Raw genomic sequence first — 57671 nt, 5'->3', positions numbered from 1 at the left:
GAGCAACGGCCCGGGCGCGGCGGCCGTCAGCGGCAATACTGTCGACCTGAACACCCGCGGCTTCCAGTTCTACGAAGGCCTGGAAAAAGCCCAGCCGGTACGCGTGCGTTTTTCCGGCGATTACGTGGCTGAGTTGTCGTCGCTCAACGGCGCCAAGCTGCCAGTGGTACGCCTTGAGCCGCTGATGATCGGTGGTATCTACCCGAAGAATCTTGAAGACCGGATCCTGATCAAGCTCGATCAGGCGCCGCCGTATCTGCTGGAAACCCTGGTAGCAGTAGAAGACCGCGACTTCTACAGCCACTGGGGCGTCTCGCCCAAATCGATTGCCCGCGCGGTGTGGGTCAATACTTCCGGCGGCAAGATGACCCAGGGCGGCAGCACGCTCACCCAGCAATTGGTGAAGAACTTCTACCTGACCAATGAGCGCAGCCTCACCCGCAAGCTCACCGAAGCCATGATGGCGATGCTGCTGGAGTTGCATTACAGCAAGCAGGAAATCCTCGAGGCGTACCTCAACGAAGTCTTCGTCGGCCAGGATGGTCAGCGCGCGGTGCACGGTTTCGGCCTGGCCAGCCAGTTCTTCTTCGGGCAGCCGTTGTCCGAATTGAAGCTGCACCAGGTCGCGTTGCTGGTCGGGATGGTCAAGGGCCCGTCCTATTACAACCCGCGTCGCAACCCTGAGCGTGCGCTCGAGCGCCGCAACCTGGTACTCGATGTATTGGAACAGCAGGGCGTCGCCACGGCCGAGCAGGTCGCGGCCGCGAAGAAAATGCCGCTGGGTGTCACCACCCGCGGCAAGCTGGCAGATAGCTCATTCCCCGGCTTTATCGACCTGGTCAAACGCCAACTGCGCGAGGACTATCGCGACGAAGACTTGACCGAGGAAGGCCTGCGAATCTTCACCAGCTTCGACCCCATCCTGCAGATGAAAGCCGAAGCGTCGGTCAATGACACCTTCAAGCGCCTGACAGGCCGCAAAGGCTCCGATGAAGTAGAAGCCGCGATGGTGGTGACCAACCCGGAAACCGGCGAGGTCCAGGCCATGATCGGTAGCCGTCAGGCCAGCTTCGCCGGGTTCAACCGCGCGCTGGATGCCGTGCGCCCGATCGGCTCGCTGGTCAAGCCGGCGGTTTACCTGACCGCCCTGGAAAAACCGAGCAAGTACACGCTGACCAGTTGGCTGTCGGATGACCCGCTGTCGATCAAAGGCGCCGATGGCCAGGTGTGGACGCCGAAGAACTTCGACCGCCGCTCCCACGGCACCGTGTTCCTGTATCAGGGGCTGGCGCATTCCTACAACATCTCGACATCGCGCCTAGGGCTGGAAGTCGGTGTGCCGAATGTGCTGAAAACCCTGGCGCGACTGGGTATCGAGCGCGAGTTCCCGGCGTTCCCCTCGATGTTGCTGGGTGCGGCGGCCATGAGCCCGATGGAAGTGGCCACCATGTACCAGACCTTGGCCAACGGTGGCTTTAATACGCCGATGCGCGGTATTCGCAGCGTGTTGACCGCCGAGGGCGAACCGCTCAAGCGCTACCCGTTCCAGATCCAGCAACGCTTCGACGCGGGCTCCATCTACCTGATCCAGAACGCCATGCAGCGCGTGATGCGTGAAGGTACCGGGCGCTCGGTCTACAGCGTGCTGCCGTCGAACCTGACGCTGGCGGGCAAGACCGGCACCAGTAACGATTCGCGCGACAGTTGGTTCGCAGGTTTTGGCCAGGACGTATTGGCCGTGGTGTGGCTGGGCCGTGACGACAATGGCAAGACGCCATTCACCGGAGCGACCGGTGCGCTGCAGGTCTGGACCAGCTTCATGCGCAAGGCAGACCCGTTGCCACTCAACATGCCGCAGCCGGACAATATCGTGCAGGCCTGGATTGATCCGCACACGGGCCAGGGTTCGGATGCCAACTGCCCGGGAGCGGTGCAGATGCCGTATATTCGCGGCAGCGAGCCACCAGCCGGTGCCGCATGCGGGGGCAGCGCCCCTGCTGACGCGGACTCGGTGATGGATTGGGTCAAGGGCTGGATGAATTAAGCAAAGAGGGTTTCAAGTGAACAAGTTGTGGATTCCAGCGATTACCGTTCTGGCTTTGCTCGGCGGTTGCTCCAGCGTGCAACGCGGCTCGATTCCGGTGGTGGATTCGAGTACCAACGTCTCCAATAATGACCGGATTTCGGCCAATGGCGGGTTTCGTCAAACCGTGACCAACCGCCCGGCACAGGCCAAGCCTCAGGCAATGCCACAGGATTCGGGCGTGGTGGTGATGGTGCCTGGCAGTGGCGCTGCAACCGCGGCCCCGATCAGCGCCGAACCCTGGACACCAGGCCCAGGCACTTCGGCGCCGATCGATTCCACGCCGATCCAGACGGCGCCGGTCAACCAGGGCGCTTACACCATGCCATCGACGCCGAGCGGTATTCCTTCGTCGTCCAGTGCCGGCGGCCTGTCGGCTGACGAACAACTGGATGGCCCGGTACTGGCGCTGCTCACCACCGCCCAGCAACAGCAGGCCGGTGGTGATCTCAATGGCGCGTCGTCGAGCCTCGAGCGTGCTCAACGCGTTGCTCCTCGCGAACCACAAGTGTTGTATCGCCTGGCCCAGGTGCGCCTGGCCCAGGGTGATGCGCCGCAAGCCGAGCAGTTCGCTCGCCGTGGTTTGACCCTGGCCAACGGTCGCCCCGACCTGCAAGCCAGCCTGTGGGGGTTGATCGGTGACGCGCGTGCCGCCCAGGGCGACGCTGCCGGCGCTGCCCAGGCTCGGGCAAAAGCCAAGGTCAGCCTCTGATGGATGGGCGGTTCCCGGCGATTGCCGAGCAGTTGTTATTGATCGAGCGAGAGTTGCGCGTGCAGGGCTGGTGGGACGCAGTGCCCCCCAGCGCCGAGGCGCTTAGCAGCGTCGAGCCTTTTTCGGTCGACACATTGGATTTTCACCAATGGCTGCAATGGATATTCCTGGTACGCATGAAGCAGATCCTCGAACAGGATCTGCCTTTGCCCAATGCTTCCGGCATTCTGGAAATGGCCGAAATGGTCTACGCCGACCGTCCGCGAGAGAGCCTTGGCTTGCGTAATGCGCTGAAAAAGTTCGACCAACTGATCGCTGACGCTGGTTAATTGCCTGACTGTCGGTTTTTCCGGCAGTCTTGCGCATATTTCTACCGCTTGACGACATTCAGGCGAGTTTTATCCCTCCTCACAGGCCTTTCTTCTACGTTCTCATGCGCTTAGTCGGAAAAAAGCGCAATTATTGCTTGACTTGAAGGGCCTGAAACAGAAGAATCCAAAGTCCGCTGTATCGGGACTGCCAGAAGCAGTCCCGCTCGGCAGATCATGAGGCGCACACCCGCGCCGACCTGTAACACCCGCAACGCGTTACCTCGCGCTGGGTGGGAAAAGCCCGCAACACTTGGGACGATCCCAATACTTGCTCAGTCAGTGCTGACGTAGTCGGCGACCACCGTCGCTCATGCTCTGTTGAGAAGTAAACCTATTAAGACCCGTCGGTTTTTAACGGACGGTATTCTGGCGTTTTAGAGGTGAACAACGTGGAGCTTTTATCTGGCGGTGAGATGCTCGTCCGCTTTTTGCGTGACGAAGGCGTCGACTATATCTACGGGTACCCAGGTGGTGCTCTGCTGCATGTCTACGACGCACTGTTCAAGGAACCGGCTGTTACCCACATCCTGGTTCGCCACGAACAGGCCGCAACCCATATGGCTGACGGTTATGCCCGTGCCACCGGTAAAGCCGGCGTGGTACTGGTAACGTCCGGCCCAGGCGCAACCAATGCCATCACTGGCATCGCGACTGCTTATATGGACTCCATTCCCATGGTGATCATTTCCGGCCAGGTCGCCAGCACCATGGTCGGTACCGACGCGTTCCAGGAAACCGACATGATCGGTATCTCCCGCCCGATCGTGAAACACAGCTTCATGATCAAGCACGCGTCGGAAATTCCGGAAATCATGAAAAAGGCGTTCTACCTCGCACAATCCGGTCGCCCGGGCCCTGTCGTGGTGGATATTCCCAAGGACATGACCAACCCGGCCGAGAAATTCGAATACATTTTCCCGAAGAAAGCCAAGCTGCGCTCCTACAGCCCGGCCGTGCGTGGGCACTCGGGACAAATCCGCAAGGCGGCGGAAATGCTTCTCGCGGCCAAGCGCCCGGTGCTGTACTCCGGCGGCGGCGTGATTCTGGGGGGCGGCTCCGCACCGCTCACAGAATTGGCCAAGCTGCTCAACCTGCCGGTCACCAATACCTTGATGGGTCTTGGCGCATTCCCGGGCTCGGACCGTCAGTTCGTCGGCATGCTCGGCATGCACGGCAGCTACACCGCCAACCTCGCCATGCACCACGCCGATGTGATTCTGGCGGTCGGCGCACGGTTCGATGACCGCGTGATCAACGGCGCGAGCAAGTTCTGCCCGAATGCCAAGATCATCCATATCGACATCGATCCGGCGTCCATCTCCAAGACCATCAAGGCCGACGTGCCGATCGTGGGTCCGGTGGAAAGTGTGTTGACCGAAATGGTCGCCGCGCTCAAGGACATCGGCGAAACGCCGAACAAGGAATCCGTTGCCAGCTGGTGGAAGCAGATCGACGAATGGCGCGGTGATCGCGGGCTGTTCCCGTACGACAAGGGCGACGGCAGCATCATCAAGCCACAAACCGTGATCGAAACCCTGTGCGAAGTGACCAAGGGCGATGCCTTTGTGACCTCCGACGTGGGCCAGCACCAGATGTTCGCCGCGCAGTACTACAAGTTCGACAAGCCTAACCGCTGGATCAACTCCGGTGGCCTGGGCACGATGGGCTTTGGTTTTCCGGCGGCCATGGGCGTAAAGCTGAGCTTTCCGGATGCCGACGTTGCCTGCGTGACTGGTGAAGGCAGCATCCAGATGAACATCCAGGAACTGTCAACGTGCCTGCAATACGGCCTTCCGGTGAAGATCGTCTGCCTGAACAACGGCGTGCTGGGCATGGTTCGCCAGTGGCAGGACATGAGCTACGGTAGCCGTCACTCCCACTCCTACATGGAATCGTTGCCGGATTTCGTCAAATTGGTTGAAGCCTATGGCCACGTCGGCATGCGCATCACCGATCTGAAAGATCTGAAGCCGAAAATGGAAGAGGCGTTCGCCATGAAGGACCGCCTGGTGTTCATCGATATTCAGGTGGATACCAGCGAGCACGTCTACCCGATGCAGATCAAAGACGGCTCTATGCGCGACATGTGGCTGAACAAGACGGAGCGTACTTAATCATGCGGCACATTATCTCCCTGCTTCTGGAGAACGAACCCGGCGCTCTGTCTCGTGTTGTCGGCCTGTTTTCGCAACGCAACTACAACATCGAAAGCCTGACCGTGGCCCCGACCGAAGACCCGACCCTGTCGCGCCTGACGTTGACCACCGTGGGCCACGATGAGGTGATCGAGCAGATCACCAAGAACCTCAACAAGCTGATCGAAGTGGTCAAGCTGGTCGACCTGTCGGAAAGTGCCCACATCGAGCGTGAGCTGATGCTGGTCAAGGTCAAGGCCACGGGTGCCCAGCGTGCCGAGATCAAGCGCACTACCGATATTTATCGCGGGCAGATCGTCGATGTGAGCGCCAGCGTTTATACCGTTCAACTGACCGGTACGAGCGACAAGCTGGACAGCTTCATCCAGTCGATCGGGACGGCCTCGATTCTGGAAACCGTACGCAGTGGTGTCACCGGGATTGCCCGTGGCGACAAAGTACTCAGCATCTAACCCAATTAGCGAATGGCCTTACGGCCTGGATATATAGAGGAACCTCATGAAAGTTTATTACGATAAAGATTGTGACCTGTCGATCATCCAGGGCAAGAAAGTCGCCATCATCGGTTACGGCTCCCAGGGCCACGCTCAAGCGTGCAACCTGAAAGATTCCGGCGTTGACGTCACCGTTGGCCTGCGCAAAGGCTCGGCGACCGTTGCCAAGGCTGAAGCCCACGGCCTGAAAGTGACTGACGTGGCTTCCGCTGTGGCGGCTGCCGATCTGGTCATGATCCTGACCCCGGACGAATTCCAATCCGCGCTGTACAAAAACGAAATCGAGCCGAACATCAAGAAGGGCGCCACCCTGGCCTTCTCCCACGGCTTCGCGATCCACTACAACCAGGTTGTGCCGCGCGCTGACCTCGACGTGATCATGATTGCGCCGAAGGCTCCGGGCCACACCGTACGTTCCGAGTTCGTCAAGGGCGGCGGTATCCCTGACCTGATCGCGATCTACCAGGACGCTTCGGGCAACGCCAAGAACGTTGCACTGTCCTACGCTGCCGGTGTCGGCGGTGGTCGTACCGGCATCATCGAAACCACCTTCAAGGACGAGACTGAAACCGACCTGTTCGGCGAACAAGCCGTCCTGTGCGGTGGTACCGTTGAGCTGGTGAAAGCCGGTTTCGAAACCCTGGTTGAAGCTGGCTACGCGCCGGAAATGGCCTACTTCGAATGCCTGCACGAACTGAAGCTGATCGTTGACCTCATGTACGAAGGCGGTATTGCCAACATGAACTACTCGATCTCCAACAACGCCGAATACGGCGAGTACGTGACCGGCCCGGAAGTGATCAACGCCGAGTCCCGTCAGGCGATGCGCAACGCCCTGAAACGTATTCAGGACGGCGAATACGCCAAGATGTTCATCAGCGAAGGCGCGACCGGCTACCCTTCGATGACCGCCAAGCGTCGTAACAACGCCGCCCACGGTATCGAAGTCATCGGCGAGCAACTGCGTTCCATGATGCCGTGGATCGGTGCCAACAAGATCGTCGACAAAGCCAAGAACTAAGTCGCACGTATCAAGGGAAAACGCGGCTTCGGCCGCGTTTTTTCGTTTGGGTAAGCGGGTTCTGGTATAAAGCTGCATCGTTTGCGGGCGAACACTCGCCGCAAGTATCTGTCGAATTTTTTTCACACCGTTGCAAGGTAAAGTCCATGAGCGAACGTCCCGAAGAGCCAAGCCAGGCTTCTGACGCCGAAAGCCTGCTGCCAATCGATGAACATGTCGAAGAAGGGCATGACGCGGAAGGCCGCAAGGTCCGGCATCGTGGCATCTATCTGCTGCCCAACCTGTTCACCACGGCGAACCTGTTTGCCGGCTTCTATTCCATCATCAACTCGATGAGTGCCCAGAGCGCATTGGCGGCGGGTGATGCCGTAAGTGCCAGCAAGTACTTCGGTTTTGCTGCCATCGCCATCTTCGTCGCCATGGTGCTTGATGGCCTGGATGGTCGTGTCGCGCGCATGACCAATACTCAAAGCGCCTTCGGTGCCGAGTACGACTCGTTGTCGGACATGGTTGCCTTTGGTGTCGCCCCGGCGTTGCTGGCGTTTGCCTGGGCTCTGGGTGACATGGGTAAGGTCGGCTGGATGGTGGCCTTCATCTATGTGGCGGGTGCGGCGTTGCGTCTGGCGCGCTTCAACACTCAGGTCGGTACTGCCGACAAGCGCTACTTTATTGGCCTGGCCAGCCCAGCTGCGGCGGGCGTGGTGGCGGGTATCGTCTGGGCGTTCAGTGACTACGGCATCCAGGGTTCGAAGATGTCGTTCCTGGTCGCCTTGATGGTTGCGGCGGCCGGCATGCTGATGGTCAGCAACATCAAGTACAACAGCTTCAAGGAGTTCGACCTCAAGGGGCGTGTGCCTTTCGTGGCGATTCTAGTGGTGGTGCTGGTGTTTGCGGTGGTGTTCAGCGACCCGCCGAGAATTCTATTGTTAGCTTTCTTGGCCTACGCCGCTTCCGGGCCGGTGCAGTACCTGCTGCATCTTCGCCGGGACAAAACATTGTCTTAATGTAATTTCCCCCATACTCCGCAGTCTATTGGTGCACCTGTCCTCCAATGCTGCGGAGTTGCCATGTTAATCAAGATCCCCAAAGCGTCCGATTGCCACGAATCGGATGTCACGCCTGAATCGTTCTACCTCTCTCGCCGCAGCTTGCTCGGTGGTGCGCTTGCCGGTATCGCCGCGAGCAGCTTGCCACGTTGGGCCAGTGCCGAAGAGGCGGCACGTTATGCCGATGTCGAGCCGGGCAGGGCGCCTGACTGGTTTACGCAAAAGCTTCCAGGCACCAAGTGGCAGGCTGTGACGGTCAAGGGCGAGGCCATCACGCCGTTCAAGGATGCAACCCACTACAACAACTTCTACGAGTTCGGCACAGACAAGGGCGATCCGGCGGCAAATGCGGGTTCGCTCAAGACTGAGCCCTGGAGTGTTGTGATTGATGGTGAAGTTGCGAAGCCGGGGCGCTACGCCTTGGAAGACTTCATGAAACCTTACGAATTGGAAGAGCGCATCTACCGGCTGCGCTGCGTCGAAGCGTGGTCGATGGTGATTCCCTGGATCGGCTTTCCTGTTTCCGCCTTGCTCAAGCAGGTTGAACCTACTTCAAAGGCGAAATTCATCCGCTTCGAAACGCTACAGGACCCGAAGAGCATGCCGGGTCAGCGTTCCAGTTTCGGCTTGATCGACTGGCCTTATATAGAAGGGCTGCGTCTGGACGAGGCGATGAATCCGTTGGCGATCCTTGCCGTGGGTATGTACGGGCGGGAGCTGCCTAACCAGAACGGGGCGCCCCTGCGTTTGGTCGTGCCTTGGAAGTATGGCTTCAAGAGCGTGAAGTCGATTGTGCGGATCAGTCTTGTCAGCGAGCAACCTAAAACGACCTGGCAGAGTATTGCTGCCGATGAGTATGGGTTTTATGCGAATGTGAACCCTACGGTTGACCATCCGCGCTGGACCCAGGCACGGGAGCGTCGTCTACCGAGCGGCCTTTTCAGCCCGAACGTGCGTGAGACGCAGATGTTCAATGGCTACGCGGATGAGGTCGCGGCTCTCTATACAGGTCTCGACCTGAAGAAGAATTACTGATGCGCTATCCGATCTGGCGCATCGGCGTCTTTATAGCCGTCGCTGTCTGGCCGTTGTTCTGGCTCTATGAGGCCTGGAGTTTTGCCCTGGGGCCCGACCCGGGCAAGGTGCTGGTGGATCGCCTGGGGCTGGGCACCTTGATCCTGTTGCTGATCACGCTCGCGATGACACCGCTGCAGAAGCTCAGCGGTTTGGCGGGGTGGATCGCAGTGCGCCGGCAGCTGGGTTTGTGGTGCTTTGCCTATGTGGTGCTGCATCTGGCGGCTTATTGCGTATTTGTCCTCGGGCTTGACTGGTCGCAGCTGGGCGTGGAGTTGCGTAAGCGTCCGTACATAATTGTCGGCGCCTTGGGGTTTTTGTCTCTACTGGTTTTGGCTGTGACCTCCAATCGTTACAGTCAGCGCCAGCTGGGCAGTCGCTGGAAGAAATTGCATCGCCTGGTGTACGTGATTCTAGGGCTCGGTTTGCTGCATATGCTGTGGATAGTGCGGGCTAACCTCAAGGAGTGGGCTATCTATGCTTCCATAGGTGCACTGCTTCTGTTGCTGCGCGTACCGCCAGTGATGCGTCGGATCCCGCGTCTTATTACTAAAAAAGCACCGGCAGCAACAAAAGCGTAATTAACCCTTGACGGCAGATTCTGTGCGCCTATAATTCGCCCCACTTCCGGCGCAGTCGAAACGGAAAACTCCTTGGTAAACAATGAGTTAAGTAGTTTTCGGCGGCAGGTTGCTTCAGTCCATCGAAGCCAAAAGGAAGTTGAAAAAGAGGTGTTGACAGCAGCGTGTAACGCTGTAGAATTCGCCTCCCGCTTACGAGAGATCGCAAGCGCAAGTGGTTGAAGTTGTTGAAGAATTCTTCGAAAACTTCTGAAAATAACCGCTTGACAGCAAATGAGGCTGCTGTAGAATGCGCGCCTCGGTTGAGACGAATAGCTCTTAACCAACCGCTCTTTAACAATTGAATCAAGCAATTCGTGTGGGTGCTTGTGGAGTCAGACTGATAGTCAACAAGATTGTCAGCATCACAAGTTACTCCGCGAGAAATCAAAGATGTAACCAACGATTGCTGAGCCAAGTTTAGGGTTTCTTAAAAACCCAAAGATGTTTGAACTGAAGAGTTTGATCATGGCTCAGATTGAACGCTGGCGGCAGGCCTAACACATGCAAGTCGAGCGGTAGAGAGAAGCTTGCTTCTCTTGAGAGCGGCGGACGGGTGAGTAATGCCTAGGAATCTGCCTGGTAGTGGGGGATAACGTTCGGAAACGGACGCTAATACCGCATACGTCCTACGGGAGAAAGCAGGGGACCTTCGGGCCTTGCGCTATCAGATGAGCCTAGGTCGGATTAGCTAGTTGGTGAGGTAATGGCTCACCAAGGCGACGATCCGTAACTGGTCTGAGAGGATGATCAGTCACACTGGAACTGAGACACGGTCCAGACTCCTACGGGAGGCAGCAGTGGGGAATATTGGACAATGGGCGAAAGCCTGATCCAGCCATGCCGCGTGTGTGAAGAAGGTCTTCGGATTGTAAAGCACTTTAAGTTGGGAGGAAGGGCAGTTACCTAATACGTGATTGTTTTGACGTTACCGACAGAATAAGCACCGGCTAACTCTGTGCCAGCAGCCGCGGTAATACAGAGGGTGCAAGCGTTAATCGGAATTACTGGGCGTAAAGCGCGCGTAGGTGGTTTGTTAAGTTGGATGTGAAATCCCCGGGCTCAACCTGGGAACTGCATTCAAAACTGACTGACTAGAGTGTGGTAGAGGGTGGTGGAATTTCCTGTGTAGCGGTGAAATGCGTAGATATAGGAAGGAACACCAGTGGCGAAGGCGACCACCTGGACCAACACTGACACTGAGGTGCGAAAGCGTGGGGAGCAAACAGGATTAGATACCCTGGTAGTCCACGCCGTAAACGATGTCAACTAGCCGTTGGGAGCCTTGAGCTCTTAGTGGCGCAGCTAACGCATTAAGTTGACCGCCTGGGGAGTACGGCCGCAAGGTTAAAACTCAAATGAATTGACGGGGGCCCGCACAAGCGGTGGAGCATGTGGTTTAATTCGAAGCAACGCGAAGAACCTTACCAGGCCTTGACATCCAATGAACTTTCCAGAGATGGATTGGTGCCTTCGGGAGCATTGAGACAGGTGCTGCATGGCTGTCGTCAGCTCGTGTCGTGAGATGTTGGGTTAAGTCCCGTAACGAGCGCAACCCTTGTCCTTAGTTACCAGCACGTTATGGTGGGCACTCTAAGGAGACTGCCGGTGACAAACCGGAGGAAGGTGGGGATGACGTCAAGTCATCATGGCCCTTACGGCCTGGGCTACACACGTGCTACAATGGTCGGTACAGAGGGTTGCCAAGCCGCGAGGTGGAGCTAATCCCAGAAAACCGATCGTAGTCCGGATCGCAGTCTGCAACTCGACTGCGTGAAGTCGGAATCGCTAGTAATCGCGAATCAGAATGTCGCGGTGAATACGTTCCCGGGCCTTGTACACACCGCCCGTCACACCATGGGAGTGGGTTGCACCAGAAGTAGCTAGTCTAACCTTCGGGAGGACGGTTACCACGGTGTGATTCATGACTGGGGTGAAGTCGTAACAAGGTAGCCGTAGGGGAACCTGCGGCTGGATCACCTCCTTAATCGACGACATCAGCTGCTCCATAAGTTCCCACACGAATTGCTTGATTCATTGAAGAAGACGAAAAGAAGCAGCCCGAAATTGGGTCTGTAGCTCAGTTGGTTAGAGCGCACCCCTGATAAGGGTGAGGTCGGCAGTTCGAATCTGCCCAGACCCACCAATTTTGTGTGGGAAACGCCTGTAGAAATACGGGGCCATAGCTCAGCTGGGAGAGCGCCTGCCTTGCACGCAGGAGGTCAACGGTTCGATCCCGTTTGGCTCCACCACTACTGCTTCTGTTTGTAGAAAGCTTAGAAATGAGCATTCCATCGTTGTGATGGTGAATGTTGATTTCTAGTCTTTGACTAGTTCGTTCTTTAAAAATTTGGGTATGTGATAGAAAGATAGACTGACCGTTACTTTCACTGGTAACGGCTCAGGCTAAGGTAAAATTTGTGAGTCGCTCTTAATTGAGTATGATCGAATTTTCGGCGAATGTTGTCTTCACAGTATAACCAGATTGCTTGGGGTTATATGGTCAAGTGAAGAAGCGCATACGGTGGATGCCTTGGCAGTCAGAGGCGATGAAAGACGTGGTAGCCTGCGAAAAGCTTCGGGGAGTCGGCAAACAGACTTTGATCCGGAGATGTCTGAATGGGGGAACCCAGCCATCATAAGATGGTTACCTTACACTGAATACATAGGTGTATGGAGCGAACCAGGGGAACTGAAACATCTAAGTACCCTGAGGAAAAGAAATCAACCGAGATTCCCTTAGTAGTGGCGAGCGAACGGGGACTAGCCCTTAAGTGGCTTTGAGATTAGCGGAACGCTCTGGAAAGTGCGGCCATAGTGGGTGATAGCCCTGTACGCGAAAATCTCTTAGTCATGAAATCGAGTAGGACGGAGCACGAGAAACTTTGTCTGAATATGGGGGGACCATCCTCCAAGGCTAAATACTACTGACTGACCGATAGTGAACTAGTACCGTGAGGGAAAGGCGAAAAGAACCCCGGAGAGGGGAGTGAAATAGATCCTGAAACCGTATGCGTACAAGCAGTGGGAGCCCACTTTGTTGGGTGACTGCGTACCTTTTGTATAATGGGTCAGCGACTTATTTTCAGTGGCGAGCTTAACCGAATAGGGGAGGCGTAGCGAAAGCGAGTCTTAATAGGGCGTCTAGTCGCTGGGAATAGACCCGAAACCGGGCGATCTATCCATGGGCAGGTTGAAGGTTGGGTAACACTAACTGGAGGACCGAACCGACTACCGTTGAAAAGTTAGCGGATGACCTGTGGATCGGAGTGAAAGGCTAATCAAGCTCGGAGATAGCTGGTTCTCCTCGAAAGCTATTTAGGTAGCGCCTCATGTATCACTGTAGGGGGTAGAGCACTGTTTCGGCTAGGGGGTCATCCCGACTTACCAAACCGATGCAAACTCCGAATACCTACAAGTGCCGAGCATGGGAGACACACGGCGGGTGCTAACGTCCGTCGTGAAAAGGGAAACAACCCAGACCGTCAGCTAAGGTCCCAAAGTTATGGTTAAGTGGGAAACGATGTGGGAAGGCTTAGACAGCTAGGAGGTTGGCTTAGAAGCAGCCACCCTTTAAAGAAAGCGTAATAGCTCACTAGTCGAGTCGGCCTGCGCGGAAGATGTAACGGGGCTCAAACCATACACCGAAGCTACGGGTATCACGTAAGTGATGCGGTAGAGGAGCGTTCTGTAAGCCTGTGAAGGTGAGTTGAGAAGCTTGCTGGAGGTATCAGAAGTGCGAATGCTGACATGAGTAACGACAATGGGTGTGAAAAACACCCACGCCGAAAGACCAAGGTTTCCTGCGCAACGTTAATCGACGCAGGGTTAGTCGGTCCCTAAGGCGAGGCTGAAAAGCGTAGTCGATGGAAAACAGGTTAATATTCCTGTACTTCTGGTTATTGCGATGGAGGGACGGAGAAGGCTAGGCCAGCTTGGCGTTGGTTGTCCAAGTTTAAGGTGGTAGGCTGGAATCTTAGGTAAATCCGGGATTCTAAGGCCGAGAGCTGATGACGAGTTGTCTTTTAGACGACGAAGTGGTTGATGCCATGCTTCCAAGAAAAGCTTCTAAGCTTCAGGTAACCAGGAACCGTACCCCAAACCGACACAGGTGGTTGGGTAGAGAATACCAAGGCGCTTGAGAGAACTCGGGTGAAGGAACTAGGCAAAATGGCACCGTAACTTCGGGAGAAGGTGCGCCGGTGAGGGTGAAGGACTTGCTCCGTAAGCTCATGCCGGTCGAAGATACCAGGCCGCTGCGACTGTTTATTAAAAACACAGCACTCTGCAAACACGAAAGTGGACGTATAGGGTGTGACGCCTGCCCGGTGCCGGAAGGTTAATTGATGGGGTTAGCTAACGCGAAGCTCTTGATCGAAGCCCCGGTAAACGGCGGCCGTAACTATAACGGTCCTAAGGTAGCGAAATTCCTTGTCGGGTAAGTTCCGACCTGCACGAATGGCGTAACGATGGCGGCGCTGTCTCCACCCGAGACTCAGTGAAATTGAAATCGCTGTGAAGATGCAGTGTATCCGCGGCTAGACGGAAAGACCCCGTGAACCTTTACTATAGCTTTGCACTGGACTTTGAATTTGCTTGTGTAGGATAGGTGGGAGGCTTTGAAGCGTGGACGCCAGTTCGCGTGGAGCCAACCTTGAAATACCACCCTGGCAACTTTGAGGTTCTAACTCAGGTCCGTTATCCGGATCGAGGACAGTGTATGGTGGGTAGTTTGACTGGGGCGGTCTCCTCCTAAAGAGTAACGGAGGAGTACGAAGGTGCGCTCAGACCGGTCGGAAATCGGTCGTAGAGTATAAAGGCAAAAGCGCGCTTGACTGCGAGACAGACACGTCGAGCAGGTACGAAAGTAGGTCTTAGTGATCCGGTGGTTCTGTATGGAAGGGCCATCGCTCAACGGATAAAAGGTACTCCGGGGATAACAGGCTGATACCGCCCAAGAGTTCATATCGACGGCGGTGTTTGGCACCTCGATGTCGGCTCATCACATCCTGGGGCTGAAGCCGGTCCCAAGGGTATGGCTGTTCGCCATTTAAAGTGGTACGCGAGCTGGGTTTAGAACGTCGTGAGACAGTTCGGTCCCTATCTGCCGTGGACGTTTGAGATTTGAGAGGGGCTGCTCCTAGTACGAGAGGACCGGAGTGGACGAACCTCTGGTGTTCCGGTTGTCACGCCAGTGGCATTGCCGGGTAGCTATGTTCGGAATAGATAACCGCTGAAAGCATCTAAGCGGGAAACTAGCCTCAAGATGAGATCTCACTGGGACCTTGAGTCCCCTGAAGGGCCGTCGAAGACTACGACGTTGATAGGTTGGGTGTGTAAGCGCTGTGAGGCGTTGAGCTAACCAATACTAATTGCCCGTGAGGCTTGACCATATAACACCCAAGCAATTTGCGTCGGCTCTTTAATCCAGAGCAACCAGATTGCGGTGTGTGAAGACGCAATGAACCGAAAGTTCGATGCTCACGAAACACCGAATTCTATCCCATACCCAATTTGCTGAAGCGAGGCCATCTGGTCACGACTCAGTACCCGAATTTCTTGACGACCATAGAGCATTGGAACCACCTGATCCCATCCCGAACTCAGTAGTGAAACGATGCATCGCCGATGGTAGTGTGGGGTTTCCCCATGTGAGAGTAGGTCATCGTCAAGATTAAATTCCGAAACCCCATTTGCGAAAGCAGATGGGGTTTTGTTTTGGGCGGTCGAAAAGTGCCAAGACGCTCATTGCAGTGGCCTTCAGTGCTAAAGTCCACGCCTCGATTCTTGCTTTCCCAAGGAAACCGTTATGCCGGGTGCGACGTCCCTCAGCGCTGGATTCATGGTGGTCCACGGTAACCGCCTGGACGAGTTGCGCAGCCTGGTAGTCAGTTGGATGCGTCGTTATCCCCTGGCGCCTTTGGAAAACGAAATCGCTCTGGTCCAAAGCAACGGCATCGCCCAATGGCTCAAGCTTGCCCTGGCCGAAGATCCGCAGGAAGACGATATGGGCGGCTGTGGCATTGCAGCGGCAATCGATGTGCAACTGCCCGGCAGCTTTATGTGGCAGCTCTATCGCATGGTCCTGGGTCGTGACGAAATCCCCCCTAAGTCTTTGCTTGATAAGGCCCCGCTGACGTGGCGACTCATGCGCCTGCTCCCGCAGCTTATCGACCAGCCCCATTTCGAGCCGCTGCAACGCTTCCTGACTCACGACACCGACCTGCGCAAGCGCTACCAGCTCGCCGAGCGCCTGGCCGACCTCTTCGACCAATATCAGGTGTATCGCGCCGATTGGCTGGAAGACTGGGCCGCAGGGCGCCATCAGTTACGCAATGGACGCGGCGAATCCAAACCCCTTAATACTGCGAACTGTTGGCAAGCCGAGTTATGGCGCGCGTTGCTGCTCGACGTAGGCGCGCAGGGCATGGCCGAGAGTCGTGCCGGCGTTCACCAGCGTTTTATCGAGCGCATCAACACGCTCGAGCAAGCGCCTCCTGGCCTGCCTTCCCGCGTGATCGTTTTCGGCATTTCATCACTGCCCGCCCAAGCGCTTGAAGCCTTGGCGGGCCTGGCCCGTTTCAGCCAAGTGCTGCTGTGCGTGCACAACCCTTGCCGCCATCATTGGTCAGACATCGTGGCCGACAAGGACCTGCTGCGTAACGAATACAAGCGCCAAGCGCGCAAAGCGGGCATGCCAGTCACCATCGATCCACAAACCCTGCACCAACATGCCCATCCGCTGCTCGCCGCCTGGGGCAAGCAGGGCCGTGACTACATCAGCCTGTTGGACAGTTACGACGACCCCAACAGCTACCGCGCCGCCTTCCGTGATGGGCGTATCGACCTGTTCAGCGACAGCCAACCCACCACGCTGCTCAACCAGCTGCAGGACGATATCCTCGAACTGCGCCCACTCGACGAAACCCGTGAACGCTGGCCAGCAGTCGACCTGAAACGCGACGCATCCATCCGCTTTCACATCGCCCACAGCGCCCAGCGCGAAGTAGAAATTCTCCACGACCAATTGCTTCAACGCTTCAGCACCGATCCCACCTTGCGCCCTCGGGACATCATCGTCATGGTCCCCGATGTCGACAGCTATGCGCCGCACATTCGCGCGGTTTTCGGCCAACTGGAAAGAAACGACCTACGCTTCATTCCGTTCACCCTGACAGACCAAGGCCAACGCGGTCGTGACCCGCTGCTGATTGCCGTCGAGCACCTGCTCAAGCTCCCCGACAGCCGCTTCCCCGTCAGCGAGATTCTCGACCTGTTGGATGTTCCCGCCCTGCGCGAACGTTTCGCCATCAATGAACGCGACCTGCCGACGCTGCACCGCTGGATTGAAGGCGCGGGTATCCGCTGGGGTCTCAACGCCGAGCAGCGTGCCGGCCTGGGGCTGCCCGAGGCGCTGGAGCAGAACAGTTGGCGATTCGGCCTGCGGCGGATGCTGCTGGGTTACGCCGTTGGCACCGGTGTCGCGTGCGATGGCATCGAGCCCTACGACGAGATCGGTGGGCTCGATGCGGCGCTGATCGGCCCACTGGTTGCCTTGCTCGACGCATTAAACGACGCCCATCAAGCGCTGTCACAACCAGCACCTCCGCACGAATGGGGCGGGCGTCTGCAACGCTTGATGCAGCAGTTTTTTCTGCCCAGCAGCGAGCACGATGACTACCTGTTGGGCCAACTCGAACAATTGAGAGAAACTTGGCTGGAAACCTGCGAATCCGTCGGCCTGCAGGACGAATTACCGCTCACTGTAGTCCGCGAGGCGTGGTTAGCCGGGCTTGACCAAGGCCGCCTGTCCCAGCGCTTTCTCGCGGGTGCGGTCAATTTTTGTACCCTGATGCCCATGCGCGCAATCCCGTTCAAGCTGGTCTGCCTGCTCGGCATGAACGACGGCGACTACCCGCGTGCCCAGCCCCCGCTGGACTTTGACCTGATGGGCAGCGACTACCGGCCCGGCGATCGGTCCCGCCGCGAGGACGACCGCTACCTGCTGCTCGAAGCCCTGCTTTCCGCTCGCGACCAGCTCTATATCAGCTGGGTCGGCCGCAGCATCCGCGACAACAGTGAGCGCCCAGCCTCGGTGCTGATCGGCCAACTGCGTGACCATCTCGCCAGCGGCTGGCATAACGCCGATAGCCAAGAACCCCTGATCGAAGCGATGACCCAGGAGCACCCGCTCCAACCGTTCAGCGCCCGCTACTTCCATGAAGGCGACCCGCTGTTCAGTTACGCCCGCGAATGGCAGCTGCTGCACGAAGCGCCGGCCGCAATGGCCCACGACCACGCGCTGGCACCGCATCATCAGGAAGAGCCCCTGAGCCTCGGCCAGTTGCAGGATTTCCTGCGCAATCCGGTAAAGCATTTCTTCAGTCAGCGCCTGAAAGTGTTCTTCGAGGCTGCCGAAGTACCGCTGGCCGACGAAGAGCCCTTCGTCCTCGACGCACTGCAACGCTACAGCCTCAGCGACAGTCTGCTGAACGCCGCACTGGCCCGGCCCGACCAGCTTGATCAGGCCCTCAACGCCCAAGCTTTACGCCTGCAAGGCAGTGGCCTGCTGCCTATGGTCGGTTTCGGCGAATGCCTGCGCAATGAGCTGATCGAGCCGTTGCCGGACCTGTTGCAGCGCTACCAACAACTCCTGGCGCTCTGGCCAACCCCGCATATAGGTGCAGAACCGATCAATTTTGACTATCAAGGGATCCAGCTCGAAGGCTGGATCAGCGGCCTGCATCGACGCAGTGATGGCGGATTGTTAAGCGTGACCACCATTCCCAACAGCATCGGTTCGATCAAGACGCGCAAGTGGCACCGGCTGATTCGCCCCTGGGTCAATCACGTGGTCGCCTGTGCGTGTGGCGTGCCGTTGAGCACCGGGCTGGTGGCCAGTGACGACACCTTGCTCCTGGCCCCACTGGACACCGCCACCGCGCAGCACATCCTCGCCGACCTGCTGCTCGCCTGGCACACCGGCATGAGCAAACCGCTGCCCGTCGCGGTAAAAACCGCCTTTGCCTGGCTCGGCCAGACCGACCCCGCCAAGGCCCACGCTGCTGCGAGCAAAGCCTACGAGGGCGACGGCATCACCACCGACGGTGAGCGCCGTGAAACGCCCGCGCTCACTCGTCAGTTCCCCGACTACGCCACGCTGGTCGCCAGCGAAGAATTCGAAGGTTGGTGTGAAACCCTGTATCGCCCCCTGATCAGCGCCCCCTGGCGTTCACTGTCCAGCGCGGAGGCCGGCGCATGAGTAACAAGCCCTTGGCCCTGGCCTTCCCGCTCAAAGGCAGCCAACTGATCGAAGCCAGCGCCGGCACCGGCAAAACCTTCACGATTTCGGCCCTGTACCTGCGCCTGGTCCTCGGCAACGGTGGTGATGAGTCCGGCTTCGGCCGCGAACTGCTGCCGCCGCAGATTCTGGTGGTGACCTTCACCGACGCCGCCACCAAGGAGTTGCGTGAACGTATCCGTATCCGCCTGGCCGAAGCGGCGCGGTTCTTCCGTGGCGAAATCGAGCCGCCTGACGCCTTGATCGCCGACCTGCGTAATCAATACCCCGAGGAGCAGTGGCCCGCCTGCGCCAATCGCTTGGACATCGCTGCGCAATGGATGGACGAAGCGGCCGTCTCGACGATCCACAGTTGGTGCCAGCGTATGCTGCGCGAGCACGCCTTCGACAGCGGCAGTCTGTTTACCCAGACCCTGGAGACCGATCACAGCGACCTGCTCGGTGAAGTGCTGCGCGACTACTGGCGCTTGTTCTGCTACCCGATGCACGACGACGCACTCAACTGGGTGCGCAACAACTGGGGTGGCCCGGCCGCGTTGATGCCACGGGTACGCGCGCTGTTCGGCAGTGAGCGGCCCGCCGAGGACAGCCGCGAGCCGGCCGACATGATCACCGCCTGCCTGCAGGAGCGCCGCGAGGCGTTGACCAGTATCAAGGCGCCTTGGCCGCAATGGGCCGCCGAGCTGCGCGAGCTCTGCCTGCAAGCCGTTTCTGCCAAGGCGGTCGATGGGCGCAAAATGCAGGCGCGTTACTTTGAGCCCTGGTTCGAAAAAATCAGCGCCTGGGCCGCCGACGAAACCCTGGAGCAACTGGATATCGGCACCGGCTTTACCCGGCTGACCCCCGACGGCATGGCCGAAGCCTGGAAAGGCGAGCCGCCACGGCATCCCGGCATCGACGCCATGGCCGGCCTTAAAGCCGCCCTTGACGCACTGCCAACCCCGGACGCCGCTGTGTTGCAACACGCCGCGTCCTGGGTGGGCAAGCGCTTCGAAGAAGAGAAGCGGCGCCGCGCCGAAATGGGCTTCGACGACATGCTGATCCGCCTCAACGCCGCGCTCCAGGCCGACGGTGGCGAGCGCCTCGCCAGTTTGATCCGCGAGCAATTCCCGGTGGCCTTGATCGATGAATTCCAAGACACCGACCCCGTGCAATACAGCATCTTCGACAGCATTTACCGCATCGAAGAAAACCACCTGGACAGCGGCCTGTTCCTGATCGGCGACCCCAAACAGGCGATCTACGCCTTCCGCGGCGCGGATATTTACACCTACCTGCGTGCCCGGCAGTCCACCACCGGGCGCCACCACACCCTGGGCACCAACTTCCGCTCCAGCCATGCGATGGTCGAGGCGGTGAACCATGTGTTCCAGCGTGCAGAAACCGGCCGGGGCGCCTTCCTGTTTCGTGAGCCCGACGGCCATAATCCGGTGCCGTTTCACCCGGTGCTGTCCCAGGGCCGCAAGGAACAGCTGCAGGTCGACGGCCAAACGCTGCCGGCAATGAACCTTTGGCACCTGCCCACCGACCAGCCGATTTCCAATGTGCTGTATCGCCAGCAACTGGCCGCCGCCTGCGCCACGCACATCGTCGCGTTGCTCAATGGCGGCCAGCAAGGCAGCGCGGGTTTTGTCAAAGACAACACCTTCAACGGCGTGCTGCCGTCAGACATCGCCATCCTCGTGCGAGACGGCAAGGAAGCCCAGGCCGTGCGCGCCGAATTGGCGGCGCGGGGCGTGCGCAGTGTGTACCTGTCGGATAAAGACTCGGTCTTCGCCGCCCAGGAAGCCCACGACCTGCTGGCCTGGCTCAAGGCCTGCGCCGAACCGGACGTCGAACGCCCGCTGCGCGCGGCCCTGGCCTGTGTCACCTTGAACTTGTCATTGGCGGAGCTGGAGCGTCTGAACCAGGACGAACTGGCGTGGGAAAGCCGCGTGATGCAGTTCCGTGGCTATCGCACGATCTGGCGCACCCAAGGCGTGCTGCCGATGCTGCGCCGCCTGCTGCATGACTTCAAGCTGCCGCAAACCCTGATCGCCCGCAGCGATGGCGAGCGAGTGCTGACCAACCTGTTGCACCTCAGCGAACTGCTGCAACAGGCGGCGTCGGAACTGGACGGCGAGCAGGCGTTGATTCGCCATCTTGCCGAGCACCTGGCGCTGTCGGGTCAGGCCGGTGAAGAGCAGATCCTGCGCCTGGAAAGCGATGAGCAACTGGTCAAGGTGGTGACGATCCATAAATCCAAGGGCCTCGAATACGACCTGGTGTTCCTGCCCTTCATCTGTTCGGCCAAGCCGGTGGACGGCACGCGGTTGCCGCTGCATTACCACGACGAGCAGGGCAAATCCCACGTCAGCCTGCGGCCCACCGCAGAGCTGATCGCCCAGGCTGACGATGAGCGCCTGGCCGAAGACCTGCGCTTGTTGTATGTCGCCCTGACCCGCGCCAAACACGCCTGCTGGCTGGGCATCGCCGATCTCAAGCGCGGCAACAGCAGCAGCTCCGTGCTGCACCTTTCGGCGCTGGGCTATTTGCTCGGCGCCGGTGCACCGCTGGGGGAGTCCGCCGGCCTGGCGCGCTGGTTGATGGCGCTGCAGGAAGGCTGCCCGACCATCAGCTATGCCCATGTGCCGCAAGCGCAAGACGCTGTGTTTCATCCACCGCGCAACGAAGCCACCTTACTGGCCCCGCTGCTGCCTAAACGCAAGGCCGCAGAAAACTGGTGGATTGCCTCCTACAGTGCCTTGCGCATTGGAGACAGCATGAGCGCCGCGAATCTCGAAGCGCCTGAAAGCCCACAGGCCCAGAAACTGTTCGATGACGAACGTCTTGACCCCGATGCGCCACGGGAAGTGGCGGCGTCCGGCGGCGATATTCATCGTTTCCCACGCGGTCCCAATCCAGGCACCTTCCTTCACGGCTTGTTGGAATGGGCCGGTGAAGAAGGCTTCAATCTGAGCCCCGAGGCCATCGAAAGGGCCGTCGGCGCCCGCTGTAACCGCCGCCATTGGGAAGGCTGGATCATCACCCTCAGCGCCTGGCTTGGCCACTTGTTGCAAACACCGCTGCCTGTGTACGACGCCCGCGTCAGCCTCAGTGCCCTGCAGCAGTACCAGATCGAAATGGAGTTCTGGTTCGCCAGCCATAAAGTCGACGTGCTCGCCCTCGACAAGCTGGTGTGCCAGTACACCCACCACGGCGTCTCCCGCGTGGCGGCCGAACCGGTGTTGCTCAACGGTATGTTCAAGGGCTTTATCGACCTGACCTTCGAGCACGACGGTCGTTATTACGTGGCTGACTACAAATCCAACTGGCTCGGCCCTGACGATTCGGCCTACACCCTGGAAGCCATGGAACAGTCGATCCTCGAGCATCGGTACGACCTGCAATACGTACTTTACCTGCTGGCCCTGCATCGCCAACTCAAGGCGCGCCTGCCCGATTACGACTACGAACGCCACATCGGTGGCGCCCTGTACCTGTTCCTGCGCGGTACGCAATCGGTGAGCCAGGGCGCGTATTTCACCCGGCCACCGCGAGAACTGATCGAAGGGCTGGACCTGTTGTTCCAAGGCAAGTCTATCCCGCCCAAAGCCGAGCCCGCCTGGGAACAAGGAGTGCTGCTATGAGCCTGTCGCCGTTACTGCCGCAAGAGCTGACACCTCTCAGCCGCGCCGCCGACCTGGTGCAATTACTCGAGCGTTGGGTCGAGCGTGGTTGGCTACGGGCCCTGGACAAAGCCTTCGTCGGCTTCCTGCATGAGCTTGACCCAGAAGCCGATCCCTTGGTGTTGCTGGCGGCGGCGTTGACCAGCCACCAATTGGGTCACGGCCATGTGTGCCTCGACCTGTTCGAAACGCTCAAGGCGCCGGACTTTGCCTTGTCGCTGCCGCCTGAAGGCGACCTGCAAACCGGCGCGATGCTGTTGCCGTCGCAATTGCTCGAGGGTTTGGACGGCGCCCACTGGTGTCATGCCCTGGCTGCCAGCCCCTTGGTCGCGCTGGCCGTCGATGGCAGTGAGTCGGCCCGAAGCCGTCCGTTGGTGCTGTCCGGAAAGCGCCTCTATCTGCGCCGCTATTGGGCGTATGAACGGCGCATCGACAGCGCCTTGCGCCTGCGGCTGGCCAGCCACGAAAGCGTCGCCACCGATTTGCCGCAGCGGCTCAATGGTTTGTTCGATCAACCGGCGCCCGATGGCGTGATCGACTGGCAAAAACTGGCCTGTGCCCTGGCCACCCGTGGCGCGTTCAGCATCGTCACGGGCGGCCCCGGCACCGGCAAGACCACCACCGTGGTGCGCCTGCTCGCGCTGTTGCAAGCGCCGGCCGTGGAAAGCGGCAATCCCTTGCGTATCCGCCTGGCCGCGCCCACCGGTAAAGCCGCTGCCCGTCTCACCGAGTCCATCAGCCAGCAAGTGCTGTCGCTGAAAGTGCCCGACACTGTGCGTGAAAAAATCCCGACCCAGGTCACCACGGTTCACCGCTTGCTGGGCAGTCGCCCGGGTACTCGGCATTTTCGTCATCACGTCGGCAATCCATTACCGCTGGATGTGCTGGTGGTGGACGAAGCGTCGATGATCGACCTGGAAATGATGGCCAACCTGCTCGACGCCTTGCCCCCCCATGCTCGCCTGGTGCTGCTGGGTGACAAAGACCAGCTCGCTTCGGTAGAGGCGGGCGCGGTGCTCGGCGATTTGTGCCGCGATGCGGAGGCCGGTTGGTACAGCCCGGCCACGCGCCAATGGCTGCAAGCGGTCAGCGCTGAAAATCTCGCCGACAGCGGTTTGCAGGAGGACCTCGACGGCACTCATCCCCTGGCGCAGCAGGTGGTGATGCTGCGCTACTCGCGGCGTTTCGGCGAGGGCAGCGGCATCGGCCAACTGGCGCGCTGGGTGAACCAGCAGAACGCTGAGCAAGCGCGCAAGCTGTTGGCCGCGCGCAGTCATGACGACCTGTTCTGCCTCAGCCTCAAGGGCGAGCATGATCATGCCCTTGAGCGCGTGGTACTGGACGGGCAGGGCGCCGGCGCCCAGGGCTATCGCTATTACCTGAATCTACTGCACTCGGCGCGGCCTGCACTGGACACCCCGCGTGACGATCACACCTGGACCCACTGGGCGCAACAACTGCTGCAAGCCTTCGACGCATTCCAGCTGCTCTGCGCGGTGCGCAAAGGCCCGTGGGGCGTCGAAGGCCTGAACCTGCGCATCACCGCCGCCTTGCGCAAGGTACGGCTGATCGAAGGCGACGAGCAGTGGTATGAAGGCCGTCCGGTGTTGATGACCCGTAACGACTACGGCCTGGGCCTGATGAACGGAGATATTGGCATCGCCTTGAAGTTGCCCGAAAGCGACGGCGGGCCCCAGGTGCTGCGCGTGGCTTTCCCGCGTAATGACGGCCAGGGGGGCGTGCGCTTCGTGCTGCCCAGCCGACTCAACGACGTGGAAACCGTGTATGCCATGACCGTGCACAAATCCCAGGGGTCAGAGTTCACTCACACCGCGCTGATCCTGCCGGACGCGCTGAACCCGGTGCTGACCAAAGAACTCATCTACACCGGTATCACGCGTGCCAAGCGCTGGTTCAGCCTGATCGAGCCCCGTGCCGGAGTCTTTGAGGAAGCCGTACGGCGCAGGGTCAAACGCTTGAGCGGGCTGATGCTGGAGTTGGACGTCACCCCCGCAGAAGCTGACTGAGTGGTCATGTAAGATTTCTGATTCAGATGACTGATTTTTCTGAATAAATAGTCAGCCCCGCGAACCCCCTGCGTCGTGGGATTTTCCGCCGCTGTGCTATCGTTGCGGCATCACCTTGAAATTTCTTGAGAGAATTGCTGCATGAACGTGGCTGTCTCGCTCACCGAGCGTAGTTTGAGCTGGAGACGCCTGCTGCGGGTGGCGGTGCTATGCCTGCTCGCCCCGCAGGCATGGGCCCAAACATCCAGCCTGGCTGAACAGCGCGCCCAGGCGGTGACCCAGGTCGTGCTCGGTATCCTCAGTTACGCCCGCTGGCCGGTGGAGCCTGCGCAACTGCGCTTGTGCATCGTCGGGCCCACCCAATACACCGACGACCTGATCAAAGGCACCACCCAGGCGACCGGCCGTCCGGTGACGGTGCGCCGCCTGCTGGCGAGCAATACCGATATCGTCAGTGCCTGCGACGCCGTTTACATCGGCAAACTCAGCACTGACGAACGCAGCGCATTGTTTACCTCATTGATAGGCCATCCGGTGCTCAGCATCAGCGAAGGCGGTGACCAATGCACCGTGGGCAGCCTGTTCTGCCTGCGGGTGAGTGATGCGCAAGTGTCGTTCGAGGTGAACCTGGACTCCGTCGCCCGCAGCGGCGTACGCATTCATCCCAGCGTGCTGCAACTGTCGCGCCGTCGAGCGCCGGCGCCATGAGGCCCGCCAAGGCGCGGCCGACCCTGGGTTCGGTCATCGGCCGGGGGCACCTGATTCTGGCGTTAGTGGCGGTGACCCTGGCCAGTGTGTCCCTGACCCTGCTCGGCGTGCTGGCGCTACGGGTGTACGCCGAACATAACCTGCACTTGATCGCGCGCTCGATCAATTACACCGTGGAAGCGGCAGTGGTGTTCGACGACAGTGCCGCAGCCACCGAAGCCCTCAGCCTGATTGCCTCAACCGAGGAAGTAGCCCAGGCCGAGGTTTTCGATGCAGGTGGCAAACTACTGGCGCAATGGGTACGGCCAAACACTGGCATGTTGTCACGGGTTGAGCTTGAACTGGCGCATGCCTTGCTCGAGCAGCCCATCAGCCAGCCGATCCTCCATCAAGGGCAAACGGTCGGCAGCATCCACCTGACCGGGCATGGCGGCAGCCTGTTGCGCTTTCTGCTCAGCGGCCTGGCGGGCATTGTGATCTGCACCGCGCTCAGCGCCTGGGTCGCGTTGCACCTGGCGCGGCGCCTGCTGATCGGTATCACCGGGCCGCTGCAAAGCCTCGCCGCCGTGGCCCACGCTGCGCGCAGCGAACGTGACTTCGACCGCCGCGTGCCGCCGGCGCAGATCGCTGAACTCGACAGTCTGGGCAGCGACTTCAACGCCCTGCTTGGCGAGATGGAAGCCTGGCAGAACCACCTGCAAAGCGAAAACGAAACCCTTGCCCACCAGGCCAGCCACGACAGCCTCACCGGCCTGCCCAACCGTGCGTTCTTCGAAGGCCGGTTGATTCGTGCCTTGCGCAGCGCCGCCAAGACCAATGAGCGGGTGGCGGTGCTGTTTCTCGACAGCGATCGTTTCAAAGACATCAACGATAACTTCGGCCACGCCGCCGGCGATGCGGTGCTGATGGCCGTTGCCGAGCGCGTGCGTGCACAACTGCGCGAAGACGACTTGGTGGCCCGGCTGGGCGGCGATGAGTTCGCCGTGCTGCTCGCGCCGCTGCACAAAGCCGAAGATGCACAGCGCATCGCCGACAAGATCATTGCCAGCATGGACGCGCCGATCCCACTGCCCGGCAACACTCAGGTAGTGACCTCCCTCAGTATCGGCGTCGCCATTTATCCCGAGCATGGTGCCACGCCCGGCACCCTGCTCAATGCAGCCGATGCGGCAATGTACCAGGCCAAGCGGCTGTCGTCGGGCGGCCAGCAAACGGCGGAATCGGAGCATTCCGTCGTCAATGTCCAACACAGGAGCTAATCCCTTGTTCTCTAACCCACGCGTTCTATTCATCACCTTACTCGTCGCCTGTCTGGCCCTCGGCGGCTGCCAGACCCCACCGCCCAAAGGCCTGACCCCGGCGCAAGTCAGCGTGCTCAAACAGCAGGGTTTCGAGCTGACTGACGAAGGCTGGGCCTTCGGCTTGTCTGGCAAGGTGCTGTTTGGCAGCGACGTCGAAAGCCTCAACAAGCCCAGCACCGACATCGTCGAGCGCATCGGCAAGGCCCTGGTGGGCGCAGGCATCGAACGCGTACGCGTCGAAGGTCACACCGACGCGTCGGGCAAAGAAACCTACAACCAGACCTTGTCCCTGCGCCGCGCCAAAAGCGTGAGCGAGGTGCTGACCCGGGTGGGCATGAAAGAACAAAACATCCAACTACGCGGCCTGGGCAGCAGCGAGCCGGTGGCGGCAAATACAACCACGGCGGGGCGCACCGAGAATCGTCGCGTGTCGATCGTAGTCATCGCGGACTAAAGCATTTCCCCCATCTCAACCTGAAATGCACTCCAAATGTGGGAGGGGGCTTGCTCCCGATTGCGGCATGTCAGCCACTACATCTGATAACTGACACTCCGCCATCGGGAGCAAGCCCCCTCCCACATTTGCGCTTGTGCGCTGCTATCAATCGGCAAACCGCATCTGCCGCGTTTCCCCCATCAACAACCCCCGATTCTGCTCCGTCACTTCGCGGATGTAATCCCACAACAACGTAATCCGTTTCAACTTCCTCAAATCCTCCCGGCAATACATCCAGAACTGCCGCGTAATCGCGATCTGCTCCCCCAGCACCGGCAGCAAGCGCGGGTCCTGCGCTGCCAGAAAGCACGGCAATATCGCCATCGATCGTCCCTGCTGCGCCGCTACGTACTGGGCAATCACACTGGTGCTGCGCAGGCTGGCACTTGCCCCGGGCACCACGTTCGCCAGGTACAGCAGCTCCGAGCTGAACGCCAAATCATCCACATAGCTGATAAACGGATGCTCGGCCAGATCCGCCGGGCGTTGAATCGGCGGGTGTTGGTCGAGGTAGTCCTGGGTCGCGTATAGCTGCAGTGTGTAGTCGCACAGTTTGCAGCACACATAGGGCCCGTGTTCCGGGCGCTCCAGGGCGATGACGATGTCGGCTTCGCGCTTGGACAGGCTGATGAAGTGCGGCAGCGGCAGGATGTCGACCGAGATCGCCGGGTAGGTATCGACGAAATGACTCAACTGCGGGGTGATGAAAAAACTGCCGAAGCCCTCGGTGCAGCCCATGCGCACATGCCCGGACAGCGCCACGCCGGAGCCGGAGACTTGCTCGCAGGCCATGTGCAAGGTGCTTTCGATGGATTCGGCGTAGCCCAGCAAGCGCTGGCCTTCGGCGGTGAGCACAAAACCATTGGTCCGGGATTTTTCGAACAGCAGGGTGCCGAGTGACACTTCCAATGAACTGATGCGCCGCGACACGGTGGTGTAGTCCACCGCCAGGCGCTTGGCGGCCACGCTGGCCTTGCGGGTGCGGGCCACTTCGAGGAAAAACTTCAGGTCATCCCAGTTCAGGGAGCCCAACGATGTGATGTTTTTTTGCATATTGGACCGGCTTTTATGTGCGTTCTTATTAGAGATTTGCACATCTATACTCCAAAAACAGTCCGAACGCCTCCTTCTTCAAGGCGATTCACTCTCTGCATAACAACAAGATTCCGGAGACCCTCATGAACGCATCTGCCGATATTTCCGTACAACAGGTCAAGTTGCTGATCAATGGCGAGTGGGTCGAGTCCAGGACCACCGAGTGGCAAGACATCGTCAACCCGGCCACCCAGCAAGTGCTGGCCAAAGTGCCGTTTGCCACCGCCGATGAAGTCAATGCCGCCATCGACGCCGCCCATCGAGCGTTCCAGACCTGGAAGCTGACCCCGATCGGCGCGCGCATGCGCATCATGCTCAAGCTGCAAGCCTTGATCCGCGAACACTCCAAGCGCATCGCCGGGGTGCTCAGCGCCGAGCAGGGCAAGACCATTGCCGACGCCGAGGGCGATATTTTCCGTGGGCTTGAAGTGGTGGAGCACGCCTGTTCCATCGGCACCCTGCAAATGGGTGAGTTCGCCGAAAACGTCGCCGGCGGCGTCGACACCTACACCCTGCGCCAGCCCATCGGCGTCTGCGCCGGCATCACGCCGTTCAACTTCCCGGCGATGATTCCGCTGTGGATGTTCCCGATGGCCATCGCCTGCGGTAACACCTTCGTGCTCAAGCCGTCCGAGCAGGACCCGTTGTCGACCATGCTGCTGGTGGAGCTGGCGCTGGAAGCCGGTGTGCCGGCCGGCGTGCTTAATGTGGTACACGGCGGCAAGGACGTGGTGGATGCGCTGTGCACCCACAAGGACATCAAGGCCGTGTCCTTCGTTGGCTCCACCGCCGTGGGCACGCATGTCTATGACCTGGCCGGTAAACACGGCAAGCGTGTGCAGTCGATGATGGGCGCCAAGAACCATGCGGTGGTACTGCCGGATGCCAATCGCGAGCACACCCTCAATGCCCTGGTCGGCGCCGGTTTCGGCGCTGCGGGCCAGCGTTGCATGGCCACCTCGGTGGTGGTGCTGGTGGGCGCGGCCAGGCAATGGTTGCCGGATCTCAAGGCGCTGGCGCAGAAACTCAAGGTCAACGCGGGCAGCGAAGCGGGCACCGATGTGGGCCCGGTGATTTCCAAGCGGGCCAAGGCGCGCATCCTGGAGCTGATCGAAAGTGGTGTGAAAGAAGGCGCGAAGCTGGAGCTGGACGGCCGTGACATCAAGGTGCCAGGTTTCGAGCACGGCAATTTTGTCGGCCCGACGCTGTTCTCGGGCGTGACTACCGACATGCGCATCTACACCGAGGAAATCTTCGGCCCGGTGCTGGTGGTGCTGGAAGTCGATACCCTCGATGAGGCCATTGCGCTGGTCAACGCCAACCCGTTCGGCAACGGCACCGGCCTGTTCACCCAGAGCGGCGCGGCGGCGCGTAAGTTCCAGAGCGAAATCGATGTGGGCCAGGTGGGCATCAACATTCCGATCCCGGTGCCGGTGCCGTTCTTCAGCTTCACCGGTTCCCGCGGTTCCAAGCTCGGTGACCTCGGCCCGTACGGCAAGCAAGTGGTGCAGTTCTACACCCAGACCAAAACCGTCACCAGCCGCTGGTTCGACGACGATACGGTCAACGACGGCGTCAACACCACCATCAACCTGCGCTGACTCCGGGAGACGACCATGAACATTGCATTTATCGGCCTGGGCAACATGGGCGCGCCCATGGCCCGCAACCTGATCAAGGCCGGGCACGCGCTGAATCTGTTCGACCTGAACCAGACTGTGCTCAAGGAGCTGGCCGAATTGGGCGGCCGCATCAGCGACTCACCGCGTGACGCGGCCCAGGGCGCTGAACTGGTGATCACCATGCTGCCGGCCGCCGCGCATGTACGCAGCGTGTGGCTGAATGAGGACGGTGTGCTCGCCGGCATCGGCGAAGGCGTTCCCGCGGTGGACTGCAGCACCATCGACCCGCAAACCGCCCGCGATGTGGCTGCCGCCGCCGCCAGGCAAGGTGTGGTGATGGCCGACGCCCCGGTCTCCGGCGGCACCGGCGGGGCGCAAGCCGGCACGCTGACCTTCATGGTCGGCGCCACCCCCGACCTGTTCGCCACCCTGCAACCGGTGCTGGCGCAAATGGGCCGCAACATCGTGCACTGCGGCGAAGTCGGCACCGGGCAAATCGCCAAGATCTGCAACAACCTGCTGCTGGGCATCAGCATGATCGGCGTCAGTGAAGCCATGGCCCTGGGCGATGCGCTCGGCATCGATACCCAGGTGCTGGCCGGCATCATCAACAGCTCCACCGGGCGCTGCTGGAGTTCGGACACCTACAACCCGTGGCCGGGCGTGATTGAAACGGCGCCCTCGTCGCGCGGTTATACCGGCGGTTTTGGCGCCGACCTGATGCTCAAGGACCTGGGCCTGGCCACTGAAGCAGCGCGGCAGGCCAAGCAACCCGTGATCCTGGGAGCCGTGGCCCAGCAGTTGTACCAGTCGATGAGCCAGCGTGGGGAAGGGGGCAAGGACTTCTCGGCGATTATCAACAGCTATCGCAAACCGCAATAGAGCGTTCTCCGGGGGCCTGCTACGCGTGGGCTCCCGGTTTTTGCGGCTCAGCGAGCCTTCTGGCCTGTTGTCGGCGAATCGCTCAGGACCATTGGGACAGCCCTGTCGCCATGAGATCTAGTCAGGTTCCCAATACGCGTTCATACACGGTAAGTCACCATTGCAGCCGATAATGGGTGGGGTCCACGACAATATCCATTACTCCCGTTCGTCGATTCCTACACGCTTTTGGGTATGACTGAGACAAGTCTTATGTGATGGCCGTCTCCACCTGAATACTATTGCACCCCCAACCAACTTACCTCTATCTTTCGGTGCATAAAGTGTCAAAGTTTACATTAATGATTGTGTTCAGTTATTTGTTTTCGGATTATTTATTTGCTTCTACAAAACAAAACTCTTCCAGTAAGTCGACAGGCGCGAGCCAGGGTCAAAATGTTAATCCTGAATCGTCAGGCTATATGGAGAATCTTATAAATCGTGCTCACGAGTTGATTGGCGTCCCTTACCTGTGGGGCGGTAATTCGGTGAGTAAAGGCTTTGACTGCAGCGGGTTGCTTGTTTATCTTTTTCGCAGTGAGGGCGGGATAAATATTCCCCGAACGACGTCCTCGATGCTCAGTTCAAAGGCTAAAACGGTTTATCGTGATGAACTGAAGTCCGGAGACGCTGTTTTCTTCAAACACAACAGCGGCAGCCGCATGAATCATGTGGGGGTTTATATTGGCGATAATCAATTTATTCATGCGCCCAGAACAGGAAAAAGCATTCGTATCGACTCGCTGAACAATAGCTACTGGAATAAAAGTTATTTCACCGCGAAGCGCTTTCATTGATTGCTATCAAATAGTTGCCTGTTCAGGCAAGACCGTCGGCCGGCATTATCCTGGCATCGAATAACCGGTCATGACTCCCCAAAAGTCCGTTCGCGGACTTTTTTTATAGCGGTATTTTTCTATACCCACGGCGCTGTTACCCGATTGCGGGTGGATAAAGCCAGCCAAAACCCGGGCGATGATCTGCGCGTTTTCTTCGATGACCTCAAGCTGCCTGGAAAGCTGAGCGGCCGTCGTTGTGGCGCCCGCATTATTGATCCACCTACCAAGGTCTTCAGTGGTGCTCTCCAGCGCTATGGCGTTCATATTCAGATGCTGAATCAGGGTGTGCAATAAATCGGTTTGCATTGCGTCTGTCTCTGTCGATTGATCAACCGCTCAGGTTTGCGCGTGGCTATCGCCTGTTCTGCAAGCGCAATCTTGTGCATGGCCAACTGCGACAGTCGGCTTACTTCAGGTGAGTCAATATCGGTGTTGGATAACAGGTCGGCCTTGATCAGCACGGCAAATGCTTCTCTGACTTCGCTGACGACTAATGTGAATGACTCAGGCTTGTTCTGAAGTTGTGTAAAAAGCTCACGGGCCTCTATGAGGTCAGGATGTGGCGTCGATTGAGCACATCCCGCCAGGCTCAAGACACAGGCGGTAAAGATGGGCAGGCAGATAGCATGACTCATTGGTCTGTAACGCCTGGGCGAGGCCCTTTGGCCCACGGCAGATGTTTGAGGCAAGCAAAGGGGGAGGGCGGATCGATCTCCGCCATGAAGTGCTCGATGAGTTCAAGAGTCGGCGGGGAATGCGAGCGGTCATACAGCAGCGTAGGGGGGACCTTGTCGGTACTTTGTTGGGCCAGCCGTGGGAAAGGGGGGTTAATGTTCGAAGCCAGGGCTTTGTTGGCAATCAATACGTCAAAATAGTCGATGAGACTGTGGTTCACGACGAGAAGGTCTTCGCTGCTTTGCAAGGCGAGAATCCGGTAGTAACCCAGCGTGTTCAGGCATTTCTCAATTTGGATCAACCGAGGCAGGCTGGTGTCCGCGATGAGTATTTTCAATTCCTTATCAGGCACGACGCCCCCTTTGTTCTGTGCTGTAGGTCACGCTTGCTTCCGTAGCCGCTGCCGACTCGGCAGCGGCTACGGAAGTAGAGGCGTTCGGGCTATGTATCGATGTCCAGGGGCATTGCTACCCAGGACTCAGTCGGTCAAGTCAGCAGCCAGCAACTGAACGCGAGCAAGGTCGCCGTTGACGATCTTGGCCACGCCAGTGCCGTATTCGGGATCAGCCTTGTACAAGAAGGACAGGATGTGGTGCTTGCTCTGGTCGTCCGCGCTGGCGAGTGAACCGCCGAAACTTTCGATCAGGTTCTGACGTTCTTTTTTGCTGAATGAGCGGTACAGATCGCCCGCCTGCTTGAAGTTCTGCTCACGCTGGATCTTGACCTGCTGAGTGTTGCCCGACAGCGGTAGCATGCTGTAGCGAGCGCTGGTCGGTTCTTCTCGCATAAGCGAGCGGCTTGGCTGGTAGTTGATGCCGGTGGTGGTGCTGGCGGCGTTCATTGCACCGTCCTGGTTGCCGTTGTTGACGGCTTTTTTCGGCGCGTTGATCGGCAACATCTGCGCATTGGCGCCCAAGCGATACATCTGGGTATCGGAATAGGAAAACAAACGTCCCTGCAACAGGCGATCTTCCGAAGGCTCGATGCCCGGGATCAGGTTGGATGGGGCCATCGCTACTTGCTCGGTTTCCTGGAAGACGTTGGTCGGGTTACGGTTCAGGACCATTTGCCCGACTTTGCGCAGCGGTACGTCCGGCCAGACTTTGGTGGCGTCCAGCGGATCAAACTCGAAGTTACCCAGCTCCTGCGGCCTGATTACCTGGATATACAGATCCCACTTTGGAAAGTTGCCCTTGTTGATATGGCTGACCAGGTCCTGGGTCATATGGCTGTAATCGGCCCCCTGTACCTGGGCGACTTCTTTAGGCAATAAATTGCGCGTGCCTTGCAGGCTCTTCCAGTGGAACTTGACGTAGTTCACCTCGTCCTTGTCATTGACGAACTTGTAGGCATGTACGCCGTTGCCGTCCATTTCCCGGTAACTGGCCGGGATACCCGCATTGGAATACAGCTCGGTCAATGTGCGGGTCGCTTCCGGTACATGAGAGAAGAAATCGAAGCGGCGCGAGTCATCGTCAAGGTTGGTGCGGGGGTCGGGTTTGAACGCATGGACCATGTCCGGGAACTTGATGGCATCGCGGATGAAAAAGGTCGGGAAGTTATTGCCCACCAGGTCCCAGTTGCCATCGGCGGTGTAGAACTTGGTGGCGAAACCGCGCGGGTCACGCAGGGTTTCCGGGGAGTGCGTGCCGTGTACCACAGACGAGAAGCGGACGAATACCGGCGTGACCGTGCCGGAGGTAAACAGCTTGGCCTTGGTCAACACGCCAAGGCTGTCGGTGGCGGTAAAGGAACCATGGGCACCGGTACCACGGGCATGCACCACACGCTCGGGAATGCGCTCGCGGTCGAAGCGCTGAAGCTTCTGGATCAATTGCACGTCCTGCAGCAGCACCGGGCCGTAGGCACCGGCGGTTTGCGAGTTCTGGTTATCACCGACGGTGGCGCCATTGTCACGAGTCAGGTCCGCGCCCTGGGCCGAGAAAGGCAGGGCGCTGGTGGCGAGTACGCACGCCAACCGCAGCGGGGTGAATACATTGAGGAGAAAGGGAGCCTTCATTCGGGATTCCTGGCTATTGATGAGAAAGCGACCCTCCAACCGACAGTGTGTTGCTGGGACAAGGGCTAGGCCGCGATACGTGGTAGAGCATTACCTTTTTAGGCTCACTCAGAACGCATCACCGTCAATGTAGGACTTGTCTCAATTTCCGATAATTGAGTGTTCATTTATTCCGCGGACAAAGGTGTGTACGTGAACTAAGACGTCCATCGTCGAGTTTGAAAAGTTGCCATGTGTAAGTCAGTAGTTGCCGTATTGCTCGTAGGATTATTCCGGGTTTTGGGACATGTCTCATATCGACAGCGTTCGCCGGTCGTCAACATTCGTCCTATTCCTGGGTGCCGCTTTCGAATGGGTGTGCATGGAAAATTCAGACGTGCCGAATTACCGGCACGGAGACTAACCTGACGAATGAAGGCATCACTTTGAACACAAACGCAGTGAACGTCGCCGTGGTGGACGGCAAAACAATTACCGAGTCGGTGGAGCTTCGCACCACCCAACAGGGCGCCCCTGTGCGCATCAAAGCAGTAAAGGATGGCAAGTACATTCTCGCCGAGGGCGGTGAAAAACCGGTTGCCCCCGAAAACCTGACCATCAAGCGCGTCGGCAACGACCTGCATGTGGCCACTGAAGGTACCGACCCCGACCATCCGCAACTGATCATCGAAGGCTTCTACGAGCACCCTGGCCAACTGGTCGGTGTGGCGGAAGACGGTGCCTACTACGAGTACATTTCGTCTGACGCTGAAAGCGATCACGCTGCAGCCTTCCTCGCCGATGGCGTTTCCTCCCCGCAAGTGCTGGGTTCCGAGGAGCTGGTTGGTTTTGGCGAAGGCCTGATTGCTGGTACTGGCCTCGGCTGGTTCTGGCCCGCTCTGCTGGGCCTGGGCGCGTTAGGTCTGCTGGGTGCGGCTTACAAGCTGGCCCGCGACGATGACGACAACAAGCATCACGAAGAAGGCGGCAAGCCTGGCTTGGACACCCCTGTCATTGGCGGCGCCACTGACAACGTTGGCGCAGATCAAGGCCCGATCAAAAACGGCGGCGCCACCGACGACACCACGCCGACCTTCGGCGGCACCGGTACGCCGGGCAATATCATCATCATTGAAGACAACGGCAAGCCGATCGGCGAAGTCGTGGTCGGCGACGACGGCAAATGGGAATACACCCCCACCACGCCATTGCCTGAAGGCGAGCACTCGATCATCGTTGTCGAAAAGGACAAAGACGGTAACGTCAGCGGGCCATCCGACGAATTCGATTTCATTGTCGACATCACCGCGCCGGGCAAATCCGCCATTGACGCGATCACCGATGACTTCGGCGACCAGACCGGTGTCATCGCCAATAACGGTCTGACCGACGACAACACCCCGACCCTGAGCGGTACTGCCGAAGCCGGCGCCAAGCTGGAAGTGTTCGCCAACGGCGAAAAAATCGGCGAGACCGTGGTTGAAGAAGACGGCACCTGGTCATTCACCCCATCGCCAGTCTTGGCGGACGGTGAATACAGCTTTACCACCGTGGCCACGGATGCAGCCGGTAACGCTGGCCTGCCCTCCGACCCGTACATCGTAATCATCGATACCATCGCCCCGGTCAAGCCAGGCATCGGTACCGGTGGCATCGAAGAAGCCATCGACAACGTCGGCCCGATCACCGGCGACATCGGCAACGGCGGCGTGACCGACGACGGTACCCCGACCTTTGGCGGCGGTGGCCTGACTCCAGGCGATACCGTGACCATCATCGACGATGGTGTGGAAATCGGCGAAGTCATTGTTGGCGACGACGGTCGTTGGGAGTTCACTCCGGACCCGGCACTGATTGAAGGCCCGCACCCGATCACCGTGATCGTGACTGACCCGGCCGGCAACAAAAGTGAGCCGTCGGATCCGTACATCGTGATCATCGACACTACCGCACCCGTCAAACCAGGCGTGGGTACCGGTGGCATCGAAGAAGCCATCGACAACGTAGGCCCGATCACCGGCGACGTCGGCAACGGCGGCACCACCGACGACGGCACTCCGACTTTTGGCGGCGGCGGCCTGCAACCTGGCGACATCGTCACCATCATCGACGCAGGTGTGGAAATCGGCGAAGCCATCGTTGGCGAAGACGGTCGTTGGGAGTTCACTCCGGACCCAGCACTGATTGAAGGCCCACACCCGATCACTGTTATCGTGACCGACCCTGCCGGTAACGTCAGCGAGCCATCCGATCCGTACATCGTCATCGTTGACACCACTGCCCCGGTCAAGCCAGGCGCAGGTACCGGTGGCATCGAAGAAGCCATCGACAACGTAGGCCCGATCACCGGCGACGTCGGCAACGGCGGCACCACCGACGACGGCACCCCGACCTTTGGCGGCGGCGGCCTGCAACCTGGCGACACCGTTACCATCATCGACAACGGCGTAGAAATCGGCCAGGCCGAGGTTGACGAAGACGGCAAATGGGAATTCACCCCGGACCCAGCGCTGGCAGACGGTCCGCACCCGATCACCGTGATCGTCACCGACCCGGCTGGCAACGCCAGCGAGCCGTCGGACCCATACATCATCATCGTAGACACCACGGCCCCCGTGGCCCCAACCATCGACAGCGTGTTCGATGACCAGGGCACTTCCACCGGCAATATCCTGCCGGGCGACATCACCGACGATGCCCAGCCAGACATCAGCGGTCAGGCCGAGCCGAACACCACCGTCATCATCTATGACAATGGCGTGGAAATTGGTCGCGCGCCGGTCGGTACCGATGGTCGCTGGACGTTCACTCCGACTCCGCCGTTGCTCAACGGTCCGCATGACCTGAGCGCAAAGGCCGAGGACGCCGCTGGCAACATCAGCGATCCGTCCAACAGCGTTGACTTTGAATTGCTCACAGGTGGCGCACCACCCGCGCCAAGCATCACCGGCGTATTCGATGACATCGCTGATAACGTCGGCAATATCATGCCCGGCGAAAGCACCAACGACACCGAGCCACAGGTCAGCGGTACCGCTCAACCGAACGCAACCGTGACCCTGTTCGCCAATGGCGTGGCAGTGGGCAGCGTTCAGGCGGACTCACTGGGTAACTGGACCATCACCCCGTCTCCAGCGCTGACCCCAGGCCTGAACAACCTGACCGCCACCGCCAGCAACTCGGCCGGCAATACCAGCCCGCCGACCGGCAACTACCCGATCACCGTGGACACCACCGCACCGATAGCGGCGGATGCCAGCCAACTGGAAGATAACGTCGGCGCCATCGTCGGCCCGATCGCCAGCGGTAGCACCACCGATGACAGCACGCCGACCTACAGCGGTACTGCCGAGCCGAACACCACCCTGATCATTTACGACAACGGTTTGGAAATCGGCCGTGTACCGGTCGATGGCGCAGGTAACTGGACCTACACCCCGGCCCCTGCCCTGGCTGACGGTCCGCACAGCTTCAGCACTGTGGTCGTGGACGCTGCGGGTAACCGTAGCCCGGAAAGCACGCCGATCGACTTCACCGTCGATACCTCGGCCGTGGCTATCAGCATCGAGCAAGCGACGGATAACGTCGGCCCGGTCCAGGATCCACTGGCCAGCGGCAGTGTCACCGATGACACCACACCGACATTGAATGGCCAGGCCACCCCAGGTTCGACCGTCAATATCTACCTGGACGGTAATCTGCTGGCAACCGGTGTACCGGTCAACGGCGCAGGTCGTTGGGAATACACCGTTGCACCCGCTCTGCCAGAAGGCAGCTATGCCTTTACCGCTACCGTTGTGACCGCAGCCGGTGGCGAAAGCGCACCGACTGCTGATTTCAACCTGGACATCGACCTGACGCCTTCAGCGGCGCCGACCATCGAAGACGTGCGTGATGACGTCGGTTCGGTCCAGGGTTCGTTGCTCGATGGCGCCACCACCGATGACACCACGCCGACCCTGTCGGGCCGCGGTGAAGCGGGCGACACCATCATTGTGCGCAACAACGGCGTTGAAATTGATCGCGTCACCGTTCAACCGGATGGCACCTGGAGCTTCACGCCGAACCCGCCGCTCAACAATGGCTCGACCAACGAGTTTGATGTGATTGCGCAGGATCCGGCCGGTAACCAGAGCGCGCCGTCCGATTCGTGGACGGTGATCATCGACACCGTGGCCCCCGTGGCCCCGACCATCGACAGCGTGTTCGATGACCAGGGCACTTCCACCGGCAATATCCTGCCGGGCGACATCACCGACGATGCCCAGCCGGACATCAGCGGTCAGGCCGAGCCGAACACCACCGTCGTCATCTATGACAATGGCCTCGAAATCGGTCGCGCGCCGGTCGGTACCGATGGTCGCTGGACGTTCACTCCGACTCCGCCGTTGCTCAACGGTCCGCATGACCTGAGCGCAAGGGCCGAAGACGCCGCTGGCAACATCAGCGATCCGTCCAACAGCGTCGATTTCGAGCTTATTGCAGGCGGTACGCCACCCGCGCCAAGCATCACCGGCGTGTTCGATGACGTCGCCGATGTGGTTGGCAACATCATGCCCGGTCAAAGCACCAATGATACCGAGCCACAAGTCAGCGGTACGGCTGAGCCGTTCTCCACCGTGACCCTGTTCGCCAATGGCGTGGCAGTCGGTAGCATTGACGCCGATGCGATGGGCAACTGGACCATCACCCCGGTACCAGCACTGACCCCAGGCCTTAACAACCTGACCGCCACCGCCAGCAACTCGGCCGGCAATACCAGCCCGCCGACCGGCAACTACCCGATCACCGTGGACACCACCGCACCGATAGCGGCAGATGCCAGCCAACTGGAAGATAACGTCGGCGCCATCGTCGGCCCGATCGCCAGCGGTAGCACCACCGATGACAGCACCCCGACCTACAGCGGTACTGCCGAGCCGAACACCACCCTGATCATTTACGACAACGGTGTGGAAATCGGCCGTGTACCGGTCGATGGCGCAGGTGACTGGACCTACACCCCGGCCCCTGCCCTGGCTGACGGTCCGCACAGCTTCAGCACTGTGGTCGTGGACGCTGCGGGTAACCGTAGCCCGCAAAGCACGCCGATCGACTTCACCGTCGATACCTCGGCCGTGGCTATCAGCATCGAGCAAGCGACGGATAACGTCGGCCCGGTCCAGGATCCACTGGCCAGCGGCAGCGTCACCGATGACACCACACCGACATTGAATGGCCAGGCCACCCCAGGTTCGACCGTCAATATCTACCTGGACGGTAATCTGCTGGCAACCGGTGTGCCGGTCAACGGCGCAGGTCGTTGGGAATACACCGTTGCACCCGCTCTGCCTGAAGGCAGCTATGCCTTTACCGCTACCGTTGTCACCGCAGCCGGTGGCGAAAGCGCACCGACTGCTGATTTCAACCTGGACATCGACCTGACGCCTTCGGCGCCGCCGACTATTGATGATGTGACGGATGATGTGGGCACCATCCAGGGGTCGTTGCCTGATGGTTCCACCACCGATGACACCACGCCGACGCTGTCGGGCCGTGGTGAAGCGGGCGACACCATCATTGTGCGCAACAACGGCGTTGAAATTGATCGCGTCACTGTTCAACCGGATGGTTCCTGGAGCTACACGCCTAACCCACCGCTGAACAATGGCTCGACCAACGAGTTCGATGTGATTGCGCAGGATCAGGCCGGTAACCAGAGCGCGCCGTCTGATTCGTGGACGGTGATTATTGATACCGAAGCGCCTACTACCTCGGCGATTGTCGAGAGCATGAGCAAGGACAGCGGTGCCGACAGTGGCGATTTCGTCACTAACGACGGCAGCGCTGGGCGTTTGATTCAGGGTTCGTTGACTGCGGCTTTGGTTGCGGGTGAGACGGTGCAGATCTCCACCGACGGTGGGGCTACCTGGCTTGATGTGTTGATGAATGCTGATGGTAGCTGGAGCTTCCTTGATCAGAACAGCCACACCGGGGACTGGACCATCCATACTCGGGTTTTGGATGCAGCAGGCAATGCCAATACCGTCGCTCAGGCTGTGACATTGGATACTTCGATTGTGACTCTTGACTTGATCGAATGGGATGGTGCGGATATCACTGTAAGCTTTGACGGAAGTACTCTGGCGGTAGGAGATAGTATTCACCTTATAGTCGACGGGCGAATCGTTCAGCATGAACTGACCCAGCCGGAAATTGATGGAGGGAGCGCGATTATTACTGGACCGGTAGGTACAAGTGGCAATCCGACCTCTATTCAAGGTGCATTGGTCGATGCTGCCGGAAACGTGTCGGAGTATCGAAGTGCTTCCAAGAGCGTGACCTACGATATTGCACAAGACTTCAACGGCGTACCGGCACAAGCGCTGCCAACTGGTACAAGGGTCAGTCTTAATGGGTTCGATGTGGTTTCTGTTGCTGTTGGGACGGGCTTTTCTCAGCAAATAGGTATAACAACCGATTCTGTTTCTGATCGTCCTACCACTAATGCGCTTGAAATCACCGGAACGGTACGATTGGAGCTGACCGGTCAACCAGCAAACGTTGTTTCCTTCAATGTCGGTGATTTGACCAACAATGCTATGTTTACCGCCATATTCCACAATGCAGCTGGTGATGAGGTTTACCGTGCGCATTTGACAGTCGCGGGAGGGACTCGTGGAACTGTTACCACTGAATTGCCTTATGGCGAGGAGTTCTCCTCCGTCACACTGACAATAGGCGGGGCGGATCAGTACATATGGGTGGACGATATCAACTTTGGTCGATTCGACTACACAGATTCTGGTGGTGTATCGGGTCCAGAAACTAATCAAAGCATCATCGAAGCTGCAGGGTACTTCGGTGGCAACGCGGACAACATCTTTTCAATTGCTGATGTCGGGTTACTTAACAATGTTGACAGCATCATCAATGGCGGCGGCTCCGTCGATACATTGCGAATTACCGGTGCCGGCCAACTTCTTGATCTCAACTCTATTGCGGGAAAACTTGAATCGATCGAAATCATCGACCTCACCGGCACCGGCAACAACACCCTGAACCTCAACCTGGGCGATGTTCTGGAATTGGGCGAATCTTCGCTCTTCACCGAAGACGAGTCCGTCCAGATGATGATCAAAGGCAACGCCGGCGACGTCGTCAACCTCGACGACCTGTTGGCCGACGGTACCGACCCGGGTGATTGGGCAGGTCAAGGCCAGGTGATTGTGGAAGGCGTGACGTACAACGTGTTCCAACACTCCTCACTCGATGCCCAGTTGCTGGTGCAGGACGGGGTAACCACCAACCTGGTGTAAACGCGAACACCGTGCGCAGGCCTGGCCTGCGTACGGCTTGCGTTGCCAAACGGTTGGCCTGGCCAGCCTCAACTCATTCAATAGCTGCGGGCGCCTGCGGGTGCCCACGGTGGAGTCATGATCATGTTTAAACGTATAAACATCTTTAACGTCGCAGTACTGAGTGTGGCCCTGGCCAGTGCCCAGTTCGCCACGGCCGAGGAGTTCAAGCCCGGCGTTGTGTCGAGCAAGGTCTTCGGCACTCAATACACCCCCGTGGCACCGGTTTCCGAGCGTCAGGTGCAAGTGGTGTATTACCGCGCCAATGGCATGGGCACCCAGCAGGGCGCCGCCCATGTGTATGTGGACCGCGAGTTTCACGCCGGCCTGTTGCCGGGTGGCTTCAGCAGCTTTTGCGTCGCGCCGGGCAATCACAGCCTGGGCGCCTACGTAAAAGACGCGCCGCAGTACAAAGGCAAGAGCACCGACGTGTTCTCGGCCAACCTGGAAGGCGGCAAGACCTACTTCCTGCAAGTACGCGAAGACGGCTACGGCGCGCCGCAAGCCGTGACTCGCGTAGAAGCCGAACGTGCGCTGATGGGGATGCGCAAGCAGGTCCAGGCGCTGTCCCGCGCTTCGACCGTGCAGGCCTGTGACTACCTGCCGATGCCGGTGCAAGCGCAGTACAAGGACTACGCCTTGTCCGGTGACGTGCTGTTTGCCTTCGGCAAATCCGGTACCCAGGACATTACGTTCAAGGGCCGCGAAGCCATTCGCCAACTGGTCACCCAGCTGAAGCAGGAAAACACCAACCTGGACCGTGTTGAAGTGGTCGGCCATACCGATGCTATCGGCTCTACTGCCTCCAACTACACCCTGGGCCTCAAGCGTGCACAGACCGTGCGCAGCCTGTTGCTCGACGGCGGCTTGCGCGCCTCGTCGGTCACCGCCAGCAGTGCCGGTTCCGATCAGCCAGTGAGCAACGCGTGCAACGGCTCGCGTTCCGAGCAGATCGCCTGCTACGCCGTTGACCGTCGTGTGGTGGTGCGGGTCGATACGCGCAACTGATACACACACCTGATACTCCCAGGCAGATTCCCCTCTCCTGGTTTTAACCCGATGCACGGATGGCGTCGGGTTTTTTTTGCCTGCTCAAAGGCCGCTGTTGAAAATCCCTCCTACAGGGACGGGGTAATCATCTGGCCTGTTTGGGCGTTTCTGAGACGTGTCTTATAGCTGCACAAGGTGCGCCGTCGGATAATTCCGACTCAAACGGTTGGTCCTCAACACCAGCCCCATTCTGTTTTTTTTCCCAGGGCCCGATGTTGGCGTTGGCGATGGAACCACGATGACACTCATGCGAAACACAACACTGGCGGGCCTGCTGACAGGCGCCACCTTACTGGCAAGCTATCCCGCATTGGCGCAGGAGCCCAAGGCCGGTCAAGTGGCGGGGCGGGTGTTCTATGCCGCTTATATACCGCCGCCGCCGGTGGCGGTGGACCAGACGCAGGTGGTGTATTACCGCAGCAAGGACGGCGTGCAACGCGCCGGTGCCGCCCATGTGTATATCGACCGGGAGTTCCACACCGGCCTGCTGCCCGGCGGCTTCACCAGCTTCTGCCTGGCCCCCGGCAGCCATACGCTGGGTGCTTACCTGAACGATGCGCCGACCTACAAAGGAAAAACCACGGACCTGTACCTGGCCAACCTGGAAGGCGGGCGCACCTACTACCTGAAAGTGCGTGAAGACGGCGGTACCTTCCCGATGCCGTTGAACCGCGAAGAGGCCGAGCGCGAGCTGAAGGCCACGCGTTCACAGATGCATGCGTTGTCGCGTGCCACCAACGTCGAGGCCTGTCGCTATTACGAGTACTTGAAGGACGATGAGCGCTTCAAGCACTACACCTTGGCCAGCGATGTGCTGTTTGCCCATGGCAAGTCCGACTACCGCGATATCAGCGCGGCGGGGCGCACTGCCATCGAGCGTTTGCTGGGTGAGTTGCAGCGCGATGAAGCGCAGATCAAACAGGTCCGGGTGACGGGCCATACCGACCCGTTCGGCACCGCCAGCGACAACCAACTGCTGGGCGAGCGACGGGCCCATACCGTGCGCCAGATGCTGGTGGACGGTGGCATGGCCGAGTCGATCCTCAGCACCGACAGCGCCGGCAGCCGCGAACCGGTGGTACATACCTGCTACGGACCACGGCTGGAACAGATCAATTGCTATGCCCCGAACCGCCGCGTGGCGATTCGCGTGGAGCTTGACCGCGCCGAGCCATGAGTCAGCCCCCGCAGGGGCTTCATCGCGCTTGTTGGCGTGGCTTGTTTGGCGGATTGGCATCCGCTACGAACCCGCTCTCAAGAAGCATCGCTTCTTGATTTACCGTCGTACTTGAACCCCAGGTACGACGGTTTTTTTTACTTTGAATTTACCCCTGACTCAATGCCGGGCTGAATCAAAAGCGCCTGAAGACCGCACGCTGATGTCTGTAGCCTCCGGGGGCCGCTACGTCGGAATGCCGCCCAGCCCCATCTCGGCCTCCTGCCTCGCCAGAGGCTACAAGACGCAGGTCAAAGACTGGCCAGCAATTGTTCTTCCAGTACCTGCATGGCGCTCAAGATCCGCTTGACCTGTTGATCGCAGGCCGGCGCATCACACAGAGTTGCCGATGCCTCCAGCGCCACGCAGGCATCAACCATCTCCACGGCATGGGCCATTTGCGCACCACCTTTGATTTTGTGGGCCAGGCTGACCATTTTTTCGAATTCGTTATCGAGCCCGAGCTGTTCAAGTCGAGCGCCATCGGCCCTGTTGGTGGTGATGAACTCGTTGACCAGGGACGCATAGGCCTCGGGCGCCAGGGCTTTGAGCTTCTGCAGCTCGCTGCCCTTGACGCGGGAGGCACTCTCCCGGCGTTCGACCTGGGCTGAGACGTTGCCGATATGCTGGGTCAGGGCTTCGATGCCCAGGGGTTTGAACAGACATTGGGTCATGCCTGCGTCCAGGCAGTCCTGGATGATGTGCGACTGGGCGTGGGCGGTAAGGCCGAAGACTGGATGGGCGCCGAGCGCGCGGGACTGTTCGCTCTCGCGCATCTGCCGGGTCAGTTCATAGCCGTCCATATGAGGCATGTTGCAGTCGGTGATGGTCAGGTCGAAGGGCGGCTGGGCCTGTTTCCACTCGGCCAACGCGGTCTCGCCGTTGTCACAGGCCACGGCGCGATGGCCCAGGTATTCGATTTGCTGGCAAAGCAACAGGCGATTGGGCGCATGGTCTTCCACCACCAGGATCTTCAGGCTGCGACCCGTTTGGGTCGGGGCCGCAATGGTGGCGAGGGCGGGCGCCAGAGCTGATCGCTCAGCCGTGAAGCGAAGCTGGAAGCACGAACCCTTACCGGGCTGGCTGTCAACGCTCAGCCGGGCATCGATCAGTGTCGCCACGCGGGTGCAGATGCTCAAGCCCAAGCCGGTACTGCGCCCACTGATAGTAGCGGCGGGCGCCACTTGAACGAAGGGTTCGAAGATCGCCTTTTTCTGCTGCTCGTTCAACCCACATCCTGAGTCACGCACTTCGATCAGGTAGCTGCCAAAACCTGTAGCGGCATCGTCCGGCAGCTGTTTCAAGGACAGCTCGACAAAGCCTTGTTGGGTGAACTTGATGGCGTTGCTGATCAGGTTCGCGACAATCTGGTCCAGCATCAGCGTGTCGATGATCACCTGCTGATCACGGGCCTCCAGCAGCAGGTCGAAGCGCAGCCCTTTATTGTGCGCGTTGACCTGGAACAGCTTGTGAATGGAGCGCAGCTGTTCGCCGAGTTGGGTCGGGCGCGGGGACGGCTGCATGGCGCCGGCCTCGATTTTCGACAGGTCCAGAATGTCGCCGATCAAGGACAGCAACGACTGCGCCGATTGATGCGCCACGGTGAGGTTTTCATCGATCTGTTGCGGGGTGCCACCGCGCACGCGAAGCATCTCGATCAACCCGATCAGCGCGCTGATGGGCGTGCGAATTTCATGGCTCATGCTTGCCAGGAAAATCGATTTGGAATCGTTGGCCTCATCAGCGGCCTCTAGAGCCTGCTGCAACTGTTCCATCAATTGCTCACGTTCGCTGATGTCCAGCCAGCCGCCGATCACCCCCGAAAATTCTCCCGCGCTGCTCTGGTAGGGCAGGGTCCAGTGATAGATCCGGTGTTGGCGGCCTTTGACGTCGATTTCCAGGTCCGCGAATGTCGGTTCACCGTGGTGTTGGGTGTCCTGATAGATTTTTTGGTACTGGCGACTCAACTGCGGTGAGATGACGCCGGCGTCGAGCAGGGTCTTGCCAATCACCTCTTCCGGCGTTGTTTGTAAAAACTCCAGATAGGCGCGATTGCAGTGAGCCAGCCGTCCGGCCTTGTCTCGCACATACAGGGCGATGGGGGAACCGTCGATCAGGGTTTTGCTGAAGGCCAACTGGTCACTGAGGGCCAATTCGGCACTCCGCCGTTTCTTGATCTGGATCTGCAGGTAGTAGTTCCACACCAGAAACGCGAGGACGAAGGCGATGGCCACACCGACGACTTTATAAACGTCGTCCTTATAGGTATTCCATGAACTGGAGACCGCTGGGGCCGCATGATTGCGCCAGCGGTCGCTCAAGGTCTTGAGCTCCTCGGGAGGAATGCCCAGCAGCACCTTGTTGATGATGCTTTTCAGAGGGAGGTCTTCGGCACTGACTGCCATCGAAACCCGCGCCGGAGTGGGGCCGATCACGGCAGCAATCTTAAGGTCCTGCTGGAAATGGTGCTTGATAAAGTAGTCGGCACCGAAGCGGGTATGCACGCTGGCATCGACGTCACCGTCAGACAGCAGTTCGATGCCGCGCACCGCCGTGGGGACCGGAATCTGGATGATTTCAGGGTGGTACCGAGCCAGCCATTGCGACAGTGGGTTGCCGGTAGCCACGGCCAGGCGTTTGCCCTTGAGGTCTTCAAGGCCTTTAATCTGCCCCCCTGAGCGGCTTACTGCGACAAAGGGGCTTATCAGATAGGGCCGTGTGTATTGCTCGGGGGAAAGTCGTAAATCGCCAATGCTCACGGCGGCGATAAGCTCCGCCTGGCCTTCCTCCAGTTGCTTGATCATGTTGGGGAGGCTGTTGCCGCCAATAATTTCAAACTCCAGCCCGGTACGCTGGCTGACGATTTTCAACAAATCCGCCCCCAGGCCCTGGAGTCGGTCCTGATCATCGAAAAACGTCAGGGGCGCGTAGGAGCCGGCCACCAGCACCTTGACCTTGCGATGGGCTGCGAGCCAGGCCGTTTGCTCGGCATCCAGGTTCAGCGGCGGTTGCTCGACCACGAAGTTATTGCTCAGCCCCCAGCGCGTGGTGATCCGCATCATGTCGGCGGGGGAGATGGCGTCCAGTGCGCTGTTGATGGCGGCCAGTAGCTGGGGTTGGCGGTCGCTGACGGCGAAGTTGATATCGGCGGAGGTGGAGAGGGCGTCGCCGGAAATATACACATCATTGCTGTAGAGCAACCTGATCAGGAATTCGGCCGTGATGGCGTCGGTCCAGAACGCATCGGCCTGGTCATAGACCAGCGAGGCAAGGCTGTTGAGATGGTTGGAATACTGGATCAGGGTCGCGTTCGGGTACTGCTTGTGTAAAAGCGCCCCGACCGTATCGTCGCCCACGTAAGCCAGGCGCTGTCCACTCAGGTCCGCCGAGGGCAGCTGGGTTTCGCCAATACGCCGGACAATCACCTTGCGGTTCAACAAGTAAGGCCTGGACTGGGTAATTGCGCCGTTCTGGCCTTCACTGACGTCATGCAGCGCCACCATGTCGACCTGGCCTTGCTCAAGCGCCTCCCTGGCCTTGGCCCGGGTCGCGTAACGCCAGATTTTCATGCGCAGCCCGGTGACCTCCTGCACCACGTTCAGGTAGTCGGCCGTGACGCCTTCGAATTGATCTTGCTCGAACCCCATGTGCAAGGGGGGTAACGCGCCGCTCCAGATCGCCACATTGATCAGGGGGTCGGTAGCCAGCCAGGCTTTGGTGTGTGGATCAAATTCCACATGAGGGGCAGTGAGCGGGGCGTTGACCAATAACTCCACGAGCGCGGGAGGCCGCGCCTGTGCATTCACCGAAAACAATAAAACCAGGAGCACCGACCAGCAGGCGACGGAAAAATCAGGCATTTTCAAAGCATCTGTTCCCTTGAGGCATTGATAGCCAAGCCCGCAGAGGGTGCGCGTCACCCTCAGGCATGGATCTGGCACATTCCATGCCGGCTGTTATTTGTTTGACTGATGCCGTCGTGACACGAAGATCAACTCCCGGTGCGCAACCATCGGGCCAATGTACCAGCTCCCGCATATTGACGCAGAATGGACTGGTAGCCGTCAAAGCGATTGGTGATCTCGCTGACCTGATTGCTGTAGTGCTCGTTTTCGGCGCTGAGCACATCGAGCAAGGTGCGCTTGCCCAGGTGGTGCCACTGCTGGAAAAAGTCTTCGCGAATCCGCCCCGACTCGTTTGTCAGTTCACGGTACAGCTCCGAGCGTTCAAGCATGGTGCGTGCATCGTGGTCGGCGGTGCGGATACGGAACTCCAGGTCACGGCGTTGTTGATCGACTTCATAGCGACTGGCATCGGCGCGTTGCAACGCGGCGCGTTCGGCGGCGCGGGTCGAGCCACCGCGGAAGGCGCCCCAGGTCACCGACAAGTTGGTTTGCCAGGGTTGTTCGCGGCCCAAGGTGTCTTCGGCGGTGCTTTTGCTGATGACCCAGTTCAACTGCGGCAACCCGCCGGCACGCACGGCTTTGGCTTGCAATTCGGCGGACTCCGTTTCGGCGGTGGCCTTGCGGATGGTCGGATGTTCCTTGGCGTCGTTCAGCAGCAAGTCGAGGTTGGCCAGGCGAATGTTCCATTCCGTCGTGCGCGGGATGGCTACCGGGCGGTCGCCCACCAGTTTGCGCAGGGTGATTTCGGCATCCTTGGCCTTTGCATTGGCCGAGTCGCGCAAGGCTTGTGCCTGCAGCATACGGGCCTTCGCCTGGGTCAACTCGCTGGAGCGGCCTCTGTCGACGGCGACAATACCGGCGAGCATTTTGACCAACTCATTCATGCGGTCGGCAAATTGCTGGCTGAGGTCGACAATGATCCGCTGTTTGCCCAGCTCGATCATGGTGGTGACCACTTCATAGCCCAGGGTTTCCTTTTCCGACTCCAGGCTTTCATCGGCGGCGTGGGACAAGCGTTTTCGGCTGTCGATCGAGTGCCGAATGCGCCCCCAGTCGTACACGGGTGTGGTGACGGCCAGGTTGATGCCGCCACTGCCGGTCTCGGCATCGGAGCCTTTGCCGAAATTGACTGGTGAGGTCTGGGTGCCAATGTCGACTTGTGGCCAGCGTTGGCCTTCGGCTTCGGCGATATCTTCTTCAGCGGCCTGTTGTTCGGCCTTGGCACGGAAAATCGTCGGCGCACGCTCGATGGCGGCTTCCACGGCGCGATTGAATACGGCACGAAGCTCGGCTTCGGAAGGGCCGGAAATGTAAGTGCCCTCGCCACGCCGGGCGGCCAGGCGTGGTGGCAATGCGGCCAATGAGAGGGCCGAGACACTGTGGACTTGCTGTTCGGCCTCACGTATTGCCCTCGACGCCGGGGGGGCGGCGTTTACGGCAGGTTTGCCCGCATAGGCAGGCGCGACCGGCGCGGAAGTGGACGCCGGGCGTGGGAGCGCAATCGTGCGGTCGGCGGTGGCTGCGGAAGCGGGCTCGAAGGTGAGCACGTCGTTGGCCTTTCGCCCAGCGGGTGCCGCTGCGGCAGGTCGTGCCGGTTTGGCGTCGGCCGTCATCGGCTTGAACTCAAGCGTCCCCCGTGCGGCCGGCGTAGACACGGGGGCCGGCGCTGGATTGAACGAGGCGAGCTCGCTGTCGCGGCGATTGACGGTAGCGCTGCGTTGCGGTGCCGTCACGGGCGCCGCTGCGGGTTTTTTTTCTAACGGCGCCGCCGGCTTCTGCGGTGCGACCGGCATAAACGTCAGCAACTCTTCGGCTATGGCTTGTTGAGCGATCACGCCACCGAACAGGCAGCACGACACTAACCAGGCGGCCGGGGTCAATCGAAAACGGCGTTGCTTGGAAACAGTCGTGCTTATCGCTCCCGGAAGGCTTCACGTGCCTTGAGCACGGGTTTGAGCAGGTAGTCGAGAATGGTCTTTTCACCGGTGCGTACTTCCACCGAAGCAACCATCCCTGGAATGATCGGCAAGGAGCGGCCACCGGCTTCCAGGTTGCTGCTTTCGGTCAGGACCAGGACGCGGTAATAGGTGTCATCGGGCCGGCCGGCTGCGGCTTTCTGATCATCTTTCAGGGTGTCGGGGCTGATATGTTCAACGTGGCCCTTGAGGCCGCCATAAATGGCGTAGTCATAGGCGGTGATCTTCACCGTTGCGGGTAGACCGGGCCGCAGGAACGCGACATCGGCGGGGCGAATCTTGCCTTCCACCAGCAACTGGTCTTCCAGCGGGACGATTTCCAGGATCGGCTCACCGGGCTGGATAACCCCGCCGCGCGTGTTCACTCGTACGTTCTTCACGGTGCCGCGCACCGGCGCATTGATGGTGGTGCGCTCGACCACGTCTGCTCGCCCCACCAGGTTCTCGGTGGTCTGGGACAGTTCCAGCTCGAACTTGGCCAGTTCGGAGTTGGCCTCGGCCTGGTAGCGGTTAATGCGCTCGACGATTTGCGACTTGATCTCGTTGGCCGAGCGTCGCATACGCAGGATCTCGACTTCGGACATCAAGCCTTTGGCCGCCAAAGGTTCAGCCAGCTGGATCTCCCGGGCCGACAACGAATAGCTGCGTTGCAGGGCGGCGAGGCTTTCGTCCAGGGCGTTTTTGCGCGCCCGGTAGGCTTGTTGCTCCTGTAGGACGACGGCCGGGTCGGTCATCACTTGTTCGTCGAACTCCAGGGGTTGTTGATACGCCTCGGCCCGCAGACGGGTGATGCTTGCCTTCAGGCCGATGACCTTGGACAGGGTCTCGCGATAGCTGGCCTGGGCTCGGGTCGGGTCGATCTTGAGCAGGATCTGGTCCTTCTCCACGATGTCGCCTTCACGCACATTCATCTCGGCCAGAATCCCGCCTTCCAGGCTTTGAATCACCTGTTCACGGCTTTTTGAAATAATCTTCGCCTCGCCCAGGGTGATTTCCTCGACACGGGCGAAATACGCCCAGACCAGACCACCGACCAACACGGCTGCGATGAGCTGAAGAATCAGGCGCGAGCCCGGTGTGGTTTGTGCCAGCAGTGATTCCTGAACGTCATTCATGAACGCGGCATCGCCAGGCATCAGTGCCGAGGCGGGTTCACCCCGGCCAAATAGTTTCTTGATCATTGTTCTGTCACCGCAGGTTGTTCCGGGGTTAGGGCAGGCGTTGCCTGGGCGTCGTTGTTACGGATGGCGTCCGGAGTCGTAACCCGTTGAGGTACGACAGGGCGTGCCGGGCCGATGTTGGCGTGGGTACGCGGCTTGGCCGGCGCAGCGGCGGCCGGTTTTGCCGCAGCCTTGGCCGTGTTGCCATTGAGGGCCTCGAGGATGGTGTCCTTGGGGCCGTCAGCGGTGACCTTGCCGTCATCGACAATAATGATTCGCTCCACCAGCGAGAGCAGGGACGGGCGGTGAGTGACCACCACCAACGTCTGGCCTTCGGTGGCGCGCTTGAGGTGTGCGAGAAACTGCACTTCGGTCTGGCCGTCCATCGCGCTGGTGGGTTCATCCAGCAATAGCAGGCTGGGCCGCGCCAGCAAGCTTCGCGCCAGGGACACCAACTGACGCTGGCCGCCTGACAGGCCTTCACCCATCTCGCCGATCGGCAGGTTGATACCTTTGGGATGGCGCCCTGCGACATGGTCCAGCCCGGTCAGGCGGATCACCCGCAGGAACTCCTCGGCCGTCGCTTCGGGCCGGCCGATCATCACGTTTTCGCGCAGGGTGCCGTAGAACAGGCGCGCATCCTGGCCGACATAACCAACGGCTCTGCGCCAGTCCGCCGGGTCGATCTGGTTGACATCCAGGCCATCGGCAAACATTTGCCCACTGACCGGCAGATACAAGCGCGCCATGACCCGCAGCAGGGTGGATTTACCGCTGCCGATGCGCCCCAGAATCGCCACGCGTTCGCCGGGCTTGATGACCAGGTTGATGCTTTGCAGCACGGCCGGGTTGGGTTGCATCGGTGGCGCCGGGTACGAAAAACCGATGTTCTTGAGGCTGATCTGACCCGTGATATCGGGCTTGGGCAGGTACTCGCGGGAAACATCGCGGTCCACCGGCATGGCCATCAGGCCGTTGAGCGAGCTCATCGCCGCCTTGGCCTGCTGGAAACGCAAGGCCAGACCGACCACCTGGCTCAGTGGCGCGGTGGCCCGGCCGGCAAGCATCACGGTGGCAATCAGCGCACCCATGGTCAGGTCGCCGGCATCGATCAGGTAAACACCGATGACGATCAGCGCCACGGTCTGGATCTGCTGGAAGAAGGCCACGCTGCCGGACGCCATGCTGGACAGTTCGCGCGATTTCATCGAGGTGTTGGCGGCCAGCGCGCTGAAGGTTTCCCAGCGGCGCTGCATATAGGCTTCGCCACCGATGGCTTTGAGGGTTTCCAGGCCTTCCACGGATTCGATCAACACCCCTTGCTTGAGGGACGCTTCACGCAGGTTTTCTTTCATGGTGCGGGCCAGCGGCCATTGGATGCCCACGCTGATGATCAGGATCAGTGGGATCAACAGCAGCGGCACCCAGCCCAATGGGCCGCCTACGGCAAAAATCACCGCGACGAACAACAGCACGAAGGGCAGGTCGGAAATGGTCGCCAGGGTGGCCGACGTGGCGAAGTCGCGAACCGATTCGAATTCGCGCAGCTGGTTGGCAAATGAGCCGGAGGAGGCGGGTTTGTGCTCCATCTGGATCGACAGCGCCTGGCGAAACAGCATCGTGCCGAGCACCAGGTCGGCTTTTTTTCCCGCGAGGTCCAGCAAGTGTGCCCGCACATATCGCGCGATGGCCTCGAAGACCATGGCCACCACCACGCCGATGGCCAACGACCACAGCGTGATAAACGCCTGGTTGGGCACGACGCGGTCGTAGACGTTCATGGTAAAGAAGATGCTGGCCAGGGCTAGCACGTTGACCAACACCGCCCCGATGGCCGCGCTGCGGTAATAGCGACGATAACGCCACAGTGTGGAGAACAGCCAGTGACCGGCGGCTTGGGGTGTTTCATCGCCGGCGCGCACGTCGATCTTGGCTTTTGGCTTCATGAGAATGGCGAAGCCGGTGTACAGCTCATCCATGGCCGTCTGATCGACTTCGACCGGCTCACTGCTGATCTCTGGCAGGACAACCTGGTAACGACAGGCGCGTTTGTCTTCGGCTTCGGTGTCGAGGTGGTAGCCCAGCAAAATACAGCCGCCGCGATCCTTGCGCAGCAGAATGATCGGCATCAGTTGTTTGGGCAGCACCCGCACAGGCCGCTCCACCATCCCGGCAGTCAGCCCGGCATTGGCCAGGCTGCGCATCGCCAGGGAAGGCGTCAGCAGGCCGACTTTAGGTAAACCGGCCGTCAGCGCCTGAGGCGACTTGCCCAGGTTGTAGTGATCACACATCCAGGACACGCTCTGTAACAGCGTGTCCTGGATCTGTGTTTGAGGCGCAGGCATCGCCTGGGCGTCCACGTCTTTTTCAACGGGCGCGCTATGAGTAGCCATCAGATTCGGTCCTGGGCTGGGCCCGCCTGGTGGCGAGCTTATCGGCGTGTGTATGCAGGGGGACGCCTGGATGAAACGGCGTTTTGATGAGGTGTAAAACGTCTCCCGACCATTGAGATAATTCTGATCGCTGAGTGGGCATGTGTGAACGAGACTTGTCCCAAAAGCGCTGGGACCCAGTGCGCTGGGTATGCATTCGAAACTGTCGGCGGGGTAACTTTTGAATGTCTTTTGGCGGGCACGAGGGGGGGCGGTTTATCTTCGTAACGTTATGAAAAATCAGGACCTACACTGGGCATGATGACGCGTCGAAACCTTTTTTATAATCGGGGTGATAGGCAAAACTATTGGAAGTTATCTTTCATTCCACATTTAGGATAACGTGCTACTGGCAACGTGAATTTGTAGGAAAGTTCCGAACCCATTGCCAGACTTGTGGAGTCCTGAAAATGAAGTGGTCGGTTGTTTCACCCCTGCGGATTGTTCTGCTCGATGATCACGCTCTAATCAGAGAGGGCCTTAACGTTCGGCTTTCCGCGGAGTCGGATCTGAAGGTAGTGGGGGTTTATTCGGGCAGTGCCGGATTGCTGGAAGCATTGCGCACCGAGCCCGCCGATCTGTTGATCCTCGACTACCAGCTCAGTGATGGCGAACTGGACGGCTTACGGTTGATTCAGTTGTTGCGCAGTCATTATCCCGAGTTGCGTATCCTGATTTTTTCTTCCGTGGAACGGCCTGCCACGGTCAATATGGCGATTCGTGCGGGGGCCAACGGCTTTTTCGGAAAGTCGCAGGAAACTGAGGAATTGGTGTTTGCTGTCAGGACGGTCGCGTTGGATCGTTTGTACCTTTCCCCGTCTATGGCCGCTGAACTGGATTCGACACCCAAGATGCCAGCCCCTGCGCTTTCTGGCGCGCAAGAGGTAGACGTCGATGGCCGCGACCCGCTGATCGATTATCCAGCACTGTCGCCCAAGGAACGTGAGGTGTTGCGTTGCTGCTTGGGAGGAATGTCAGTCTCTCAGATCGCTATCAAGTTTCTGCGCAGCCGCAAGACCATCAGCGGGCAGAAACAGGCGGCCCTGCGCAAGTTGAACGTGCGTACGGACACTGAACTGTTCAAGTTGCACCTGGACCTTAAAGACATCTGAAGGCCGCGCGCGGGTGTCACGATTTGGCGAGGTTGTTACGTTTTGCCAAGTCGTAGAGGTCCAGCAGCGTATTGGCATTGAGTTTGGTCAAAATGCGGGTTTTATAGGTGCTTATAGTTTTGCCGCTCAGTGACATGCGTTCGGCAATCTGCTTATTGCTCAGCCCTTGCGTCAAATACTGTAAAACGCCAAGTTCCCGCACAGACAGACTTCTGAGCAGCTCTTCTTCCTGATCCGTACCCGCTTCACGACGGGTGAGGCAAAATGCCGAATCAGGGAAATAGGTATGCCCGTTCTTTACCGCCCGCATTGCGTTGATCAACTCGCACAGATCATCGTGTTTGGCGACGAACCCATGAGCCCCGGCTCCCATGCAGCGCATCGCAATGTGGTTTGAAATCTGTGCGGTCAACACAATGATCTTGACCGGCTGACGCAGGCCAATCAGGCGGCTGATCACGGTCAGTCCGTCAACTTTGGGCAGCCCTATATCGAGTATCACGGTCCCTGGCTGAAGTTCGCGGATGAGGTCCACGGCATCCGCGCCATTTCCTGCTTCCCCGACGACTTTGTAACCTTCACCCTCCAACAGGATGCGCAGCGTCATACGAACAACGGGGTGGTCGTCGACAATTATTACGTGATTGTTCATGGGAACGTCGCTTTAGAAAGTAATTTGAAAGGTTTATGACTGAAAGCCTGTTGGGTGGCAATTACAGACGGTATTTTTGAGACAAGTCTTGAACCCCATGACGACCATGGTGGTGTACTTATATAGAAGTTGCAGGCGTGGCGTGCGACAACGTGAATGGCTGCTTTATATCGGTAATGAGTACGGTCGGTATTTTCGATTCTAATGGTGTACATAAAAAATATGCTCGCCAATCGTTGCGGTCTTCTTCAACGAAGTGCGCCAGATGGGTCGCACTGTCCGTGCATGAAAATGCGTTGCACCGTGGGTAATATCTTCATGATGGCCCGCGACAACCCGGTTCGCGACACGCTTGGCGTTCGCCCATGCGGCGGATTCGCTTGGCAATGAGGGGTTGGCACGGCGGGTCCAGGAGAACTGATTTCTTTCATACACCACTTGGCAAACGCTGGAGGCCTGCCAGTCGGCGCGGTTCATCGTCACCATGGCAACCGCGATCTGCCCATCAAGCGGTTCGCCGCGGGCTTCATGATAAATATTGAGTGCAAGGCACATCAAAGCGTTTTGCAAAGTCATTTAGAAGTTCTCTGACGCTGATCGCAGCACTGGGCTTCAACGGGCTTTAGAGGGAATATGCAGGCGCCGATTGTGTAGACGCGAGCATAGGCAGGCTATAAGAACTGTCTCAAACCTCTGGCGAGGCGCAATACCGATAACTAAGTAAAAAGAGAGTTGAATGTTCGCAGGGGCCAATTGAGTTCGGCGCTAAGTGTGTGCTGACTGTATTTAGAGCGGGTTCAAATACATGTTGTTATAAGTAATTAGCCGGACCCGGTAGCGCCCTGGGGCCGGCTTAGGGGATTTAGCAGCGGAGTCTCACCCCGCATTGCCGCTCACGCTCTCCAGGGCATCGGTGTCCTAAAGAGTGGTAGCATCCGGCCCTGGAGTGGCTCGTAGCGGCAAAAGTCTATTACGTAGCCATCTACCGAAAGCTTCTGAAATATTGCGCCCGTCCACGTCTGGGCTGGCTCCTTTGAGACGCGTCCCAATGCCTGCAAGCCCTCATGCAGGGTTCCCAACTCTACTGGCGACCGTCAAAATGAAATCACAGTTTCATCCCGCCAGGGTTGTCGCCCTGGTTTTTTTGGTCACGGTACTGGTAGGCACTGCCCTTCTGATGCTTCCGATATCCCGCACTGAAGGTGTGGGGGCACCGTGGGTGACGGCATTGTTTACGGCCGTATCGGCTGTATGCGTTACAGGGCTGGTGGTGGTGGATACCGGCACATATTGGTCGACTTTTGGTCAGTCGCTCATTCTGCTGCTATTTCAGCTTGGTGGCTTTGGCATGATGACCATCGCGACCCTACTCGGTCTGATGGTCAATCACTCCTTTCGCCTGCGGACTAAAATGGCCGCTCAGGTTGAGTCGCGCTCGCTGGGAATGGGCGATATTGCCAGCGTGGCCAAGCTGGTTCTGGTGGTAACTTTCGGCCTGGAGCTCATCATCACCGTGATGCTGACCCTCAGGTTACATCTGAGCTATGGGCTGTCGTGGACCGAGGCAGTATGGAGCGGACTATTTCATGCCGTGTCGGCCTTCAATAACGCAGGTTTTTCCATTCACTCCGACAGCCTGATGCGCTATGCCACTGATGCGTTGATCCTGCTACCGGTGATGATGGCGATTGTGATTGGTGGGATCGGCTTTCCAGTCCTGCATGACATGCGTAGTAAATTCAAGGATTCGCGGCATTGGTCACTGCATACCAAACTCACCGTTGTTGGCACGCTTATATTGCTGCTGGTGGGTTTTTTCACGCTGTTGGTGTTTGAGTGGTCTAACTCAGCCACACTCAAGCCCATGCCTGTGGCCGATAAAATTCTCTCGGCTGCATTTGCGTCTGTTTCTGCGCGTACTGCCGGGTTCAACTCGATTGATATCGGTGCGTTGACTCAAGAAAGTTGGGCGTTGCACTACTTCTTGATGTTTATCGGAGGAGGCAGCGCGGGTACTGCAGGTGGCGTCAAAGTGGGGACTGTGGCTATCTTGGCATTGATGGTAATCGCTGAAATTCGTGGCCGTAATGACAGCCAAGCATTTGGCCGCAGAGTCGGTACTTCGGCGCAGCGCCAGGCCATCACGATACTGGTACTGAGCAGTACCATGGTTGTACTGGGAACCCTGGTTATCCTGCGCGACACCGGTCTACCAATCGGCCAGGTCATATTCGAAGTCATCTCGGCGTTTGGCACCGTCGGTCTGTCCACCGGTATCACTGCGGACCTTCCCGAATCGAGCCAGTTGATGCTGACTCTGCTGATGTATGTCGGGCGTGTTGGAACGATTACTTTTGCAGCGTCACTGGCCCTGGGCGAACATCGCATGCCCTACCGCTACCCTGAGGAACATCCCATTGTTGGCTAAATTTCTGTTTACGGATCAGTTTGCTTTTTCCAAAGGCGATAGCGTTGTGGTGATTGGCCTGGGCCGATTCGGAAGTTCCGTGGCCCAATCACTGATGCGGTTGGGTCACGATGTGATGGGCATCGACAGGGACGCTGATCCGGTCCATGACTGCGCTGATATCCTGAGTCATGC

Annotated in this window: 35 protein-coding genes, 2 tRNA genes and 3 rRNA genes (2 of these 40 only partly in view); 29 read left to right on the top strand and 11 right to left on the bottom strand. The window is 59.1% G+C overall.

Annotation, left to right across the window (positions count from 1 at the left end; genetic code table 11):
* From mrcB to C4J86_RS22185, 20 genes are all read left to right on the top strand, one after another.
* Positions 1-2044: the 3' portion of a penicillin-binding protein 1B gene (gene mrcB, locus C4J86_RS22285; protein WP_124368359.1), read on the top strand. Its footprint begins 281 nt before the window's first position; only the last 2044 of its 2325 coding nucleotides appear in the window; its start codon lies off the left edge, out of view; its stop codon occupies positions 2042-2044.
* A gap of 16 nt (positions 2045-2060) precedes the next feature.
* Positions 2061-2795: a M48 family metallopeptidase gene (locus tag C4J86_RS22280; protein WP_124371876.1), complete on the top strand. Its 735-nt coding sequence runs from the start codon at positions 2061-2063 to the stop codon at positions 2793-2795.
* A complete protein-coding gene (locus C4J86_RS22275; RefSeq protein WP_124371875.1) occupies positions 2795-3124 on the top strand; it encodes a YqcC family protein in 330 nt (109 codons plus the stop codon). Before C4J86_RS22280 ends, C4J86_RS22275 begins: the two co-directional genes overlap by 1 nt.
* 431 nt (positions 3125-3555) lie before the next feature.
* Positions 3556-5280 carry an acetolactate synthase 3 large subunit gene (locus C4J86_RS22270; protein WP_124364410.1) on the top strand — a complete coding sequence of 575 codons (1725 nt, stop codon included), beginning with the start codon at positions 3556-3558 and terminating at the stop codon, positions 5278-5280.
* A 2-nt stretch (positions 5281-5282) separates the two neighbouring features.
* A complete protein-coding gene (gene ilvN / locus C4J86_RS22265) occupies positions 5283-5774 on the top strand; it encodes an acetolactate synthase small subunit (RefSeq protein WP_003176102.1) in 492 nt (163 codons plus the stop codon).
* A 46-nt stretch (positions 5775-5820) separates the two neighbouring features.
* Positions 5821-6837, top strand: a complete 1017-nt coding sequence (gene ilvC, locus C4J86_RS22260; protein ID WP_003176099.1) for a ketol-acid reductoisomerase — start codon at positions 5821-5823, stop codon at positions 6835-6837.
* Positions 6838-6983: 146 nt separating this feature from the next.
* Positions 6984-7841: a CDP-diacylglycerol--serine O-phosphatidyltransferase gene (gene pssA / locus C4J86_RS22255; protein WP_124371874.1), complete on the top strand. Its 858-nt coding sequence runs from the start codon at positions 6984-6986 to the stop codon at positions 7839-7841.
* 63 nt (positions 7842-7904) lie between these two features.
* Positions 7905-8918 (top strand): protein-methionine-sulfoxide reductase catalytic subunit MsrP, encoded by a 1014-nt coding sequence (gene msrP / locus C4J86_RS22250; RefSeq protein ID WP_124371873.1) that lies wholly within the window; start codon positions 7905-7907, stop codon positions 8916-8918.
* On the top strand, positions 8918-9538 hold the full coding sequence (gene msrQ, locus C4J86_RS22245; protein WP_124371872.1) for a protein-methionine-sulfoxide reductase heme-binding subunit MsrQ: 621 nt from the start codon (positions 8918-8920) through the stop codon (positions 9536-9538). Before msrP ends, msrQ begins: the two co-directional genes overlap by 1 nt.
* Positions 9539-10027: 489 nt before the next feature.
* Positions 10028-11564 (top strand): 16S ribosomal RNA (locus tag C4J86_RS22235).
* 82 nt (positions 11565-11646) lie between these two features.
* A tRNA-Ile gene (locus tag C4J86_RS22230) sits at positions 11647-11723 on the top strand.
* 30 nt (positions 11724-11753) lie between these two features.
* Positions 11754-11829, top strand: a tRNA-Ala gene (locus C4J86_RS22225).
* Between the two features lie 249 nt (positions 11830-12078).
* Positions 12079-14970, top strand: a 23S ribosomal RNA gene (locus tag C4J86_RS22220).
* A gap of 165 nt (positions 14971-15135) precedes the next feature.
* Positions 15136-15251 (top strand): 5S ribosomal RNA (gene rrf / locus C4J86_RS22215).
* Together the 16S, 23S and 5S rRNA genes with 2 tRNA genes alongside form the textbook arrangement of a ribosomal RNA operon.
* A gap of 135 nt (positions 15252-15386) precedes the next feature.
* Positions 15387-18839, top strand: coding sequence for an exodeoxyribonuclease V subunit gamma (recC, locus tag C4J86_RS22210; protein ID WP_124371871.1), 3453 nt, complete (start codon positions 15387-15389; stop codon positions 18837-18839).
* Positions 18836-22507: an exodeoxyribonuclease V subunit beta gene (gene recB / locus C4J86_RS22205; RefSeq protein ID WP_124371870.1), complete on the top strand. Its 3672-nt coding sequence runs from the start codon at positions 18836-18838 to the stop codon at positions 22505-22507. The genes recC and recB overlap by 4 nt, the downstream gene beginning before the upstream one ends.
* Positions 22504-24573 carry an exodeoxyribonuclease V subunit alpha gene (gene recD / locus C4J86_RS22200; RefSeq protein WP_124371869.1) on the top strand — a complete coding sequence of 690 codons (2070 nt, stop codon included), beginning with the start codon at positions 22504-22506 and terminating at the stop codon, positions 24571-24573. Before recB ends, recD begins: the two co-directional genes overlap by 4 nt.
* Before the next feature lie 141 nt (positions 24574-24714).
* Complete coding sequence (locus tag C4J86_RS22195) at positions 24715-25281, top strand: YfiR family protein (RefSeq protein WP_124371868.1); 567 nt, start codon at positions 24715-24717, stop codon at positions 25279-25281.
* Positions 25278-26540, top strand: coding sequence for a diguanylate cyclase domain-containing protein (locus C4J86_RS22190; RefSeq protein ID WP_124371867.1), 1263 nt, complete (start codon positions 25278-25280; stop codon positions 26538-26540). The genes C4J86_RS22195 and C4J86_RS22190 overlap by 4 nt, the downstream gene beginning before the upstream one ends.
* Positions 26541-26544: 4 nt before the next feature.
* The gene (locus C4J86_RS22185) at positions 26545-27036 is read left to right on the top strand and encodes an OmpA family protein (RefSeq protein WP_124371866.1); all 492 of its coding nucleotides are present in this window, start codon (positions 26545-26547) and stop codon (positions 27034-27036) included.
* A 147-nt stretch (positions 27037-27183) separates the two neighbouring features.
* On the opposite strand, the gene C4J86_RS22180 is transcribed toward C4J86_RS22185, so the two are convergent.
* Positions 27184-28131 (bottom strand): LysR family transcriptional regulator, encoded by a 948-nt coding sequence (locus tag C4J86_RS22180; RefSeq protein ID WP_124371865.1) that lies wholly within the window; start codon positions 28129-28131, stop codon positions 27184-27186.
* A gap of 125 nt (positions 28132-28256) precedes the next feature.
* Between C4J86_RS22180 and C4J86_RS22175 the strand changes: the two genes are divergently transcribed.
* From C4J86_RS22175 to C4J86_RS22165, 3 genes are all read left to right on the top strand, one after another.
* Positions 28257-29774 carry a CoA-acylating methylmalonate-semialdehyde dehydrogenase gene (locus C4J86_RS22175; RefSeq protein ID WP_124371864.1) on the top strand — a complete coding sequence of 506 codons (1518 nt, stop codon included), beginning with the start codon at positions 28257-28259 and terminating at the stop codon, positions 29772-29774.
* A 15-nt stretch (positions 29775-29789) separates the two neighbouring features.
* On the top strand, positions 29790-30677 hold the full coding sequence (gene mmsB / locus C4J86_RS22170; protein WP_124371863.1) for a 3-hydroxyisobutyrate dehydrogenase: 888 nt from the start codon (positions 29790-29792) through the stop codon (positions 30675-30677).
* Positions 30678-31138: 461 nt separating this feature from the next.
* Complete coding sequence (locus tag C4J86_RS22165; protein WP_256681419.1) at positions 31139-31513, top strand: C40 family peptidase; 375 nt, start codon at positions 31139-31141, stop codon at positions 31511-31513.
* 45 nt (positions 31514-31558) lie between these two features.
* Here the strand turns inward: C4J86_RS22165 and C4J86_RS22160 are convergent, their stop codons facing one another.
* The 4 genes from C4J86_RS22160 to C4J86_RS22145 form a co-directional block, all read right to left on the bottom strand.
* Positions 31559-31861 carry a hypothetical protein gene (locus tag C4J86_RS22160; protein WP_124371861.1) on the bottom strand — a complete coding sequence of 101 codons (303 nt, stop codon included), beginning with the start codon at positions 31859-31861 and terminating at the stop codon, positions 31559-31561.
* Positions 31834-32190, bottom strand: coding sequence for a hypothetical protein (locus C4J86_RS22155; protein WP_124371860.1), 357 nt, complete (start codon positions 32188-32190; stop codon positions 31834-31836). The genes C4J86_RS22160 and C4J86_RS22155 overlap by 28 nt, the downstream gene beginning before the upstream one ends.
* Positions 32187-32582: a chemotaxis protein CheY gene (locus tag C4J86_RS22150; RefSeq protein WP_124371859.1), complete on the bottom strand. Its 396-nt coding sequence runs from the start codon at positions 32580-32582 to the stop codon at positions 32187-32189. The genes C4J86_RS22155 and C4J86_RS22150 overlap by 4 nt, the downstream gene beginning before the upstream one ends.
* A gap of 126 nt (positions 32583-32708) precedes the next feature.
* On the bottom strand, positions 32709-34250 hold the full coding sequence (locus tag C4J86_RS22145; protein ID WP_124371858.1) for a catalase: 1542 nt from the start codon (positions 34248-34250) through the stop codon (positions 32709-32711).
* A gap of 425 nt (positions 34251-34675) precedes the next feature.
* On the opposite strand from C4J86_RS22145, the gene C4J86_RS22140 reads away from it, so the two are divergent.
* The 3 genes from C4J86_RS22140 (at position 34676) to C4J86_RS22130 (ending at position 43793) form a co-directional block, all read left to right on the top strand.
* On the top strand, positions 34676-41527 hold the full coding sequence (locus C4J86_RS22140; protein ID WP_124371857.1) for an Ig-like domain-containing protein: 6852 nt from the start codon (positions 34676-34678) through the stop codon (positions 41525-41527).
* A 123-nt stretch (positions 41528-41650) separates the two neighbouring features.
* The gene (locus C4J86_RS22135; RefSeq protein WP_124371856.1) at positions 41651-42574 is read left to right on the top strand and encodes an OmpA family protein; all 924 of its coding nucleotides are present in this window, start codon (positions 41651-41653) and stop codon (positions 42572-42574) included.
* Positions 42575-42863: 289 nt separating this feature from the next.
* The gene (locus tag C4J86_RS22130) at positions 42864-43793 is read left to right on the top strand and encodes an OmpA family protein (RefSeq protein ID WP_164487787.1); all 930 of its coding nucleotides are present in this window, start codon (positions 42864-42866) and stop codon (positions 43791-43793) included.
* A 290-nt stretch (positions 43794-44083) separates the two neighbouring features.
* Here the strand turns inward: C4J86_RS22130 and C4J86_RS22125 are convergent, their stop codons facing one another.
* The 4 genes from C4J86_RS22125 to C4J86_RS22110 form a co-directional block, all read right to left on the bottom strand.
* Entirely contained in the window at positions 44084-47692 is a 3609-nt protein-coding gene (locus C4J86_RS22125; protein WP_124371854.1) for a transporter substrate-binding domain-containing protein, read from the bottom strand.
* Between the two features lie 131 nt (positions 47693-47823).
* Positions 47824-49572, bottom strand: a complete 1749-nt coding sequence (locus C4J86_RS22120) for a TolC family protein (protein ID WP_256681710.1) — start codon at positions 49570-49572, stop codon at positions 47824-47826.
* Positions 49573-49649: 77 nt separating this feature from the next.
* Positions 49650-50894 carry an HlyD family type I secretion periplasmic adaptor subunit gene (locus tag C4J86_RS22115; RefSeq protein ID WP_124371853.1) on the bottom strand — a complete coding sequence of 415 codons (1245 nt, stop codon included), beginning with the start codon at positions 50892-50894 and terminating at the stop codon, positions 49650-49652.
* A complete protein-coding gene (locus C4J86_RS22110) occupies positions 50891-53266 on the bottom strand; it encodes a type I secretion system permease/ATPase (protein ID WP_124371852.1) in 2376 nt (791 codons plus the stop codon). Before C4J86_RS22110 ends, C4J86_RS22115 begins: the two co-directional genes overlap by 4 nt.
* A 449-nt stretch (positions 53267-53715) precedes the next feature.
* On the opposite strand from C4J86_RS22110, the gene C4J86_RS22105 reads away from it, so the two are divergent.
* Positions 53716-54417: a response regulator transcription factor gene (locus tag C4J86_RS22105; RefSeq protein WP_124371851.1), complete on the top strand. Its 702-nt coding sequence runs from the start codon at positions 53716-53718 to the stop codon at positions 54415-54417.
* A gap of 16 nt (positions 54418-54433) precedes the next feature.
* Here C4J86_RS22105 and C4J86_RS22100 read toward each other — a convergent pair whose 3' ends face one another.
* A complete protein-coding gene (locus C4J86_RS22100; RefSeq protein WP_124371850.1) occupies positions 54434-55069 on the bottom strand; it encodes a response regulator transcription factor in 636 nt (211 codons plus the stop codon).
* Positions 55070-55270: 201 nt separating this feature from the next.
* Positions 55271-55645, bottom strand: a complete 375-nt coding sequence (locus C4J86_RS22095) for a cell wall hydrolase (RefSeq protein WP_124371849.1) — start codon at positions 55643-55645, stop codon at positions 55271-55273.
* Positions 55646-56168: 523 nt separating this feature from the next.
* Here C4J86_RS22095 and C4J86_RS22090 point away from each other — a divergent pair.
* Together C4J86_RS22090 and C4J86_RS22085 are read left to right on the top strand one after the other, a co-directional pair.
* Complete coding sequence (locus C4J86_RS22090) at positions 56169-57497, top strand: TrkH family potassium uptake protein (protein ID WP_124371848.1); 1329 nt, start codon at positions 56169-56171, stop codon at positions 57495-57497.
* A protein-coding gene (locus C4J86_RS22085; RefSeq protein ID WP_177412759.1) for a TrkA family potassium uptake protein crosses the window boundary here: on the top strand, positions 57487-57671 show its start. 511 nt of this gene lie beyond the right edge of the window; the window shows 185 of its 696 coding nt (coding positions 1-185); its start codon is at positions 57487-57489; the stop codon falls past the right edge of the window. Before C4J86_RS22090 ends, C4J86_RS22085 begins: the two co-directional genes overlap by 11 nt.

Origin of the sequence: Pseudomonas sp. R2-7-07 (assembly GCF_003852355.1) — a bacterium.
Lineage (GTDB): Bacteria > Pseudomonadota > Gammaproteobacteria > Pseudomonadales > Pseudomonadaceae > Aquipseudomonas.
Note: the sequence above shows the minus strand (reverse complement) of the source record. Positions and strands in the feature narration are given on the sequence as shown.

Excerpts from the sequence above, each read along its gene's own strand:
- C4J86_RS22275 (WP_124371875.1), top strand. The coding sequence starts at position 2,795 with ATGGATGGGCGGTTCCCGGCGATTGCCGAGCAGTTGTTATTGATCGAG.
- ilvN (WP_003176102.1), top strand. The coding sequence starts at position 5,283 with ATGCGGCACATTATCTCCCTGCTTCTGGAGAACGAACCCGGCGCTCTG.
- ilvC (WP_003176099.1), top strand. The coding sequence starts at position 5,821 with ATGAAAGTTTATTACGATAAAGATTGTGACCTGTCGATCATCCAGGGC.
- pssA (WP_124371874.1), top strand. The coding sequence starts at position 6,984 with ATGAGCGAACGTCCCGAAGAGCCAAGCCAGGCTTCTGACGCCGAAAGC.
- msrP (WP_124371873.1), top strand. The coding sequence starts at position 7,905 with ATGTTAATCAAGATCCCCAAAGCGTCCGATTGCCACGAATCGGATGTC.
- msrQ (WP_124371872.1), top strand. The coding sequence starts at position 8,918 with ATGCGCTATCCGATCTGGCGCATCGGCGTCTTTATAGCCGTCGCTGTC.
- recC (WP_124371871.1), top strand. The coding sequence starts at position 15,387 with ATGCCGGGTGCGACGTCCCTCAGCGCTGGATTCATGGTGGTCCACGGT.
- recB (WP_124371870.1), top strand. The coding sequence starts at position 18,836 with ATGAGTAACAAGCCCTTGGCCCTGGCCTTCCCGCTCAAAGGCAGCCAA.
- recD (WP_124371869.1), top strand. The coding sequence starts at position 22,504 with ATGAGCCTGTCGCCGTTACTGCCGCAAGAGCTGACACCTCTCAGCCGC.
- C4J86_RS22195 (WP_124371868.1), top strand. The coding sequence starts at position 24,715 with ATGAACGTGGCTGTCTCGCTCACCGAGCGTAGTTTGAGCTGGAGACGC.
- C4J86_RS22190 (WP_124371867.1), top strand. The coding sequence starts at position 25,278 with ATGAGGCCCGCCAAGGCGCGGCCGACCCTGGGTTCGGTCATCGGCCGG.
- C4J86_RS22180 (WP_124371865.1), bottom strand. The coding sequence starts at position 28,131 with ATGCAAAAAAACATCACATCGTTGGGCTCCCTGAACTGGGATGACCTG.
- C4J86_RS22175 (WP_124371864.1), top strand. The coding sequence starts at position 28,257 with ATGAACGCATCTGCCGATATTTCCGTACAACAGGTCAAGTTGCTGATC.
- mmsB (WP_124371863.1), top strand. The coding sequence starts at position 29,790 with ATGAACATTGCATTTATCGGCCTGGGCAACATGGGCGCGCCCATGGCC.
- C4J86_RS22165 (WP_256681419.1), top strand. The coding sequence starts at position 31,139 with ATGGAGAATCTTATAAATCGTGCTCACGAGTTGATTGGCGTCCCTTAC.
- C4J86_RS22160 (WP_124371861.1), bottom strand. The coding sequence starts at position 31,861 with ATGCAAACCGATTTATTGCACACCCTGATTCAGCATCTGAATATGAAC.
- C4J86_RS22155 (WP_124371860.1), bottom strand. The coding sequence starts at position 32,190 with ATGAGTCATGCTATCTGCCTGCCCATCTTTACCGCCTGTGTCTTGAGC.
- C4J86_RS22145 (WP_124371858.1), bottom strand. The coding sequence starts at position 34,250 with ATGAAGGCTCCCTTTCTCCTCAATGTATTCACCCCGCTGCGGTTGGCG.
- C4J86_RS22135 (WP_124371856.1), top strand. The coding sequence starts at position 41,651 with ATGTTTAAACGTATAAACATCTTTAACGTCGCAGTACTGAGTGTGGCC.
- C4J86_RS22130 (WP_164487787.1), top strand. The coding sequence starts at position 42,864 with ATGCGAAACACAACACTGGCGGGCCTGCTGACAGGCGCCACCTTACTG.
- C4J86_RS22125 (WP_124371854.1), bottom strand. The coding sequence starts at position 47,692 with ATGCCTGATTTTTCCGTCGCCTGCTGGTCGGTGCTCCTGGTTTTATTG.
- C4J86_RS22115 (WP_124371853.1), bottom strand. The coding sequence starts at position 50,894 with ATGATCAAGAAACTATTTGGCCGGGGTGAACCCGCCTCGGCACTGATG.
- C4J86_RS22110 (WP_124371852.1), bottom strand. The coding sequence starts at position 53,266 with ATGGCTACTCATAGCGCGCCCGTTGAAAAAGACGTGGACGCCCAGGCG.
- C4J86_RS22105 (WP_124371851.1), top strand. The coding sequence starts at position 53,716 with ATGAAGTGGTCGGTTGTTTCACCCCTGCGGATTGTTCTGCTCGATGAT.
- C4J86_RS22100 (WP_124371850.1), bottom strand. The coding sequence starts at position 55,069 with ATGAACAATCACGTAATAATTGTCGACGACCACCCCGTTGTTCGTATG.
- C4J86_RS22095 (WP_124371849.1), bottom strand. The coding sequence starts at position 55,645 with ATGACTTTGCAAAACGCTTTGATGTGCCTTGCACTCAATATTTATCAT.
- C4J86_RS22090 (WP_124371848.1), top strand. The coding sequence starts at position 56,169 with ATGAAATCACAGTTTCATCCCGCCAGGGTTGTCGCCCTGGTTTTTTTG.